At 42.8% G+C, this 57,671-nt stretch carries 53 protein-coding genes and 3 riboswitches (2 of these 56 running past the window's edge); of the genes, 45 read left to right on the top strand and 8 right to left on the bottom strand.

Going from position 1 to position 57,671, the window contains the following annotated elements; all coding sequences use genetic code 11:
* The 12 genes from CRO17_RS16040 to abnB all read left to right on the top strand — a co-directional run.
* Positions 1 to 296: the 3' end of a zf-HC2 domain-containing protein gene (locus CRO17_RS16040; RefSeq protein WP_097043491.1), read on the top strand. It extends 322 nt beyond the left edge of the window; the window shows 296 of its 618 coding nt (coding positions 323-618); its start codon lies beyond the left edge, outside the window; its stop codon occupies positions 294 to 296.
* 199 nt (positions 297 to 495) lie between these two features.
* On the top strand, positions 496 to 1,320 hold the full coding sequence (gene cdaA / locus CRO17_RS16035) for a diadenylate cyclase CdaA (RefSeq protein WP_097043490.1): 825 nt from the start codon (positions 496 to 498) through the stop codon (positions 1,318 to 1,320).
* Complete coding sequence (locus tag CRO17_RS16030) at positions 1,313 to 2,641, top strand: CdaR family protein (protein WP_097043489.1); 1,329 nt, start codon at positions 1,313 to 1,315, stop codon at positions 2,639 to 2,641. The genes cdaA and CRO17_RS16030 overlap by 8 nt, the downstream gene beginning before the upstream one ends.
* Before the next feature lie 29 nt (positions 2,642 to 2,670).
* Complete coding sequence (gene glmM / locus CRO17_RS16025; RefSeq protein ID WP_097043488.1) at positions 2,671 to 4,020, top strand: phosphoglucosamine mutase; 1,350 nt, start codon at positions 2,671 to 2,673, stop codon at positions 4,018 to 4,020.
* A 413-nt stretch (positions 4,021 to 4,433) separates the two neighbouring features.
* Positions 4,434 to 6,236, top strand: a complete 1,803-nt coding sequence (gene glmS, locus CRO17_RS16020; RefSeq protein WP_097043487.1) for a glutamine--fructose-6-phosphate transaminase (isomerizing) — start codon at positions 4,434 to 4,436, stop codon at positions 6,234 to 6,236.
* 514 nt (positions 6,237 to 6,750) lie between these two features.
* Positions 6,751 to 6,999, top strand: a complete 249-nt coding sequence (locus CRO17_RS17815) for a DapH/DapD/GlmU-related protein (RefSeq protein WP_245864828.1) — start codon at positions 6,751 to 6,753, stop codon at positions 6,997 to 6,999.
* Positions 7,000 to 8,148: 1,149 nt separating this feature from the next.
* On the top strand, positions 8,149 to 8,790 hold the full coding sequence (locus tag CRO17_RS17810) for a sensor histidine kinase (RefSeq protein WP_245864827.1): 642 nt from the start codon (positions 8,149 to 8,151) through the stop codon (positions 8,788 to 8,790).
* Positions 8,783 to 9,415 (top strand): response regulator, encoded by a 633-nt coding sequence (locus CRO17_RS16005; RefSeq protein ID WP_097043485.1) that lies wholly within the window; start codon positions 8,783 to 8,785, stop codon positions 9,413 to 9,415. The genes CRO17_RS17810 and CRO17_RS16005 overlap by 8 nt, the downstream gene beginning before the upstream one ends.
* A gap of 107 nt (positions 9,416 to 9,522) precedes the next feature.
* Entirely contained in the window at positions 9,523 to 10,455 is a 933-nt protein-coding gene (locus CRO17_RS16000; RefSeq protein WP_097043484.1) for an ABC transporter ATP-binding protein, read from the top strand.
* A 12-nt stretch (positions 10,456 to 10,467) separates the two neighbouring features.
* A complete protein-coding gene (locus CRO17_RS15995; RefSeq protein WP_097043483.1) occupies positions 10,468 to 11,736 on the top strand; it encodes an ABC transporter permease in 1,269 nt (422 codons plus the stop codon).
* On the top strand, positions 11,733 to 12,833 hold the full coding sequence (locus CRO17_RS15990; RefSeq protein WP_097043482.1) for an ABC transporter permease: 1,101 nt from the start codon (positions 11,733 to 11,735) through the stop codon (positions 12,831 to 12,833). The genes CRO17_RS15995 and CRO17_RS15990 overlap by 4 nt, the downstream gene beginning before the upstream one ends.
* A 1,019-nt stretch (positions 12,834 to 13,852) precedes the next feature.
* Entirely contained in the window at positions 13,853 to 16,192 is a 2,340-nt protein-coding gene (abnB, locus tag CRO17_RS15980) for an arabinan endo-1,5-alpha-L-arabinosidase AbnB (RefSeq protein WP_097043480.1), read from the top strand.
* Between the two features lie 49 nt (positions 16,193 to 16,241).
* Here the strand turns inward: abnB and CRO17_RS15975 are convergent, their stop codons facing one another.
* A complete protein-coding gene (locus CRO17_RS15975) occupies positions 16,242 to 17,123 on the bottom strand; it encodes a LysR family transcriptional regulator (RefSeq protein WP_097043479.1) in 882 nt (293 codons plus the stop codon).
* A 403-nt stretch (positions 17,124 to 17,526) separates the two neighbouring features.
* On the opposite strand from CRO17_RS15975, the gene CRO17_RS15970 reads away from it, so the two are divergent.
* The 12 genes from CRO17_RS15970 to ald all read left to right on the top strand — a co-directional run bounded on the left by CRO17_RS15970 (position 17,527) and on the right by ald (position 31,927).
* Positions 17,527 to 19,143, top strand: a complete 1,617-nt coding sequence (locus CRO17_RS15970; RefSeq protein WP_179637145.1) for a PucR family transcriptional regulator — start codon at positions 17,527 to 17,529, stop codon at positions 19,141 to 19,143.
* A gap of 169 nt (positions 19,144 to 19,312) precedes the next feature.
* Positions 19,313 to 20,770, top strand: a complete 1,458-nt coding sequence (locus CRO17_RS15965) for a CoA-acylating methylmalonate-semialdehyde dehydrogenase (RefSeq protein WP_097043477.1) — start codon at positions 19,313 to 19,315, stop codon at positions 20,768 to 20,770.
* Positions 20,771 to 20,797: 27 nt separating this feature from the next.
* On the top strand, positions 20,798 to 22,129 hold the full coding sequence (locus CRO17_RS15960; protein ID WP_097043476.1) for an aspartate aminotransferase family protein: 1,332 nt from the start codon (positions 20,798 to 20,800) through the stop codon (positions 22,127 to 22,129).
* Positions 22,130 to 22,517: 388 nt separating this feature from the next.
* Positions 22,518 to 23,999, top strand: a complete 1,482-nt coding sequence (locus CRO17_RS15955) for an alanine/glycine:cation symporter family protein (protein ID WP_097043475.1) — start codon at positions 22,518 to 22,520, stop codon at positions 23,997 to 23,999.
* 183 nt (positions 24,000 to 24,182) lie between these two features.
* Entirely contained in the window at positions 24,183 to 25,703 is a 1,521-nt protein-coding gene (locus CRO17_RS15950; RefSeq protein ID WP_097043474.1) for an aldehyde dehydrogenase family protein, read from the top strand.
* 31 nt (positions 25,704 to 25,734) lie between these two features.
* Positions 25,735 to 26,922, top strand: coding sequence for an NAD(P)/FAD-dependent oxidoreductase (locus tag CRO17_RS15945; protein ID WP_097043473.1), 1,188 nt, complete (start codon positions 25,735 to 25,737; stop codon positions 26,920 to 26,922).
* Positions 26,923 to 26,947: 25 nt separating this feature from the next.
* Positions 26,948 to 27,847, top strand: coding sequence for a 4-hydroxy-tetrahydrodipicolinate synthase (gene dapA, locus CRO17_RS15940; RefSeq protein ID WP_097043472.1), 900 nt, complete (start codon positions 26,948 to 26,950; stop codon positions 27,845 to 27,847).
* A gap of 68 nt (positions 27,848 to 27,915) precedes the next feature.
* Positions 27,916 to 28,710: an aspartate/glutamate racemase family protein gene (locus CRO17_RS15935; protein ID WP_097043471.1), complete on the top strand. Its 795-nt coding sequence runs from the start codon at positions 27,916 to 27,918 to the stop codon at positions 28,708 to 28,710.
* A gap of 155 nt (positions 28,711 to 28,865) precedes the next feature.
* Entirely contained in the window at positions 28,866 to 29,138 is a 273-nt protein-coding gene (locus CRO17_RS15930; protein WP_097043470.1) for a (2Fe-2S)-binding protein, read from the top strand.
* 5 nt (positions 29,139 to 29,143) lie between these two features.
* Positions 29,144 to 29,455, top strand: a complete 312-nt coding sequence (locus CRO17_RS15925) for a (2Fe-2S)-binding protein (RefSeq protein ID WP_097043519.1) — start codon at positions 29,144 to 29,146, stop codon at positions 29,453 to 29,455.
* Complete coding sequence (locus CRO17_RS15920) at positions 29,452 to 30,663, top strand: NAD(P)/FAD-dependent oxidoreductase (RefSeq protein ID WP_097043469.1); 1,212 nt, start codon at positions 29,452 to 29,454, stop codon at positions 30,661 to 30,663. Before CRO17_RS15925 ends, CRO17_RS15920 begins: the two co-directional genes overlap by 4 nt.
* A gap of 136 nt (positions 30,664 to 30,799) precedes the next feature.
* Positions 30,800 to 31,927 carry an alanine dehydrogenase gene (ald, locus tag CRO17_RS15915; protein WP_097043518.1) on the top strand — a complete coding sequence of 376 codons (1,128 nt, stop codon included), beginning with the start codon at positions 30,800 to 30,802 and terminating at the stop codon, positions 31,925 to 31,927.
* A gap of 413 nt (positions 31,928 to 32,340) precedes the next feature.
* Here ald and CRO17_RS17660 read toward each other — a convergent pair whose 3' ends face one another.
* The 3 genes from CRO17_RS17660 to CRO17_RS15905 form a co-directional block, all read right to left on the bottom strand.
* The gene (locus CRO17_RS17660) at positions 32,341 to 32,490 is read right to left on the bottom strand and encodes a hypothetical protein (protein ID WP_179637143.1); all 150 of its coding nucleotides are present in this window, start codon (positions 32,488 to 32,490) and stop codon (positions 32,341 to 32,343) included.
* Positions 32,491 to 32,646: 156 nt separating this feature from the next.
* The gene (locus CRO17_RS15910; protein WP_097043468.1) at positions 32,647 to 32,991 is read right to left on the bottom strand and encodes a DUF1433 domain-containing protein; all 345 of its coding nucleotides are present in this window, start codon (positions 32,989 to 32,991) and stop codon (positions 32,647 to 32,649) included.
* 190 nt (positions 32,992 to 33,181) lie between these two features.
* Positions 33,182 to 33,517 carry a hypothetical protein gene (locus CRO17_RS15905; RefSeq protein WP_097043467.1) on the bottom strand — a complete coding sequence of 112 codons (336 nt, stop codon included), beginning with the start codon at positions 33,515 to 33,517 and terminating at the stop codon, positions 33,182 to 33,184.
* 45 nt (positions 33,518 to 33,562) lie between these two features.
* Between CRO17_RS15905 and CRO17_RS15900 the strand changes: the two genes are divergently transcribed.
* Positions 33,563 to 34,960: a Tle-like phospholipase domain-containing protein gene (locus tag CRO17_RS15900; protein ID WP_097043466.1), complete on the top strand. Its 1,398-nt coding sequence runs from the start codon at positions 33,563 to 33,565 to the stop codon at positions 34,958 to 34,960.
* Positions 34,961 to 34,984: 24 nt separating this feature from the next.
* Positions 34,985 to 35,311 carry a hypothetical protein gene (locus tag CRO17_RS15895; protein ID WP_143596031.1) on the top strand — a complete coding sequence of 109 codons (327 nt, stop codon included), beginning with the start codon at positions 34,985 to 34,987 and terminating at the stop codon, positions 35,309 to 35,311.
* Between the two features lie 68 nt (positions 35,312 to 35,379).
* Here CRO17_RS15895 and CRO17_RS15890 read toward each other — a convergent pair whose 3' ends face one another.
* Positions 35,380 to 35,934 carry a DUF4256 domain-containing protein gene (locus CRO17_RS15890; RefSeq protein ID WP_245864826.1) on the bottom strand — a complete coding sequence of 185 codons (555 nt, stop codon included), beginning with the start codon at positions 35,932 to 35,934 and terminating at the stop codon, positions 35,380 to 35,382.
* Between the two features lie 211 nt (positions 35,935 to 36,145).
* Between CRO17_RS15890 and CRO17_RS15885 the strand changes: the two genes are divergently transcribed.
* The 6 genes from CRO17_RS15885 to CRO17_RS15860 all read left to right on the top strand — a co-directional run bounded on the left by CRO17_RS15885 (position 36,146) and on the right by CRO17_RS15860 (position 42,027).
* Positions 36,146 to 36,394, top strand: coding sequence for a DUF2188 domain-containing protein (locus tag CRO17_RS15885; protein WP_077305668.1), 249 nt, complete (start codon positions 36,146 to 36,148; stop codon positions 36,392 to 36,394).
* 173 nt (positions 36,395 to 36,567) lie between these two features.
* On the top strand, positions 36,568 to 37,317 hold the full coding sequence (locus CRO17_RS15880; RefSeq protein WP_097043464.1) for a helix-turn-helix domain-containing protein: 750 nt from the start codon (positions 36,568 to 36,570) through the stop codon (positions 37,315 to 37,317).
* On the top strand, positions 37,314 to 37,910 hold the full coding sequence (locus tag CRO17_RS15875; protein WP_097043463.1) for a GNAT family N-acetyltransferase: 597 nt from the start codon (positions 37,314 to 37,316) through the stop codon (positions 37,908 to 37,910). The genes CRO17_RS15880 and CRO17_RS15875 overlap by 4 nt, the downstream gene beginning before the upstream one ends.
* Positions 37,885 to 38,889, top strand: coding sequence for an alpha/beta hydrolase family protein (locus tag CRO17_RS15870; RefSeq protein WP_097043462.1), 1,005 nt, complete (start codon positions 37,885 to 37,887; stop codon positions 38,887 to 38,889). The genes CRO17_RS15875 and CRO17_RS15870 overlap by 26 nt, the downstream gene beginning before the upstream one ends.
* Positions 38,890 to 39,160: 271 nt before the next feature.
* A complete protein-coding gene (locus tag CRO17_RS15865; protein ID WP_097043461.1) occupies positions 39,161 to 41,302 on the top strand; it encodes an EAL domain-containing protein in 2,142 nt (713 codons plus the stop codon).
* Positions 41,303 to 41,448: 146 nt separating this feature from the next.
* The gene (locus CRO17_RS15860; protein ID WP_097043460.1) at positions 41,449 to 42,027 is read left to right on the top strand and encodes a GNAT family N-acetyltransferase; all 579 of its coding nucleotides are present in this window, start codon (positions 41,449 to 41,451) and stop codon (positions 42,025 to 42,027) included.
* Between the two features lie 23 nt (positions 42,028 to 42,050).
* Here CRO17_RS15860 and CRO17_RS15855 read toward each other — a convergent pair whose 3' ends face one another.
* Together CRO17_RS15855 and CRO17_RS15850 are read right to left on the bottom strand one after the other, a co-directional pair.
* Complete coding sequence (locus tag CRO17_RS15855) at positions 42,051 to 43,220, bottom strand: MFS transporter (RefSeq protein ID WP_097043459.1); 1,170 nt, start codon at positions 43,218 to 43,220, stop codon at positions 42,051 to 42,053.
* A 95-nt stretch (positions 43,221 to 43,315) separates the two neighbouring features.
* Positions 43,316 to 43,630 carry an ArsR/SmtB family transcription factor gene (locus CRO17_RS15850; RefSeq protein ID WP_097043516.1) on the bottom strand — a complete coding sequence of 105 codons (315 nt, stop codon included), beginning with the start codon at positions 43,628 to 43,630 and terminating at the stop codon, positions 43,316 to 43,318.
* A 139-nt stretch (positions 43,631 to 43,769) separates the two neighbouring features.
* Positions 43,770 to 43,869: riboswitch (purine riboswitch) on the top strand.
* A gap of 88 nt (positions 43,870 to 43,957) precedes the next feature.
* Between CRO17_RS15850 and CRO17_RS15845 the strand changes: the two genes are divergently transcribed.
* The 11 genes from CRO17_RS15845 (at position 43,958) to CRO17_RS15795 (ending at position 54,185) form a co-directional block, all read left to right on the top strand.
* On the top strand, positions 43,958 to 45,118 hold the full coding sequence (locus CRO17_RS15845; RefSeq protein WP_097043458.1) for an MFS transporter: 1,161 nt from the start codon (positions 43,958 to 43,960) through the stop codon (positions 45,116 to 45,118).
* Positions 45,119 to 45,432: 314 nt separating this feature from the next.
* Positions 45,433 to 46,437 (top strand): serine hydrolase domain-containing protein, encoded by a 1,005-nt coding sequence (locus CRO17_RS15840; RefSeq protein WP_097043457.1) that lies wholly within the window; start codon positions 45,433 to 45,435, stop codon positions 46,435 to 46,437.
* A 122-nt stretch (positions 46,438 to 46,559) separates the two neighbouring features.
* A complete protein-coding gene (locus tag CRO17_RS15835) occupies positions 46,560 to 46,913 on the top strand; it encodes an NUDIX domain-containing protein (protein ID WP_097043456.1) in 354 nt (117 codons plus the stop codon).
* Positions 46,914 to 47,261: 348 nt separating this feature from the next.
* Positions 47,262 to 48,014 carry an SDR family NAD(P)-dependent oxidoreductase gene (locus CRO17_RS15830; RefSeq protein WP_245864824.1) on the top strand — a complete coding sequence of 251 codons (753 nt, stop codon included), beginning with the start codon at positions 47,262 to 47,264 and terminating at the stop codon, positions 48,012 to 48,014.
* Between the two features lie 23 nt (positions 48,015 to 48,037).
* Complete coding sequence (locus CRO17_RS15825; RefSeq protein ID WP_097043454.1) at positions 48,038 to 48,820, top strand: SDR family oxidoreductase; 783 nt, start codon at positions 48,038 to 48,040, stop codon at positions 48,818 to 48,820.
* A 92-nt stretch (positions 48,821 to 48,912) separates the two neighbouring features.
* Positions 48,913 to 49,024, top strand: a riboswitch (TPP riboswitch).
* Positions 49,025 to 49,124: 100 nt separating this feature from the next.
* Entirely contained in the window at positions 49,125 to 49,739 is a 615-nt protein-coding gene (locus CRO17_RS15820; RefSeq protein ID WP_245864823.1) for a thiamine phosphate synthase, read from the top strand.
* Positions 49,726 to 50,844 carry a glycine oxidase ThiO gene (thiO, locus tag CRO17_RS15815; protein ID WP_097043453.1) on the top strand — a complete coding sequence of 373 codons (1,119 nt, stop codon included), beginning with the start codon at positions 49,726 to 49,728 and terminating at the stop codon, positions 50,842 to 50,844. The genes CRO17_RS15820 and thiO overlap by 14 nt, the downstream gene beginning before the upstream one ends.
* A complete protein-coding gene (gene thiS, locus CRO17_RS15810; protein WP_097043452.1) occupies positions 50,841 to 51,044 on the top strand; it encodes a sulfur carrier protein ThiS in 204 nt (67 codons plus the stop codon). The genes thiO and thiS overlap by 4 nt, the downstream gene beginning before the upstream one ends.
* A gap of 3 nt (positions 51,045 to 51,047) precedes the next feature.
* Positions 51,048 to 51,812 carry a thiazole synthase gene (locus CRO17_RS15805; RefSeq protein WP_097043451.1) on the top strand — a complete coding sequence of 255 codons (765 nt, stop codon included), beginning with the start codon at positions 51,048 to 51,050 and terminating at the stop codon, positions 51,810 to 51,812.
* Entirely contained in the window at positions 51,812 to 52,819 is a 1,008-nt protein-coding gene (locus tag CRO17_RS15800) for a ThiF family adenylyltransferase (protein WP_097043450.1), read from the top strand. The genes CRO17_RS15805 and CRO17_RS15800 overlap by 1 nt, the downstream gene beginning before the upstream one ends.
* A gap of 71 nt (positions 52,820 to 52,890) precedes the next feature.
* Positions 52,891 to 52,985: riboswitch (SAM riboswitch) on the top strand.
* Between the two features lie 81 nt (positions 52,986 to 53,066).
* On the top strand, positions 53,067 to 54,185 hold the full coding sequence (locus CRO17_RS15795) for a homoserine dehydrogenase (protein ID WP_097043449.1): 1,119 nt from the start codon (positions 53,067 to 53,069) through the stop codon (positions 54,183 to 54,185).
* Positions 54,186 to 54,285: 100 nt separating this feature from the next.
* Here CRO17_RS15795 and CRO17_RS15790 read toward each other — a convergent pair whose 3' ends face one another.
* Entirely contained in the window at positions 54,286 to 55,158 is an 873-nt protein-coding gene (locus tag CRO17_RS15790) for an AraC family transcriptional regulator (RefSeq protein ID WP_097043448.1), read from the bottom strand.
* Between the two features lie 367 nt (positions 55,159 to 55,525).
* Between CRO17_RS15790 and CRO17_RS15785 the strand changes: the two genes are divergently transcribed.
* Entirely contained in the window at positions 55,526 to 56,662 is a 1,137-nt protein-coding gene (locus tag CRO17_RS15785; RefSeq protein WP_097043447.1) for a DUF2264 domain-containing protein, read from the top strand.
* A gap of 155 nt (positions 56,663 to 56,817) precedes the next feature.
* A protein-coding gene (locus CRO17_RS15780) for a carbohydrate ABC transporter permease (RefSeq protein WP_097043446.1) crosses the window boundary here: on the top strand, positions 56,818 to 57,671 show its 5' portion. It continues 79 nt past the right edge of the window; only the first 854 of its 933 coding nucleotides appear in the window; it begins with the start codon at positions 56,818 to 56,820; its stop codon lies beyond the right edge, outside the window.

The following is a 57,671-nucleotide window of genomic DNA, read 5'->3' as shown; positions in this document are numbered from 1 at the left end:
GGAATAATGATGCTAGTGTTAGCGTTTCGAAACAAGAGGGATTGATTGTAGAAAATGATCTCGTTATTGTTCCAGAAGGCGTGACGGTCGAGGGGGACCTAGTCGTGGAAAATGGCGATTTGGATATTAGAGGAGAAGTTGATGGAGATGTCACGATCCTCAACGGAGATCTTCTGAAAGGCGCCGGTGCGGAAGCAAATATGGCAGCGGCAGATAATATAACAGGTGAATACCAAGAGATAGACCAAATGTTTGGCTGGTTATGGTTTCACATGAAACAAGCTTTTACATTTTAATACAAATTTCCAGAGCTGCTTTTTAGAAGCGCTCTTTTTTTTACCCGAATTATTGGCGGTACAGGCCTGTATTACGTTAAGATAACAGGGTACAGTAAAGGGGAAACAGCCCTCCCGTTCGGAAGCGACTGCCGCCAGGGAACTGTGCTATAATGAACGAAGAAATTTGAGCTATTCATATATAAAAGGACGTGTATCCATGTTTGGGGGATTAAGTGAACTTTCCATCATATCCATACTGCGGATTATCGTGGACATTGCAGCGGTATGGTTCATCTTTTACAAAGTCTTGATGCTCATACGAGGAACGAAAGCAATCCAGCTTTTAAAGGGGATTTTCATCGTCGTTATTATTGCTTTCCTGAGCAGTGAGCAGATACTCGACTTCCCGATGCTCGCCTTTTTAAGTTCGCAGGCGATTACGTGGGGGTTTGTTGCAATCGTCGTCCTCTTCCAGCCGGAGATAAGGCGTGCGCTGGAACAGTTAGGCCGAGGCAGCTTCTTCTCCCGTAACGTACGTTCTGAGGAAGAAGAAACGAATAGGAAAATCGAGGCAATTGTGAAATCGTGTAACTACATGGGAAAACGGCGAATTGGTGCACTTATCACATTGGAACGTGAAACGGGCATGGGCGACTATATTGAAACTGGTATACCAGTGAATGGACATCTGACATTCGAATTACTTACAAACATCTTTGTTCCAAATACGCCTTTGCATGACGGAGCTGTTATTTTGAAAGACAATGAGATTGCGGCAGCTGCTTGTTATTTGCCGTTATCAGAGAGTCCGTTTATTTCTAAAGAGCTTGGAACGCGCCACCGTGCAGCGATGGGCATCAGTGAGGTGACCGATTCACTGACTATCATCGTCTCAGAGGAGACGGGAGCTATTTCTTGCACGAAGAATGGTGAGTTATTCCGTGACATCACTTCGGACGGACTAAAGGAAATCTTAACAAAAGAGATTGGTGTTCCTGCTTCCGGTTCCAAGGCTAGAAGATGGAGGGGTAAGAATGGATAAATGGCTAAAAAGTCCATGGACATTGCGTGTTGTAGCACTTGTGTTTGCTGTCCTTCTCTATGCCTACGTGAGTGCGGAAGCCGACGTAAACGATCGGGCAGGATCTGTTCCGGTCACAAGCTCTGATGAAACGAATACGGTCAGTGCACCTGTTGGCATTCGTATTGATGATTCAAAGTATGTTGTGAGCGGCGTACCAGAGAATATCTCGATGCAGCTTGTCGGTCCGGCGAGTGACGTCCGCGCTGCTATTCAGCAAAAAAACTATCAAGCTTATGTTGACCTGACAGATTTGAATACCGGAACGCATGAGGTGAAATTACAGTACGAGAATGTATCGGACAACCTGCAAGTGTATATGCAGCCAGCATCGATTGAAGTAACGATTGAAGAAAAAGCTTCACAGCAATTTAACGTGAGCGTAGGCTATACCAATGAAGACCAGTTGGCAGCAGGTTTTCAAGTAGATAGCTCTACAGTGGAACCTCAGACTGTTTCAATCGTAAGTACACAGGAGATCATTGATCAAATTAGCAGTGTACGGGCTTATGTAGATTTGACAGGTATCGATGGTGATATTACGAGCAAGCAAGCGCCTGTTAAAGTATATGATGCGCAAGGAAACGAGCTAAGTGTGAATGTAGAGCCAGAAACAGTAGAAGTATCGGTACAGGTGAGTAATCCGAGTAAGACCGTCCCGGTAGAAGTGAAAACAAAAGGGAAAGTACCGGAAGATATCTCAGTCGCTTCCTTGACACCGGAGAAGAATGAAGTAACCATCTATGGACCGCAGGATGCATTGGATGGTATTGACTCTATTAGTACAGAGGCAATAGACTTGTCTGCTATTAAAGAAAACCAAACAGTGGATGCAACGCTTTCCTTGCCGGAAGATGTGCGCGCTGTGAGCGACGAGAAGGTAGCCGTTGCTGTCGAATTGGAAGAGACAAGTGAGACGACCATCGATGATGTGCCTATAACAATCGAGAGCTTGCCGGAAGACTTGGAAGTTTCATTTAGTGATCCGCAGAATGAACAGATCAATGTGACCGTAAGCGGCGCAAGAGAAGTGATTGAAGGACTTACAGCTGAAGATATTACGGCAACCATAGACGGAGCCGACTTGGAAGAGGGCGAGCAGACCGTGCCGATTGATGTGGCAGGCCCAGATAATACAGCGTTCTCGTTAAGCCAAGATGAGGCGACAATTACTGTGCAGGCTGCTGAATCGACTGCTGAAGAAGCAACTGCCGAGGAAGAAACGAATACAGAAGAAGAATCATCAAATACAGATACACAAGCACAGACACAAACAGAGTGACTGTGAGCCATGTGAAGGAGAGGTAACAAATGGGAAAATATTTTGGGACAGATGGTGTCAGGGGGATTGCGAACGAGGAGCTTACCCCTGAGCTTGCTTTCAAATTAGGAAGATATGGCGGCTATGTGCTGACAAAAACGTCTGAGGATCGACCGAAAGTTATGATCGGACGGGATACACGTATCTCTGGTGAAATGTTAGAAGGCGCACTAGTTGCCGGCCTGTTATCAATTGGTGCGGAAGTGATGCGAGTTGGTATCATCTCCACACCAGGTGTTGCCTACCTAACGAAGAACATGGGAGCAGCTGCGGGTATTATGATTTCTGCTTCTCATAACCCAGTTCAGGATAATGGTATTAAATTCTTTGGTCCAGACGGTTACAAGCTTTCCGATGAACAAGAGAATGAGATTGAGCAGCTGATTGATGCTGAGACAGATGAACTGCCTCGCCCATCAGGAGCTGACCTTGGCCAAATTAATGACTATTTTGAAGGCGGTCAGAAATATATCCAGTATTTGAAACAGACAGTAGATAATGATTTCGAAGGACTTCATATTGCAATCGACTGTGCCCATGGAGCAACTTCTTCCATCGCTACACACTTGTTTGCAGATCTGGAAGCAGATATCTCCACAATCGGTACATCACCTGATGGACTGAATATTAACAAAAATGTTGGCTCAACTCATCCAGAAACATTGCGTGACTTTCTTCTGGAAAAAGAGGCGGATGTCGGCCTTGCATTTGATGGCGACGGCGACCGATTGATTGCTGTTGATGAGAAAGGTCAAATTGTCGATGGGGACAAGATTATGTACATCTGTGCCAAATACCTGAATGACAACGCACGCTTGCGTCATAACACAGTGGTTTCTACTGTAATGAGTAATATTGGTTTCTACCGCGCATTGGATCAGCATGGCATCAAGAGTAACAAAACGGCTGTCGGTGACAGATATGTAATGGAAGAGATGCGCCGCGGCAACTTTAATCTCGGCGGTGAGCAGTCTGGACATATCATCTTTTTAGATTACATGACGACTGGTGACGGCATGCTTGCAGCGCTGCAGCTTGTTAATGTGATGAAAGAGACTGGCAAAAAGTTATCCGAGCTTGCTGGCGAAGTAGAGATCTTCCCTCAAATTCTTAAGAATGTTCCAGTAACAGATAAACAGGAAGCCCTTGTGAATCAGCAGATTCTGGACGCGATTGCGGAAGTGGAACAAGAGCTTGGCGACCAAGGACGTGTGCTTGTACGCCCGTCTGGAACAGAATCACTTGTGCGAGTGATGGTCGAAGCACCGACAAAAGATGACTGTGAGCGTTACGCAGATCGAGTCGTTGCTGTTATCGAACAAGTATTAGGAACGAAGTAAAAATAACATATGCGCAAAGGAACGGAACATCTCCTTTGCGCATATGTTAATTTATGTAACAAGAAAGAATTGACCAACTGGAATTACTTCATGTAAAATGGAGAAGTTAGTCATTCTAGCAGGAAAGAGAGGATAGAGGTTAGCAGCACAAATAAAGCGCCAGGACTTATCCCGAGCGGTGGGGTAAGTTGACGAGGTGGAGGTTTATCGAAGTATTCGGCGGATGCCTCCCGATTGCACACATCTCAGTCGTTATGTTCAAGAGCCGAAAGCAGAGAGGCGACTTTCTGGATAAGGACCGAACAAGATGTGAAAAATAATAGATATACGAGAAAGGGGCAAACAACGCCCCAAGCTTTTAGAGCGCAGGCCGTTCGTTTGCCCCTTCCAGTCTTGAGGAGGACAACAACGACATGTGTGGAATAGTAGGATATATCGGACAGAATGATACAAAGGAAGTATTGCTTAACGGACTAGAGAAGCTGGAGTATCGCGGATACGATTCAGCAGGTATCGCAATTGAGAACGAGCAAGGCGTGAACCTTTTCAAAGTAAAAGGCCGTATTGCTGCATTGCGTGAAAAAGTTGATCACAACGTTTCATCCACGATGGGAATTGGCCATACACGCTGGGCGACACACGGTGCACCGAACGTAGATAACGCGCACCCCCACCAAAGCGCTTCTGGCAGATTCACTATCGTGCATAACGGCGTAATCGAGAACTATGTTGAAATTCGTAAAGAATACCTTTCTGACGTAACATTAAAAAGTGATACAGATACAGAAATCGTTGTACAGCTTATCGAAAAAATGCATGACGAATTGCAGGATACAGCGAAAGCATTCCGTAAAGCCGTTAGCTTGCTAACTGGTTCTTATGCGCTTGCAATGATTGATGCAGAAGATAATGAAACAATCTATGTAGCGAAAAACAAAAGCCCATTGCTAGTTGGTATCGGTGAAGGCTTTAACGTCGTAGCTAGTGATGCAATGGCAACACTTCGCGAAACAGATACGTATAAAGAAATCCGTGATAAAGAGATCGTTATCGTGCGCCGTGACAGCGTGGAAATCCAGCTGCTTGATGGTACAAAAGTAGAGCGCGAAACGTTCAAAACGGAAATCGATGCTGCTGATACAGAAAAAGGCACATACGATCACTTCATGCTAAAAGAAACGGATGAGCAGCCATTTGTTATCCGTAAGATCATTCAGCACTACCAAAATGAAGCAGAAGAAATCAAAATGGACCCTGCTATCCGTAATGCCATGCTAGATGCAGACCGTATCTATATTGTTGCAGCTGGAACGAGCTACAACGCCGGTCTGGTTGGTAAACAATTTATCGAAAACTTGGCTAAGATTCCAGTTGAAGTGCATATCGCGAGTGAATTCTCTTACAATATGCCGCTTCTATCAGAGAAGCCATTATTTATCTTCCTATCTCAGTCCGGTGAAACTGCCGACAGCAGAGCCGTATTGGTACAGGTAAAAGAACTCGGACACCCAGCACTAACAATCACAAACGTGCCAGGATCCACCCTTTCTCGTGAAGCAGACTTCACATTGCCGCTTTATGCAGGCCCGGAAATTGCGGTAGCCTCTACTAAAGCATATACAGCACAAATGGCTGTTATGCTATTACTTGCTGTAGACACAGCAAACGGCAAAGAAATCAAACTTGATTTCAACCCGCTGCAAGAGCTTGCAATTGTAGCGAATGCAATGGAAGTACTGACAGACCAAAAAGAAACATTCGAAACACTAGCACAAAATTATCTAAGTGAATCCCGAAACGCATTCTTCATCGGCCGCGGCGTCGATTACTTCGTCTGTGTCGAAGGATCACTAAAACTAAAAGAAATCTCTTACATCCAAGCAGAAGGCTTCGCTGGAGGAGAACTAAAACACGGAACAATCGCCTTGATCGAAGAAGGCACACCAGTCATCGCGCTCGCAACACAAAGCTCCGTTAACCACTCTATCCGTGGTAACGTACAAGAAGTAAACGCACGCGGTGCCAACACCCTGCTCATCAGCATGAAAGGCCTCGAGCATGACGAAGACGCCTTCGTTATCCCAGCTGTAAATGAGCTATTGTCACCACTAGTAAGTGTCGTACCATTGCAATTGCTTGCTTATTACGCAGCAGTTCAGCGTGGTGCTGATGTTGATAAGCCACGTAACTTGGCTAAGAGTGTTACGGTGGAATAAAAAAAGACTGATAAAGTTGTTCGATGGCAATAAAGTTAGTTAACTGATGTTCATATCAGTATTTACAAATCATACACCAAAGAAACCCCATACTTTTAACGTATGGGGTTTCTTTTTTACAGGAGGAAAATAACAAGTGCTTCAGTAAAGAGTTTCTGTATACCTTTAATTAAGGTAGCATATTATCAGCGAATAAACTGACTGAAAGATTCTACATTAAAAGGAGGAAGTTAGTGATGAATGATAATAAAATTTATTATGAGCGGGGAACAGATGATTTGAGATTAAAAAACGTACGTGCCCATAAGAGCAATTTAATAATAGCAATGTAGCAGATTATGCTGCCAAAGATAGCTTAGTCAGAGAGTTGTTTGGTAGTGTAGGAGATAATCTTAGCATTGAACACAACTTTCATTGTGACTTAGGATATAACATTCACGTTGGTGATAATTTTTATGCGGGCTATAACTGTACAATTTTAGACATGGCAGAGGTTAGAGTGGGTAACAATTGTATGTTAGGTCCTAATGTAGCGCTTTATACAGCTGGGCATAACATTCATCCTAAAGAACGAAATAAAAGTGGCTATGCAATTCCTATCACAATAGGTAATGATGTATGGATCGGTGGTAGTTGTGTCATTTTGGCGGGTGTTAAAGTTGGAGATAATTCGGTAGTTGCTGCTGGTTCTGTGGTTACAAAAGATGTGCCGGCAAATACAATAGTTGCAGGGAGTCCTGCTAAGATAATAAGAAATATTTAATTGGCACCTGCTGTTTGGGGGCAATATGAAGAATTACTAAAAGGACAAGAGTTAAAAACATAATGGTATGGAAATATAAAATCTAAAAAGTGTAAATATTTCAGAAGAAGATTGATTAAGAGATGAGCCAATATATAGACCTATCAAGCTCATGTTGTTCACGGAAATTGTGTTGCTCCCAAATAAATTCCTTTTTACGGTACTTTATATGGGTTAAGGAGGGTAAGTTGTTTAATACATAAAGCATTATTATTCGAAGCAATATTGTCTAACAATGAATACAGCCGTTTCATATGAAATGGTTTTTTTTTATACCAGATGTAAGACACTGTTATACTACTTGTATTAGGGATATTCCGGGAGGATTCTTTTTTTGTACGAACTACTTTGTCCTGCTTTCTTTGTCTGAAATAATTTTCATCGTGAATAGGGACATTGTGAAATAAGCCAGGCCTGCAATAATTCCTATGTAGGTAAATTCCTTAGTAATTAAATACGTACCTAGAGTATAGGCTATCATAAAGGCAATTGCCCCAATCAGAGAATGTTTCAACTAAAAATCATCCTTAAAATAACGTTTCTTTAAACAATAACACAATTATAAAAACTTTTGAAATATACGTCTATAAAGAACAGAGAGAGTTGGTATATATGAAATATACATATTATATTTGGCTTGCTTTACATGCTATTGTTTGGACGTTAGCTTATGAGAGCTTCGCAGCTGATATAAATGTGGAGCATCTTTTAGGAATAAGTATTTTCTTTATTCTTTTATTCATTGTGCCACTCTTTACAGAAAGCCCGCTGATTCAAACACTATTATTCTGCGTACAAGCTTTACTCATAATACCTATCTTTTACTCTGTAAATAACGATTTAAGTCCATATGCAATCCTCATACAATCCTTAATAATAGCAGAAGCCGTATTTTACCTTTCTCGAACTAAAAGTTTAGTAGTTATTGGTGTGCAACTTATAAGTGCCGCAGTAACCCTAATGATATCCTCACTCACTGTCCCGCAAATAATTTGGTGTGCAGTATTTTACCTTTTAGTAGTGACAGCCTTATTTTATCACCAAGTCATACATTACCAAGAGAAAGAAGCTCGATTAAGCAACGAAGCCTTACTTGAAGAATACAGGCGTATGAAGAGACAGCTTCTTGTCGAGGAGCAGAAAGCAAGACAAGATGAGCGGATGCTGATTGGGCATGAGATTCATGATTCGGTTGGGCATAAGCTGACTGCGCTGCTGTTTCAGTTTGAAGCGTTTCGTTTAACGGCGGCTGAGAAGGACAAGGAGACAGTCGAAAAGCTGAAGGAGCTGGCTGAACAAAGCTTGGAGGAGACGCGGCAGGCGGTGCGGTCCTTTAAGCAAAGGGAAGGGAGCGGACTGCAGGGTGTGATTCGGCTGATTCGGAAATTAGAGATTGAGAGTTTTATGAAAATCCAGTTTTCGGTGAAGCATGGGGCGTTTGCGGCTCCTTTGACTGGTGAGCAGTCTTTTGCGATTTATCGTGCTGTGCAGGAGGCATTGACGAATATTATGAAGCATAGTTCTACAAGAGAGGCGCAAGTCATTTTTGAGTCACCTGGCGGAAGTATCTTTCGTTTTGAGGTAATGAACGCTGCGACATATGATCCCTATTTTCAAGAAGGTTATGGGTTAAAGTCGATGCGGGAGCGTTTAGAAAAGGTCGGCGGTTCGCTGGAGATTGCGTATGAAGCTCAGCGTTTTTTGGTACGAGGCACGATAAGATTAGCAGACTGGAGCGGTTATGATGATTAGAATTTTGCTGGCTGAAGATCAAGTGATGGTTCGTCAGGGCTTAAAGATGATGATCGAAACGGACGAAGAGATTAGCGTGACCGGGGAAGCGGATAACGGGAAAGAAGCGGTTAAGTTATGTGAAAGACAGCTTTTCGATGTGGCCATCTTGGATATTCGTATGCCTGTGATGGATGGCATTGAAGCAGCGAAAATTCTCCGCTCACGCTTTCCTCATATAAAGATTCTTATGCTGACAACCTTTGATGATAATGAGTATGTGTTGAACGCCTTGAAGCTGGGAGTCAGCGGTTATATGCTGAAAAATGGCGATACGGCATCTCTTATTCGCTCGATTAAAAGCGCATTAAGCGGCGGCTTATCCTTACAAGATCAAGTTGCTTCGAAGGTGATGCCGATACTGCTGCAAAACCAACAAGAACGGCAAATTGACGCGACGTTGACCCCTAGAGAAAGAGCAATATTGAAGTGCATCGGTGAGGGGCTGAATAATAAGGAAGTTGCCGAGCGATTAGGTTTATCAATTGGGACCGTTAAAAATCAGACGAGTCACGTGCTGGATAAATTGGAGTTAAGGGATCGGACGCAGCTAGCTATTTACGCAATTCGCCACCGCCTTGTATAAAAAGTGACGAAAGTAACAAGTGACCAGTTGCAGAGTGACCATAGTCAGTAGTGGCTGTGGTCTTTTTTATTTATGATGCAAGTAACAACATTAAAGGGGGCAAAAACATGCTAGAAACCATCAACTTAAGCAAGTCCTTTAAAGGCAAGAAAGTCGTTCAGGATCTTAACTTGTATTTGGCAGATGGAGAATCAGTCGGATTACTTGGTCCAAACGGTGCTGGGAAATCTACAACCATCTCAATGATTTCTACGTTGATTAAGCCGACGAGCGGCAGAATCACGATGAACGGTGTGAACGCGATTGATAAACCAGGCGAGATTAGGCGTGTTTCAGGTGTAGTGCCGCAGGAATTGGCGTTGTATCAAGAGTTGTCCGCTTATGAGAATTTAAAGTTCTTTGGGTCGACCTATAAGTTGAGAGGCAAGGAACTAGCGAAAGCTATCCAGCAGGCTTTAGAGTTTGTCGGGCTGGATGATCGTAAAAAGGACTTAGTGAGGACCTATTCCGGCGGGATGAAACGCAGGCTGAATATTGCATCGGCACTTTTGCATCGTCCGCAAATATTAATATTGGATGAACCGACAGTCGGTATCGATCCGCAATCGAGAAATCATATTTTGGAAGCGGTGCGCGCACTGAATCAACAAGAGGGCACAACGGTTCTTTACACAAGTCATTACATGGAAGAAGTGGAGCAGCTCTGCGATCGATTATATATTATGGACCACGGCAAGGTTATTGCGGCAGGTACAAAAGAGGAATTACTGCGCATCTTATCGACCGAGGATAAAATAAAGGTGGAAGTAAACAAGCTGGATGAAGCCTTTGTCGAGCAGGTGAAAACAATTGAAGGAGTTTATAAGATAGAAGTTACGGAATTACAGCTGAAGATTATCGCTGCAAAAGGCACCAGCTTGATCAGTAAATTAGTTCATCTTACCGAAAAGCATCAAATCCAATTGCTTAATTTCCATACAGAAACGCCTAGTTTAGAAGATGTCTTTCTTCACTTAACAGGCCGCACACTGCGAGATTAAGGGGGTGTCATGATGCGAAGCTTTATAAAAAAAGATTTGCTGATTTTTTTACGGGACTGGAAAGAGCTGCTTACGGTGCTGTTGCTTCCGATTGTTTTGGTTGTCGTGCTAAATTTCGCCTTTGCTGGGTTGTTTGATAGTGACGATGAAGTAACGATGGATTTACAGTTAGCTGTCGTGAATCAAGATAACGAGTCTGAGGTATTGGGTCAGCTAAAGGAAAGATTGGTTCATGATGCAGCCTTTGAGGAGCAGGAGGCAAAGGCGGTTGCGGAAGCTGCAGGGGAAATACAGCCTGTTCAATTGCTGTCGGATTATTTGGAGAGTGACGAGGTAAAGGAATGGGTGACGGTTCATCATCTGGAGGAGAAAGCGGCGGCCGAGAAGGTGAAAGAGGGCGACCTCGATGGTATGCTGATCATTCCTCAAGGGTACACCGCGGATAGTTTATACGCGAACATTACAGGCGAACCTCCAACTTCATCATTGATTTATAAGATAGAAGAAGAAACAACAACTAGCAGTGCGCTGCAGCAGTTCATACAAGGTTTTATTGAACAATTAAATTATCAATTTGCCATCCAGGAAATAACGGATGGTACAGGAATAGAGGCAGCTCTTCCTAACGGCGGTTTGGAGGATATAGGTACTGCATACGACTTCACTATGACCCAGTATTTTACGATAGCATTGGGAGCACTATTTGCCTTATTCGTCGTAGCGACAGTAGCAATGAAAACAGGAGTGGAAATCAGGGACCACATATTCAACCGCATCTTATTAGCAAATAGCCATCCAATGCGGTTTTTGATTGGCAAGATGGCTGCGGCGGTCTGTCTGATTGTATTGCAGATTCTGTTTGTATTGCTTGTATCTCATTTTATGATGGGCGTATTTCCGGATCGCTCGTTCGTCTTTTGGGTTGGTATCTTGTTGATGGTTGTTTTGCTCGCGTTCGTGCTGTCGGGCTTAGCAGCTATTTATACGGCGGTTTTGTTGCGGATGACTAGTATTGATGCGGCAAATGGGATTTTTATGTTGGCTACTTTGCTGTTTGGTACATTAGGAGGAGGATTTTTTCCTATCTATATGCTCCCTGACTGGCTGCAGCAAATCGGTGTATGGACGCCGAACGGTCTCTTCCTTGCCATACTGACAGAGTGGATTCAATTTGAAAATCCATCCACTATTGTCCGGCCAAGCATGTTCATGATCGGCTTTTTCTTCCTGTTCACGTTCATTGGCTTAGCTTTGTTTCCTAAAAGGGGGAAAGCGCAATGAAGGATGTATTATGGGTGCAATTCGCAAAGGACAAACGAAAACCGCTGTTTGTATTATTATTGATCGCAGGAAGTATTGCTGCAACACTTTTATTTGGCGGCGGCATTCAATCTGTAACAACAGTTGCTATTTTCAGTGAAGAAGCCGATGCTGCCGAAATTGAAAAGAAGTGGGAAGGGTTATTAAATACAAATGACACCTTTACATTTGAAGTGGTAGAACCAGAAAAAGCGCGTGAAGACATAAAGAAAGGCAATAGCGATGTGGCAGTAAAGCTCATGGAAGATGAGTATCGACTGCTGGTGTCCAAAAATATGCCGAGTGTTTCCTCTGTCGAACAGCATGTGAAGAAGGTGTTTCAACAAGAAGCACAAATCAATGCTGTAGAGTCACAACAAGGGGAAAGAGATGTGCGGGAGGAAATAGAGAGCTATCTTGATGATCCGCCGTTTCAGATGGTAGCGCAAGGATTGGATAGCAAACAGATTCCAACGTACAACATACGTACGCAATTGCTGTTTGCCTTCACGTTCTTAATCTCGATGTTCATTCTTGGATTCAAGGTTAACAATGTAACGCAAGATAAAGTCTCAGGTATTTGGGATCGAATGATTTTATCCCCCTTGAAGAAAACAAATATGTACAGTGGTTATTTGTTATATAGTTTTCTGATTACGATGTTTCAAATTGTAGTCGTACTGGTCGTGTTTAAGTATATCTTACATTACGATGTGGGAGATAATTTGTGGCTTATTATCCTCATTGCTGCCTGCTTTACATTCGGCATGATCAGTATTGCCATGCTGATTACAGGATTTGTCAGGACGCCGGAGCAGTTTTATGCCATCTATCCGTCCGTCATCCCGGTGATTCCCCTTGTAAGCGGTGTTTATATGATGCCAGGAACGATTACGAATCCTGTGCTGCTGTTTATTGGAGATCTATTCCCGCTGGCCCATGCGATGGAAGCAATCATGTCTGTTGTGTTCTATGGTGCCGGTCTGCAAGATGTGATGATGTCGCTGTTGTATATGCTGCTCATTGGTATAGTGGCTATGGGCGTGGGGATTAATCTGGTAGAGCGAAGGAGTAATTAGTTACGAAGGGGCTGAATCAGTGATTCAGCCCCTTTTCTCTGTACAATTTATGCTATCAATTGGATAATTTACATATTAATCTTGAAAGTAGTGAAAGAAGGAGATAGTTAGAATGCAAGTATTGGGTATACATCTGTAAAACTATGTTAAATCAGAGGCTATTGTCTGCCCGTTAGGAATCTGCTTAATAAAGGAGAAAGCTCTATGATAGTACATGGAACAAAATTACGACGTTCAGAACGAAGGGCGCCCAAATCGAGGAGCATGCCGTTTGATAGAAAGTATGTAAGGAAAGCTTATTTGATTGGGCTGATGGGGTGCATCGCCACTTTTCTGTTATTTTATTTTACGGATAATCTTGGAATGTTTCCTGTTATTATAATCTCGTATGTTTTATTTCCTTTTGCGAAGTTCTTTTATGACGTTCTTTTGGGTTTCAGACTCGCTCGCAGAATAAAGAAAACGAAAAATTGGCTGCTGCAAAGGGAGATAGAACAGTTTCAGTATGCAATGTATGGTTTCTTTATATTTGTCTTGAGTATGTTTTTAGCTCCGCCCGGTATGTTGTTTTTGATAATGAGATATGTAGTAAGACTGTATCAGGTTAATAGGAAAAACTATTAGATAGAACGTATATCCAGATGATCACCTTTTGATTTCCCCGTGTATGGAAATTGGTACTTGTTTTATTAGAATCCAATTGTGAAAGGACTGTTAGTAAAATAGAATTGTATAGGATGTATACTTTAATTCTACCTCTTCCGTATCGGATATACAACAGGGCGCCTAATAGGGAAATATACGAATGTAACTGTAGGTGCTTCGGGATATGTAAAAGCTAAAAAAAATTTGTACGTACATATGCAGGGTGTGGAGGGAATGGAGCTTCTCGAGGACCATAAACTTATAAAGAATATATCTTAGAAACAAGGATTTTCTACTTATTGACAACTTCCTCAAATCCTCTTAATCTTAAACTAGTATTATGAAAGCGTTATCATTAAAGGGGGAGGAAAGATATGAAAGCGAACAAGCGTATACTTGTAACGTCAATGCTGTCTGTTGTATTACTTATACCTGCTATACCGGGCGGGGATACTTTAGCAAAGGATAAGAGTGGAAAAGGTAAGATTCCTGTATTCGAAAATGTCTCTGTTCATGATCCATCCTTCATCGAAGCGGATGACCAGTACTATGTCTTTGGTTCTCATTTAGCTGCAGCGAAAACAAAAGACCTTATGAAGTGGAAGATGGTCGATTCTGGTGTGCGTGATGGCAATAAATTAATTCCTAATGTGACGGAAGAATTGAAGGAGACGCTTGATTGGGCGCAGACGGATACGCTTTGGGCGGCAGATGTGATTCAGCTGGCGGATGGAAAGTTTTATATGTACTACAATGCGTGTAAGGGTGATTCGCCGCGGTCTGCAATGGGCGTGGCGGTGGCAGATAATATCGAGGGGCCTTATGAGGATACGGGTATTATCTTAAAGTCGGGTATGTGGGATGAGCCGAGTGAGGATGGTACGATTTACGATGCGACGAAGCATCCGAATGTAGTAGATCCGGATGTGTTCTATGATAAAGACGGCAAGCTGTGGATGGTGTATGGTTCATATTCTGGCGGTATCTTTATTATGGAAATGGATGAGAACACGGGCAAGCCTCTTTCAGGACAAGGATATGGGAAGAAGTTAATGGGCGGTAATCATAGCCGGATTGAAGGACCAGCAATGATGTACAGTCCGGAAACAAACTATTATTATATGTTCCTGTCTTTCGGCGGATTGGATTCGTTTGGCGGCTATAATATTCGCGTGGTGCGCTCTGCATCTCCGGATGGACCATTCTATGATGCGGAAGGAAACGACATGATTGATGTTAAAGCGGATCCGGACTTGCCGCTGTTTGATGACAAGTCGATTGAGCCTTATGGCGTAAAGCTGCTTGGAAATAACTTGTTTGAGAAGAAGGTGGGTGATCCGGGTGAGGAGCCGGGTATCGGTTATGTTTCGCCAGGTCATAATACAGCTTTCTATGATGAGGAGACAAAAAATCATTATTTGATTTTCCACTCTCGTTTCCCAGACCGCGGGGAAGAGCATGAAGTACGGGTGCATCAAATGCATATGAACAATGACGGCTGGCCAGTTGTGGCGCCTTCTCGAAATACGAACGAGACGGAAGCAAAAATCAAGCTGAAGGATATGGCTGGGGATTATCAATATGTGAATCATGGCAAAGATATTTCGGCTGATGTGAAAACCTCGGAGAAGATTACGCTGAAACCGAACGGAAGAGTCGAAGGTGCCGTACAAGGAAAGTGGAAGCGTGGTAAGGATAACGAGATTACCTTGACGATTGATGGAGAGAAGTATAATGGATTCTTCTTGAAGCAGTGGGATGAGGCTGCAGAGGAGTACGATACAACGTTCACCGCTCTTTCTGATAAAGGTGTAGCTGTCTGGGGTAATCGAATGAAAGACATGAAGGACAAGGAAGTTTTGGCTGCGGTGAAAGAGGACTTAACAATTCCAAACAGCGACAATTTGTATCAAAGCGTTGAACTGCCAACCGAGGGTACACATGAGTCTGCGATCAGATGGACTTCCTCCAATCCAGATGTGATAGAGGCAGACGGCACCATTCACCGACCAGAAGCAGGAAGCGGCGACGGAGAAGCAACACTGACGGCGAATATCCAAGCGGGCAAAAAGAAAGCGACAAAATCCTACCAAGTGACGGTAAAGCAGCAAGCATCCGAGCCTGAAATTGCACAGTACCATTTTGATAATCCAGGCAGCAGGGAAGCGGCAGATGCTTCAGGAAATAAGCTGTCCGCTCCATTGAAAGGCAATGCAGTCCAAACAGAAGATGGCAAGCTGGCGTTAGATGGCAAAGACAGCTATGTAGAATTGCCGCCGCTTGCAGCGGACGCAGAGGATTTCACTTTCTCTGCTTTCGTGAATTGGCAAGGCGGTGCTGCTTGGCAGCGGATTTTCGATATCGGTGCCAGCAATAGCAGGAATATGTTCCTTACCCCGTCCGACGGAAACGGCAAGCTGCGATTTACGATTCATGACGGTGCTGATCAAAGTATAACAGCTGACACAGCACTGCCGGTGAATGAATGGGTGCATCTTGCGGTAACGCTTGAAGGAAATACAGGAAAACTGTATGTGAATGGACAGCTTGCTGGTACAAATGAAAATATCACGGCGAATCCATCTGACATCTTGGGAAATACAAATTATATAGGCAGAAGCCGTTACAGTGCCGATCCATTCTTTGCTGGCGAGATGGATGAGGTAGCGTTTTATCGAAAAGCGCTGCGCAGTGAGGAATTAAATAACGAATGATATGCAAAAGACCGCTATTGGAGAAAACCCATTAGCGGTTCTTTTTAGATTACACATTTATAAATCCTTCTTCGTTCAGCCACGTATATGTCATATCAATAAATTTCTCTGTAGCTGGGGAACGATTCGTTTTAGAGGCCATGCCAATCAATCGAAAACAATCTGTTTCCAGTCCGATGATGCGGATATTTGCTGGCAGATTAGCTAATGTTAATTCTGGCCGGATACTAATTCCCAGGTTGTTTTCTACCATTGCAAAGATAGCTTGATCGTCTGAAACGCGAAATTTAATGGTCAAGTTCTTTTGATTTTCGGCAAAAAGTAGTCCAATGTCGTTATCCCAGCTTTCGCTTGGCATAATCAGCGGTTCTTTTTCGATTTCATGAAAAGATAGCTTTTCGTTGTTAGGTAATGGATAGTTATGTGAGGCGATGCAAACCATCTTATCTTTATGTAAAGGCAGAAACTGAAATGGTTTAGGAGCTGGGGAAACGAAAAAACTGCAGTCAATGTTTCCGTTCGCAAGCCACTTTTCCAAAGTTGTGTAATCTCCTTCGCATAATTTTAAGGTGATTCCCGGATGTGCAGATTGAAAGTGTTTGATAAGGTGGGGCAGCCATTTGATAGAGATGCTGGAAAAGGATCCTATGCGGACAATGCCTGTTTCAAGACCATTAATCGCCGCTGCTTCTTGTTTGATTTTTTCATTTGTCATGATGATGTCGTGGATGTATGGAAGAATGCGTTCACCGTTATTGGTTAATTGGATACCAGATCGGTTCCTTGTGAGAAGGGTGAACCCCAGCTCTTTTTCAAGGTTTGTTATGGCATGGCTAATACCGGGCTGGGTTAGGTTCAGTGTTTCCGCAGCTTTCGTTAAACTTCCGCATTGAACGATTGTGTGAAATATTTCGTATCGGCTCAGCGTCATCGTCATTCTCCTTGTATTAGGTTTACTTATGCACAACATAATTAACATTCATTTTACTAATTTAAAAGAAGCGGGTTATACTGGATACAATACAACAAAGGCTTTCGGATTGAAAACACTTTTCAGAACAGAAAATATCTATCAGGTGAATAACTAAAAATCTTATTTAAAAATGTAAGCGTTTTAATTGTAGGTGGACATTTGGGGAATGGCATCATACTGGCGTTTTGGAATAAAGTATGGCAGGAAATCGCACAACAAGATGGTAAGTTTGCAGAAAAAATTTATTATTAAAGATAGAGAGGCAAATCATTTCGAGATTGATTTGGAAAGGAAAAACATCAAATTTACCAATATGCATACGCAGTCAGTCTCCCAAGATACTATTTTAGGAGGAATTCCAATGGGCATGGAGGCAAAGTTATCAGTTAAGGATATTCTGTGTACAAAGCATTTTAAGGACGCGAAAGTAGTTGCTGGTCATGATGGTTTGCAGCGGCTAATCAGGTGGGTGCATGTGTTAGAAGTAACAGCTATTGATGATCTTTTGCATGGTAATGAACTTATCCTTTCAACAGGAGTTGGCTGGAAGGAAGGTCACGTATCTTTTTACTCGCTTGTTGAGGAGTTTATCCGCTGTAACGCTGCTGGAATTTGCATTGAATTAGGTACCTATATTTCTGAAATCCCGCCCACAATTATTGAGCTAGCCAACAAGCACGGATTCCCAATTATCACGTTTGCGAAGCAAGTCAAATTCATTGATATTACACACGAAATTCATAGTCTGCTTATACAGCGGCATTATCAAATACTCACTGATTTGGAGCATTATTCGAATTCGTTGAATCAGCTGCTGCTATCTTCTAGTCCGCATCGAAAAATCTTGCACCTTTTGCATGATCAGTTGAAAGTAACAGTTTACTATATCCCGGCAAAAGGCGATGTAGAAGTGATTCCGCTGCAAAAAAGCAGTGAAAAGATGACGTGTACAGCATCATTAAAAGAACATTTAACGGCTAAGCCAAATGTTAGCTGCCAGCCTGTTCAAGCTGGCAACCATATTTTTGCTGATTTGTTTATCGTCTCTGCTGACAGAGAGTTAACGCAGCTGGACCATCTTATTCTTAATAGGAGTGCGACTGCATTAGCACAAATCCGCATGCGAGACTTGTACTTTGAAGAACAAAGAAGAGAAGAAGACGGACATTGGATCAGTTCTTGGCTGAAAGGAGAATACAGCGAAGTGCAGCTTCAAAGCTATCTGCTGGATATGAATGCCACATTGAATGTGAACAGCTGTACGGTAATGCTGTTTAAAACGAATCAGATAGCGAAGGTAAAAACAGAATTTACGTATTACAAAATGTATGCCCGAACTATATTTGAGCGTAAAGGTATTTACCCGTTCATGCATATAGAAAAGGATACGGTCATCTTTATTCTCGTCAATATGCGAAAAGACAGCGATTTTAAATGCCGTGTGCAGGAAGTTATTCAGCATCTGCGGGAAGGAAAGTTTGCGAACAAAGAACAGTTTTCACAGAGTGAGTGGAGTGTAGGGAAGATTGTGACGAAGCTATCTTTGATTAAAAACAGCTACCACACCGCCAAAGAAACAATGAACCTAAGAAAGCAGCTGCCAAATGAATTGCTAGACTACTTTTACGAAGATCTTTATATCTTCCGTCTTGTCTTAGCGGCTCAAGATCAAGGTGTCTTACAGGACTTTATCTACGACTATATCGGCCCGGTTCTTGAGCATGATCAAGGCACAAACGGCGAGTTGTTAAAAACATTAAAAGTGTATCTGCGCTGTAAGGGAGCAAAAAAGGAAACGGCAGAACAGCTTCATATCGTTCGGCAAACGCTTTATCATCGGCTGGAGCGCTTATATGAATTGATCGGCCAAGATTTTATGGAACCTTACAAGCGGCAGGCAATTGAAGCTTCCATTGCAGCATATGATTACACATCTGCATCGAAACTTCCGAATGAATATCAGATAAAATTCTCCTAAGGGAATGAGGCTTTTTGTTCAGACGAACAGAGCCTCTTTTTTTATGGGATTTTTTTGCCGCAGAAAATGACGTGCATCTTTTTTACACTGTGTCCAATGAAGTAGCGGACGGAGGGAAATATACTTGCCTTATATAAAGCAGTAGGAAAACGGAAAAGGAGGAGAAACGATGGTATCTACACAAACAGTGCAAAAATTGAAGAACTATATAGGTGGGAAATGGGTGGACTCACAATCGAATGATTGGGAAGAAGTCCCGAACCCGGCTACAGGTGAAATTATTGCTCGGGTCCCTCTTTCGACGAAGCAGGAACTGAACAGCGCTGTAGAAAATGCTCAGGCGGCTTTTCAAGACTGGAAAAAGGTGCCTGTTCCAAAGCGCGCTCGTATCTTGTTCCGGTACCAGCAATTATTGGTTGATCATTGGGATGAACTGGCGAAGCTGGTCACGCTTGAGAATGGAAAAAGCTATAAAGAAGCGCATGGAGAAGTGTTGCGAGGAATTGAATGCGTCGAATTTGCTGCCGGAGTTCCGACACTTATGATGGGCGAACAGCTGCCGGATATTGCTACAGGTGTAGAATCTGGGCTGTATCGTTACCCGATCGGTGTTATCGGCGGGATTACGCCGTTTAACTTCCCGATGATGGTTCCTTGCTGGATGTTCCCGCTAGCGATTGCGTGTGGAAATACATTCGTGTTGAAACCGTCCGAGCGTACACCGCTGCTAGCAGGTCGATTGGCAGAATTGTTTAAAGAAGCAGGTCTTCCGGATGGCGTTTTAAATATTGTGCATGGGGCACATGATGTAGTAAATGGCATCTTGGAGAATGACGATGTGAAAGCTGTATCGTTCGTAGGATCACAGCCTGTCGCAGAATACATTTATAAAACCGCAGCAGCGAATGGCAAACGTGTTCAGGCACTTGCCGGAGCAAAAAATCACTCCATTGTTATGCCTGATGCTGATTTGGACTTGGCAGTGACGAATATTATTGGAGCTGCTTTTGGTTCTGCCGGTGAACGCTGCATGGCAGCATCTGTGGTCGTGACCGTGGGCGATGTGGCGGATCGCTTGGTTGACAGACTGAAACAAGCTGCCGATGCGATTGAGATTGGAAATGGATTGGATGAGGGTGTCTTCCTTGGTCCAGTTATTCGCGAAGAACATAAGCAGCGTACAGTGAAATACATTGAAATCGGTGAGGATGAAGGAGCTGCCTTGATACGAGATGGCAGAAGTGACGCAGAAATTGAGGGTGGTTACTTTGTCGGACCGACAATTTTTGATCGTGTGCAGCCAGAAATGAAGATATGGGAAGATGAGATTTTTGCACCTGTTTTGTCCATCGTACGTGTGGAGACAATAGAGGAAGCAATCAAACTCACCAACCAGTCGAAGTTTGCAAATGGTGCTTGTTTGTACACTGATAGTGCCAAAGCGGTTCGCACTTTCCGTGAAGAGATTGATGCAGGAATGCTTGGCGTTAACCTTGGTGTGCCAGCTCCGATGGCATTCTTCCCATTCTCGGGTTACAAGCAATCTTTCTATGGCGATTTACATGCGAATGGGAAAGATGGAGTGGAATTTTATACACGGAAAAAGATGCTGACAGGACGTTATTAATCTAAGACAGATTGGAGGTTATGCGTTATGGAAGATACGAAGAGCTTGCAAGCTGCAGACGAAAAACATCTTTGGCATGCGATGAGAGGAGCGGCTGCAAATCCAGCCAATCTCATTATCACCAATGCAGAAGGTGCGTGGGTAACAGACTCGGAAGGAAACAAATACTTAGACGGAATGTCCGGATTATGGTGTGTAAACGTTGGGTACGGGCGAAAAGAGCTTGCGAAAGCAGCTTATGAACAATTAGAGGAAATGCCGTATTACCCTTTAACACAAAGCCATATTCCAGCTATAAAACTGGCGGAGAAATTAAATGAATGGCTCGGAGATGACTATGTCATTTTCTTCTCAAACAGTGGGTCAGAAGCAAATGAAACAGCGTTTAAGATCGCAAGGCAGTACCACCAGCAGCGGGGAGATAGCGGACGGTTTAAGTTTATCTCCCGCTATCGTGCTTATCATGGCAATACAATGGGAGCTCTTGCGGCAACAGGGCAGGCACAAAGGAAATTCAAATACGAACCACTTGGCCAAGGGTTTCTTCATGTAAAGCCGCCAGATACGTACAGAAATCCAGATGACGTGCACACGCTTGCCAGTGCCGATGAAATCGACCATATGATGACATGGGAATTAAGTGAAACGATTGCTGGTGTGATTATGGAGCCGATTATAACAGGCGGCGGCATTCTGATGCCTCCTGAGGGATATATGGCTAAAGTGCAAGAGATCTGCAACAAGCATGGGGCGCTGTTAATTTGTGATGAAGTGATTTGCGGCTTTGGCAGAACAGGCAAACCGTTTGGCTTCATGAATTATGATGTGCAGCCAGATATTATTACAATGGCAAAAGGAATTACAAGCGGTTATTTACCGCTTTCCGCAACAGCGGTGAAAAGAGAAATTTTTGAGGCTTATACAGGAGCAGGTGATTATGAGCGTTTTCGTCATGTGAACACGTATGGCGGAAGCCCGGCAGCTTGTGCTGTAGCGCTGAAGAACTTAGAGATTCTAGAAAATGAAGGATTGGTTGATCGATCTCAAGAAGTCGGAGAACGGCTGCTGCAGGAATTAAAAGAAACAGAAGAACATCCGAACGTAGGAAATGTACGCGGAAAAGGCTTGCTTGTCGGTATTGAATTGGTAAAGGATAAGCAAACGAAAGAGCCGCTGGAAGTAGCGAAAGTAAATCAAGTAGTAGCAGCTTGCCGGGAAAAGGGCTTGCTGATCGGTAAAAATGGAGATACAGTCGCAGGCTATAATAACATCTTGCAATTATCTCCCCCGTTAACAATTACAGATGATGACCTTGCCTTTATGGTAAATACATTAAAAACAAGTATAGCAGCATTGTAAATCAGAGTGCATCTATAGAAGCTGATACAAGAGAAGAGGCGGTGTGCGTTTCTTTTGTATCAGCTTTACCTTTTTTTGCTGGATGCAGCTGTATTTCTGTCGCAATAAAATGTAAGCGTTTACTATGAGAGGGTGAGTAATTGTATAATCAAGGAGCATGAATACTTTACAGGGTGTCTAGTGAAGGTGTTTTCCACATGGTGTAAAATTCTTAATATTAGAAAAGTAAGAAGGGTTACTGTATGGATGAGCAGAAGATTTAGGAAACATGTGAAAAGAAAGATAAAGGCAGTACGTGGAGCAGTCTGTTAGCCATACATAATGGGGAGTGGTAAAGCGTCAGAAAGTGACGAATGGGAACTGCCAATAAAGGAAGGAGTTTCATCCGATGGAGGCATTTGTGACTTGGTTGAATGGTTTTGTATGGAGTCCTGCGCTGATTTTCACCTTGCTTGGTTTAGGTTTATTTTATTCCTTTGCAACGCGTTTTCTTCAGTTTCGGCTGCTGAAGGATATGGTGGTGCTGCTATTCGAAAGCAAAGGATCTGATGCGGGGTTGTCTTCGTTTCAAGCTTTAGCATTATCTATATCAAGCCGCGTCGGCGTTGGAACAATTGCTGGTGTTGCGACGGCCATCGCTTATGGCGGCCCAGGTGCTGTTTTTTGGATGTGGGTGATGACATGTCTGGGAGCGTGTACCGCTTTTATAGAGACGACGCTGGCGCAAGTATACAAGCGGAATTTGCATAATGAATTTCGAGGAGGTACACCCTTTTTCATTGAAAAAGGATTAAAAGTCAAATGGCTGGCTGTTGTATTTGCCGTCCTGACGCTAATTGCTTGTTCGGTACTAATGCCAGGTATACAAGTAAATACGGTGGCATTAGCAATGGATGAAGCATTTGGCTTACGTCCGATTATTACAGGCACGTTGATGGTTGTCGTGCTAGCCGTAATTATCTTCGGAGGGGTCAAGCGAATAGCGAAGACTGCTGAATTGATTGTTCCGTTTATGGCGGGTGCATATGTTTTAGTCTGTATGATCGTCCTTATCAGCCATGCTTCCGAACTCCCGGGGATTGTGGCGCTTATTTTCAGCAGTGCTTTTGGAGCGGATTCTGCTTTTGGAGGAATTGTTGGATCGGCAATTGTATGGGGCGTTAAAAGGGGAACCTTTGCCAATGCTGCAGGATTTGGCAGTGAAACCTTTTATCCTGCTGCTACAGAAGTATCTCATCCTGCCAAGCAAGGATTAGTACAAGCATTTTCTGTGTACATTGACACATTAGTCCTTTGTACAGCCACAGCATTTATGATTCTTGTAACAGGCATGTACAATGTGACACCAGAAGGAAAAGAGCCGATCGTCAGCTCACTCGAAAATACAGAGCCTGGAATTGTGTATGCGCAAGAAGCAGTCGAGTCGGTTATTCCTGGATTCGGTGCACCGTTTATGGCGATTGCCATTCTCCTTTTCGCTTTCACTACGTTGATGACGTATTTCTATATAGCAGACACAAACCTTGCTTTCTTAAATAGAAAGCGCAAGTATCAGTTAAGATGGCCGACGCGCGTGCTGCAAGTTGCCCTTCTGGTTACCGTGTTTTATTGCAGCATTAACACGTCTGCGTTTGCTTGGGCGCTAGGGGATTTGGGTTTTGGTACGATGGCTTGGCTGAACCTTATTAGTATACTCCTCCTTACGAAGCCAGCGCTGCGGGTGCTAAAAGATTATGAGCGCCAGAAGAAGGAAGGCAAGGACCCTGTGTTCGACCCAGCCGAAGCAGGAATTACGGATGCAGAATTTTGGGAAGAACGAAAGGCGGAACAAGAGCATGCAGAAAAAATGGATCAAGCAAATTTAAGGTAATAGATGACATTCAACCAACTACAGTGCGTGTAGTTGGTTATTTAATGCGTGCATTTCTTGTTTATAAAATTGTGTCTAATCGTTAAGATTCTATATCTTACACAGTGTCTAATGGCAGGGGAGCGAAAATATCTTATCTTTAATGTAATCACTTAATACATCAGATAGCGAAGGGGTGAGTGGATGAATTTGACTGCTAAAGAAGTAGACGCTTTTCTGACGAGCCGCGATGTTACACAAAAAATGTACATCAATGGGCAGTGGGTCATTAGCGAAAGCGAACAAACGAGACAAATTATTAATCCTGCCAATGGCGAGGTTATCGGAACAGTAGCAGAAGGTTCAAAAGCAGATGCCAAAAAGGCAGTAGCAGCTGCTCGGCAAGCTTTCTACGAAAATGGCTGGATGGACAGCAAAGCACGTGATCGGGCAGAGCTGCTATGGCAGGTTGCCAGCAAATTAGAAGCGAGAAAAGAAGAATTTGCGGCGATTGATACGCTGAATAACGGCAAAACCTTGCGTGAGTCACTGGAGGATGTGGAAGACGCTGTGAATCAACTGCGTTATTATGCTGGATTGGCGACAAAGCCGCATGGGCAGACGTACGATGTTCCGGACGATATTCAAGCGATGGTTGTCCGCGAAGCTGTTGGAGTTGTCAGTATCATCGTTCCTTGGAATTATCCTTTAGTGATGGCCAATCAGAAGATTGCAGCTGCTCTGGCAGCAGGGTGCACAGTTGTTGTAAAACCGGCAGAGCTCACACCTCTTTCTGTTATTCGTTTAGTTGAGATTATGGACGAAACAGGGTTTCCGCCCGGCGTCGTGAACTTGGTACTCGGAGACGGAAAAGAAGTGGGTGCTCAGTTAGCGGCTGATCCAGATGTGGATAAGGTCTCTTTCACTGGCGGTACTAGTACTGGCATTTACATTATGAAGTCGGCGGCTGATACAGTGAAGAACATCAGCTTAGAACTAGGTGGAAAATCGCCGAATATTGTGTTTGCTGATGCTGAATTTGAGACGGCAGTTGATTATGCGTTAAACGCAATCTTCGCTAATCAAGGGCAGGTTTGCTCCGCTGGCTCTCGTTTAGTGATTGAGGAAAGTCTTTATGAAAAGTTTGTACCGGAATTAGTACGGCGTGCGAAACAGATAACTGTTGGACCCGGCTGGGAGGAAGGCGCTGAAATGGGGCCTCTCGTTTCTGAGGCGCACATGGAAAAGGTGCTGCGTTACATTGAAATTGGAAAAGAAGAAGGCGCCACATTGCTATGCGGCGGCAGCCGAATGACGGAAGGCGACCTGGCTAGGGGATACTTTGTAGAGCCAACCATTTTTACGAATACATTGCCTGATATGCGAATTGTTCAGGAAGAAATATTTGGACCTGTATTAGTCATTCAAACGTTCCGAACAGAAGAAGAGGCTATTACGCTGGCTAATGGAACGAATTTTGGCTTGGCTGCTGCAGTCTTCACTCAAGATGGAGCGAAAGCGCAGCGCGTTATCCGCCGTATACGGGCAGGTATTACGTGGATCAATACATACCACCCTACATTCAATGAAGCGCCTTGGGGTGGTTATAAACAGAGTGGGATAGGAAGAGACTTGGGCACTTACGGATTCGAAGAATATCTGGAAACAAAGCAAATCAATACGAATTTAAACATAGAGCCTTCCGGTTTCTTTAAAGGCAAATAGAACCAACCACGTTATCCGAAGGAGACTTGAGATGGAGAGTTTTGATGTTATCGTCATTGGAGCTGGCGTCATCGGATCTAGTGTGGCGTACCACTTAGTGAAAAAGGGATTGGATGTTGCTTTGATTGAAAAGGGAGGCATTGCAGCTGGTACATCCAGCAGATGTGATGCTGTTGCCTTGATCTGTGATAAGAAACCGGGCATCGATACAGAAATCGGTTACGCAAGTATCCAGCTTTTCAAACAGCTGGCGCAGGAGCTTTCGGTTGATTTCGAGTTTAGTTCTCGAGGAAGTTTATATGTTTGTGAGACAGAGAGGGAGCTTGAGATTGCACAAGGCTATGTAGCGGATCAAGTGCGAGATGGCTATGATATGCGGATGGTCGATCCGCATGAATTGCTGGATATTGAACCATACTTGGCACCGGACTTGGCTGGGGGAATTTGGACGGAAGCGGATTCATCTATGAATCCATATAAGCTGTGCTACGCCTTTGTCGAGGAAGGTAAAAAGCTGGGGCTGAAGGTTTTCGATTACCATGCTGTCTCAGAGATTCAACGAGACGTCCAAGGTAAAATAGAGCGTGTCGTAACGGATAGAGGAACTTTTAAAACGCGGAAGATTGTTAACTGTGCCGGCGTCTGGTCTCCAAAGATTGCAGGCATGGTAGGAATTGAGATACCGATTGTTCCGCGAAAAGGCATAGTGCTCATAACGGAGAAAACATCCAAGCAAATTACCAGACAGAAAGTACATGAGTTTGGTTATATGCTTTCCAAATTTGAAGATATACATTTCAAGCGCAATGTAAGTGAACTGGTTGAAAAGCATAATGTGGCCTTTACGATTGAACCGACAGATGCCCACAACTTTTTGGTTGGAGGACATCGAGCTTTTAAGGGATTTGATATTCGTTCGGAGATTGACGTGATGCAGGCAATTGCAGAGCGAGCGCTGCGTTTCCTTCCGGTATTGCGAGATCTTAATTGCATTAGGGCTTATGCAGGTGTAAGACCGTGGGTTCCAGACCACCTGCCAATTGTCTCAGAAGTAGAAGAGGTGCCAGGATTTTTCATTGCCAGCGGTCATGAAGGGGATGGCATCAGCATGTCTCCTATTACCGGAAAGATGGTGGCGCAGCTTATTACAGGCGAGCCAACTGACTTTAACATTGATAAGTTGAATTTTTCCAGATATAAAAAATCAAATGCAGTCTAAGAAGAAAATTAGAGGAGGAATTATAATGTACGTACCTAAAGGAATGATCCCGGCAATGCCTACCCCGTTCAAACAAGATGGAAGTGTGGATTTTGAAGCTTACAGTTCCCTGATTGATCATCTTATTGAAGGCGGCGTGCACTGTTTATTAGCGGGCGGAAGCACTGGAGAATATTCATTAATGACAATGGAAGAGCGGAAGCAAGTCTTAAAGGCCGCATGTGATGCAGCGGATGGACGGACGCCAATCATGGCGGGGACGAGTTGTCACCGCACGGAAGACACAATTGCACTAACGCAATATGCAGCCGAGGTGGGAGCAGATTGTGCCTTGGTGATAACGCCATATTATATGAAAACGAGCAGACAGGGAATTATTGATTACTTCAGCACTATTGCACAGCAGTCTAGTATCGGAATCGTTATATATCATTACCCTGGTGCCACAAATGTTGAACTGGATCCAGAGCTGATCCGCGAACTTAGCCAAGTAGAAGGCATTGTCGGTGTGAAAAATACGACAGATCAAGAGCATACGTGTAAAGTAATTGCGTTGACAAAGGATCAAACAGACTTTTCGGTGCTGACTGGATTTGAGCATTTAATTCTGCCGACACTTGCAGCAGGAGGAGACGGAGCGACAGGTATCGTGCATAACTTAGTTCCAAAAGAGATTGTGAAAATGTACGATTTATTTGTAAAAGACAACGATTTGCAAGGTGCGTTGCAAGTGAGCCAACAGCTATTACCTTTGTATGATTATGTGGAAGCAGAGCCATCTCCAGGACCTGTGAAGGCTGGCCTGGATATGATTGGGCTAAGAGGCGGAACGGTTAGATCTCCGCTAGTTGGTGCGTCCGAGGAACTGCAAGCCAAGATGAAAGAAACATTACAAACGCTTGGGTATACTGCTAATCCCGTTTAAGAAGCAGCTATTATAAAGGAAAATCAGTCGCTGCGCAGTTCTTGCGCAGCGCAAAGGGGGATGCCGCTATGACACTAGATTTCATTACCAATAACGGTAGCTACGGTTACCAAGGTCATGAAGATGATAATCCGATTATCACAATGAAAAAGGGGCAGTATGTAACTGGTTATTCGGTCGGTATCCTTTATCTGGAGGACTGCTGGTATCCGGTTATACCTGGCAATGTGGCCAACCTTAGCACCTATGATTTCCCCGTAAGATTAAAAGTTGTGCCAGGCTGCAATCAAGAAAGAATTCACGCCGGCGATCCTACATTACTAGCGGACATTATCAGAGCGGCAAAAGAATTGGAGGCAGAAGGAGCCCGGGCAATCTGTGCTGCTTGCGGATTCTTTGGCAACTTTCAAGATAAGGTAGCAGCCGCTGTGGATATACCTGTCTATCTTTCCAGTGTCGTACAAGTACCGTGGATCAAAACAGGACTGAAGCCGACGCAAAAGGTAGGCATGCTCACAGCAGATGCACACGGGATTACACCGTCCTTGTTAGCGAGCTGCGGCATCATGGACCCAGATATTTGTGTGGTAAAGGATCTAGGGAAGCTGCCGGAGTTCTCTGCGATTATCGAAAGCAGAGGCTCATTCAACAATGACATCGTAAGGCAGGAAGTCGTGAACGCGGCACAAGAAATGCTGGAGGAAAACCCTGATATTGGTGCAATTCTTCTGGAGTGCAGTGATTTGCCGCCATACGCAGCGGCAATACAGCGTGCTGTGAAGATGCCGGTCTTTGATTTTATAACGATGATTAGGTGGGTGCATTTCGCAACGAGTCAGAAACCTTACTACGGATTTATTTAATCCGATCAGCACCAAGTCTAGCAAGTGTTCTAATTAAGTCATTATCCATGAGACATGTAACGTTCTCTTGATAAGCGGGTGGGGAGTTCATCGGCTTTAGAAGGGGTGAATGTTGGTGTCTCTTTGTTTATCTAAAGATGATGGAGGATGAAAAAATGACCAATAAAGAAACTGTCATTTGCCGCTGTGAAGACATTACAATGCGAGAGATTCAAGAAACAGTTGAGCGTTTCCAATGTTCGTCCCGTGAGGTAAAACTCCGAACGCGTGCGGGAATGGGGTCATGCGGCGGCCGTACCTGCCGGGGGATGGTCGATAAACTGGTGGAACAACTAGGCGGTCCGCCAATCTCAAATGAGATAGCGCTGAGCTATCGGCCGCCCGTCAGACCTGTTTCATTTGGTGTGCTGGGAGGGGAGGAAAAGTGAAATCAATGCGCGTGCAGGAACACCCAATCCTAGGCAATAGCGAGAAAAAAGAGGCAGTGACAATTTATTTTGATGGAAAACCTTATACAGCCTACACAGGCGATACGGTAGCTTCCGCGCTGCTCGCTTCTGGAGTCCGAACGCTAAGGAAACATGAGGAAACAGCTAGTCCGCGCGGTATATACTGCAATATTGGACACTGCTTTGAATGCCGCGTCCAGCTGAATGGCAGCGAAACAGTAAGAGCCTGTCTCACAACAGTGGCAGACGGTATGTATGTAACATCCTTAACGCTGCCAAAAGGAGCCTCGATATGATAGATCTACTCATTGTGGGCGCAGGCCCGGCAGGATTGCGAGCAGCTATTGCTGCCGCTGAAAATGGATTGCATGTCAGTATAATCGATGAATTTGTAAAGCCTGGCGGACGATTATTAGGGCAATTACACGAAGAACCGGATGGATCATGGGTGAATGGGGTGGAAGAAGCAGAGCGGATGTATCACCGTGCCATTCAGCTTGGCGTCGAGATTTCAACAGGGGTGTCGGTGTACGACTTAGCTGAAACGCCTGCGGGATGGTCTATTTATACAACCGATGGTGTGAGGGAATCGCGCTGTTTATTGCTGGCAACGGGTGCTTCGGAGACACCAATACCAATTCCAGGCTGGACGCTTCCGGGAGTTATGTCCATTGGAGCAGCGCAAGTAATGGGGAATGTTCATCGTGTAAAGCCAGGGCATAAAGGAGTCGTAATAGGCGTGAATGTCTTATCTGTTGCGATCGCCCGCGAAATGCAATTATGCGGTGTTACCGTGGACCGTATTGTTCTGCCAGCGCATAATCTTATCTCAGCTGATGCTTCCAATCCGGAAAAGATGATGGAATCCTTGCTAAGACTTTCCCATTTGGCTCCATCTTCACTCATGAAAATTGGCGGCAAATTTGTCAGCCCGAAGCTGGCAGCTCGGTTTTATCCTCGAAATGGATTCAAAATATGGGGCATTCCTATCCAGCTGCGTAAAACAGCTTTGGAAATCATCGGAGAAGAGCAGGTGCGTGGTGTGCGAATTGCCGCTATCTCTGCAACTGGATCTGTCATTCCTGGCACAGAAGAAATTGTGGATGCTGACTTTGTATGCATCGCAGGCGGTCTTACGCCAATGGCAGAGCTTGCCGCCGTTGCTGGCTGTCGATTCCACTATGTACCTCAATTAGGAGGGCATGTGCCGCTGCATAATGAACGTATGCAAACAACGCTAAAAGGCTTGTATGTAGCCGGGAATATTACAGGGGTGGAAAGTGCGAAGGTAGCAGGAGCGCAAGGCCGCGTAGCAGGTCTGTCCATTGCAGATGAATTAGGTGTGCTGTCTGCAGCAGGTAAGGAAAAAATAAAGGAAGCTGTCGACCAAACAGTGCACACAAGAAAACATGCACTCATTCAATTTAATCAAGGGATAGAAGAAGCGCGTCATGCGTTATATACAGAGTTCCAGCAGCTGACAGATAAGAAGATATCCGTCTAATAGGAGTGTCTTATCGGAACAAGCGGAGTTCTTACATTGTGTCTAATGAGGTCTGTTACCCGCAGGCTTATAGTAAATGTACGAACAGAAGCTGCTCGCAGCAACTGAAAACTATTTAGACGCGGAGGGATTTTGGATGAGAATTGGCATTCCAAGAGAAGTGAAGAACAATGAAAATCGCGTAGCCATTACGCCAGCAGGAGTCGTGTCTTTCATTAATGCTGGTCATGAGGTGCTTGTCGAAAAAGAGGCGGGCAGTGGCAGCGGCTTTACCAATGAAGCGTTTCTAACAGCTGGAGCTAAGATCATTGATAGCGCGGAAGAAGTATGGAAAAGTGCAGACATGATCATGAAAGTAAAGGAACCTGTTCCAAGTGAATATGCGTACTTCCATAAAGGATTAATCTTATTTACTTACTTGCACCTAGCTGCTGAACCGGCATTGGCACAGGCACTGCGAGAAGCAGAGGTAACGGCAATTGCTTACGAAACGGTCGTTGATAAAGGCACATTGCCGCTGCTGACGCCAATGAGTGAAGTGGCAGGACGTATGGCTGCTCAAATCGGCTCGCAATTTCTGCAAAAACCGCATAAAGGAAAAGGCATTTTGTTATCCGGAGTACCTGGGGTCAAACGCGGCAAAGTAACCATTATTGGCGGAGGAGTAGTAGGGACAAACGCAGCAAAAATTGCAATTGGTCTTGGAGCAGATGTAACGATTATTGATCTGAGTGCAAATCGCCTGCGTCAGCTTGATGACATCTTTGGAAATCAGATAAACACGCTAATGTCCAATCCGTTAACAATAAGTCAAGCTGTTGCAGAAGCTGACCTTCTCATCGGCGCCGTATTAATTCCAGGCGCAAAAGCACCAAGATTAGTCAGCGAACAAATGGTAAAGTCGATGCAGCCAGGGTCCGTTATTGTGGATGTGGCAATTGATCAAGGCGGCATTATTGAGACAATCGATCATATTACGACGCATGATAACCCTGTATATATGAGACATGATATCGTACATTATGCTGTAGCAAATATGCCTGGAGCAGTTCCAAGAACCTCCACAATTGCGCTCACGAATGTCACGGTTCCTTATGCGCTGCAAATTGCCAACGCAGGCGTGATTAAAGCAATCTTTGAAAACGAGTCTCTGAAACACGGTTTAAACGTTGCGAATGGGGAAATCACATACAAAGCTGTGGCAGACGATCTTAATTATGCGTTTGTTTCTCCGGAGAAAGCTTTTGAAAAAGAACTCGTGTAATAGGTGTGAGATCCTGCAGCTTTTACGCTGACAGGATTTTTTTTCTGTTTATATTTCAAGACTTTCTTTCCCACGACTTTAACGTTTGCAAGGAATGTTTATAATAGGACGTTACGATAGTTATAGAATTATGCTTCTCCATCGAATCAAATACAAATGCTCCTATAATCTCTAGCAATAAATTCATCAAGTTCCATTCCTTTTTCTCTAACTGTTCTTCTTTAATTCTAACATAATTGGATATTATTGGAGCAGGACAATATATGAAAAGAGAAATGGGAAAGTGGCAGCTAACAATTCTTTAACCTGCAGTTCCTGTTAAATTTTTATTTGTAGGAGACCTTTGAAGTACTAATAAAGGCATCCCCTGTCAAAGCAGGAGATGCCTTTATTAATAGTATTTATAATATGTATCAGTATGCACAATCTGTGTCTTGGCACTCGTTCTTTCTATTTGGGAATCCTTCCTTCTCACCAATTGAATTCACAGAGAAGTCTTCACTTAAACTAACAGTAAATTCAGCATTACCATTGACAATACCGTCTACCTTAATACTACCCATTGGAGACTCTCTTGGTTCGTCCACTTTAATTGATTCTATGTTGTCGTAATTATTTTCGATATATCTTTTAGTGACATCTTGAGCTTTTGTGACCTCCGACAGCTTATTGTTGGAGGTATAGGCAATAAAGGAAGTATACGGTCTTTATATTTCGTCTTAGTAATCACATGTTTTCTCTTTACATCCATCTTTCTCTTCTGGAAAATCATCACTCTGGATGGCGAGGCTAGCTATAGTTAGATCTTTATTCAAGCTTACAGAAAATGATTTATCATTATTAACAGTTCCATCTATTGTCATACTACCCATTGGAGCTTGGTATGGGTCGCTCAACTCTATCTTCTCAATATTTTCATAATTTTTTTCTAAATAGCTTTGCACATTTGATTTGGCATCTGCTATTGTTTTATTATAATTCTTATTGTCTGAGTCCACTTTACATCCTCCTATCAATAAAATGGAAATGATTAATAGAATTATATTTGAGTGAATCTTCTTCATTGAAACACCTCATTGTTAAGAAATACAAAGCATACTTGGAGCGCTACAAGTGAAAGGTCTTCATTAGATGATTATCTGTAAGCCATTGAGGAAAGAAAAAATGGTATTTGTATGAGACCTTTGAAGTACTACTAAAGGCATCTCCTGTCAAAGCTGGAGATGCCTTTAGTAGTAGTATTATAAATATGTATCAGTATGCACAATCTGTGTCTTGGCACTCGTTTTTTCTATTTGGGAATCCTTCCTTCTCACCAATTGAATTCACAGAGAAGTCTTCACTTAAACTAACAGTAAATTCAGCATTACCATTGACAATACCGTCTACCTTAATACTACCCATTGGAGACTCTCTTGGTTCGTCCACTTTAATTGATTCTATGTTGTCGTAATTATTTTCGATATATCTTTTAGTGACATCTTGAGCTTTTGCAATAGTATCTTCATCATAATTATCCTTCACACCACAACCCCCTAGTAGTACAATGGAAATAATAGTTAAAATATAACCTATCTTGTAAATTTTCACATAAACACCTCTTTTTCATTATAACAAAGAAAGGATTACATTAGAATGAGTAGAGGAATTACTGATTTTGAAGCAAGTACTATTTCTGATGTTTCTTATGATGATGATCAAACAAACATTCGAATTAAAGGTCTTAAATGGGATACTTTGGATATTATTGAAGACGTAGAAACTGGTCTATACGGTTACGTACTCGAAAACCCCAAAACCAAAGAAATGGTCATCAGTTTCCGCGGTACGGAACCCCCTAAATTTACCACAAATGAAACGGAACTAAAAGGATTGAGTGAGTCTGCGCGAAATACAATTGAAGCAGAACTCGGAGACAGAGTAACGGAAAAAGGCGATACACTCATATATAAGGATAGAGAAGCTGATTATTCTGGTTTCCTTAAGGATGTTTATGAGGATGCATTTGGTGTGGTCGGTGGTAATTCCAATTATAGTAAGAGTGAGTATGGCGAGACAGACTATTTGGCAACACCTTCTCAGGATGCGGCGCTTCAGACGGGGAATGCAAAGCTGAATGATGACGGTAAGATTGTATTTACGAATAAGAACCAATTCACAGAAGCAAAAGCTGCTGTGAAAAAATATGTCGACAAGTACGGGGCGAAAAACATCACTTTTACTGGACATTCTCTTGGCGGGGGACTTGCTCAATATTGTGCGGTTACGTATGATTCCAATGCGGTGACATTCGCAGCGGCAGATGCTTATGGGCTGTTGAATGAAGAACAGCAGCGGGATGTAAAAAATGGAGAATTCAAAGATAATATTATTACATATGCATACCCGAGTGATGCGGTGTCCATGTTTCATGAGAGGACAATTGGATCGCTTTATTATATGGAAGATCCCGAGGGGAAGGATAGTACGGGTGATCAACTGGCCGACCTGCTAGGGTCTCACGGGATTAAGAACTACATTGATGCAAGTCTTTATAATGAGGACGGGTATTATAAAGCGGATTTACTGTATGATGAGAAACTCCGAGCTGCTATACCTGATTCGCCGCTCTTTTTAAAGAATAGCGGCGTCTCCAATTTTCCCATTGTTATTCAGACAGGATTGATGAAAGCTTATGCTAGAAAAGTAGAAGCAAGTGAAGATCGTATCGCAAAGACTAAAAAAGATATGATGCAATTCTTGGAAGATTGTATGACGACAGCAGAGGCATCAAGAACAAAGTTTAGAAGCCAGGTAGGGGTCGGGCGCTTTGATAAGCTGACAAGTACTGATGTGGATGAGGTATTTCGTGATCTTGCTGTAGAAACAGTAGATGGAATACCGATGCTTTTTGACATGGAATATTATGATGAACTAATGCACTTGTTAAAAGATGTGCATTCAGACACAGGTGAGATTGCGCATAACATGAACAAGATGAGTGAGGATTTTGAGAAAATGGATCAATTGCTGGCAGGGTGGCTGCAGTTTTAATTTGGAGGAGGGGCTGGTAAAACAGTGAGTATAATCCAAGATATGTTGGATGATTTTGATGAATACCTAGAAAGACAAAGACAAAAGAAAGAATTAGAGAGGAGTATAAAGGACAGCTTAGAAGAAGATGCAAAGCAATATAAAGAATACTTGAAGCACTCTAATCATATAGAATCGCTATCAGAAGAACATATGTACCTTAGAGATGCCTTAAAGGATTGTACGGATGGAGAGGCGAGTAAGGCATTAATGCTAAGGTTAGAAAAGAATATCCTGATGCTAGAAGGTGTGAACCACTCATTTTTCTTATTAAGAGAAAGTATTAGGGTGAAAAGCGGCGGCTGGTGGTAGAGTGGCGAAAAGGTACGGAAAACAAAAAGGGTTAGAGGAACAGTGCCTCCTAACCCTTTTTACATATCTTAGACAAACAGTGCACCTCGAAATCCTCTCGCACCGTAATACGAATCCGCGCCATTATGGTAGACAAACACATGACCAAAGCGATAGTCACAGAATAACGCGCCGCCGAGTTTTCTAATGTCAGCAGGTGTCTGAATCCAGCTGGATGTCTTTTTATCAAAGTTTTCTAGTTTCTGAAGCGCTCGGTATTGTGCTTCTGTTAACAACTCGATGCCCATAGAAGCTGCCATGTTGATAGCGCTGTTTTCAGGTTTGTGTTTCTTCCGAGATTCCAATGCTTCTTGGTCATAGCAAACACTTCTTCGTCCTTTAGGGCTCTCGGTTGAACAGTCACAAAACATGTATTCGTTCTGCTCCTGATTATAAGCGACAACATCGGGTTCGCCATCTGTTGTATCCATTTGATGCAGCGACCAAAGCTTTTCTGGGGCCGCCTCCAGCTTTGCTTGCACGTTTGACCAGTCAATTTCTTCATGGCGGTGCATGTTCTTTTCAAAACGATCTTTCAGAATACGCAGTAATTCTTTGCTTTGTTCGGGTGTCAGCTTTTTCAACGGCTATGTTCATTCCCTTCTTCATTTTTCACTGATTTAAGGGCGGAAGTCTAGCTATAAGGTTATAGAATAATCGCAAGCTCTGCAATAACAAAAGGATAGAAGGGAAATGATGACTAGCATGAGTGCAAGAAGCTTCTCTAATGTTTCTATATAAGTTCTGCGGGTAAAGAACTGTATAACCCAAAGTAACCAAAAGGAGGCATTTCACATGACAGAAAAAAGTGATCAGTACTTCGAAGACAGAGCTAATTCAGATGAAGCGAGATACCATGTTGTGCCAAATGCTGATGAAGGCTGGGGAATTAAGCGTGAAGGCAGCGAGGATCACGAGTATACAGCCAGCTCAAAATCTGATGTGGTAGAAGAAGCGAAGAAACGGGCACAAGATGCCGGCACGATGGCGATTATCCATGATGATAATGGACAGATTGAAGAGCAGCATAATTATGAATCATAAAGAGAAACCGTCAGCATGAGATGCTGGCGGTTTCTTTATGTCCTGCACGAAAGAAAAGAAATATAAAAACATTTTGCGAGATTGAAAGGAGGTTCCATCATTATATTTTAAAGCGTATTGACTGTGTGGTGACCACACGGTTTATGCTATAGCTATAAGAGGAGGGGAAATCAATGCAATCTTTAACAAGCGGCGAATTAGCAAAGTTATTCCATCTAAAGAAATACACAATAAGACATTATGAAGTACAGCAATTGATCAAGCCGGCATATATCGACGGAAACGGATATCACATGTATGGAGAAGCTGAAGTATATTCTATGGCACACATTCTGCTGCTAAAAGATTTGGGTTTTTCCTTAAAAGAAATAAAGAATAGTCTAGAGAACGGTTTAGATCATACAGAAACATTTCCTGCGGTACTTGCAAGAGTTGAAGATGAAATAATGCGACTGAGTGCACTGAAAAGGAAGGTTCAGAACATTATGGAGCTTCGACAAAGTGAATCGCATAGACTGCTAGCAGAGACCAAAGAAACTCGCTATTATACATACATTTCTGCTGAATATCTTGATGAATACTACAATTTGAATCTAAAGAAATTAGCTCAGTGCAAGGAATATATTTCACATATATTTGATGAAATTTCTTATGCAGTAATGGAGAACGGCAGTAACATTAAAGTAATGTATGAAACTAATTCATCTGAAGCTGATCAGATATTGAATGAGGGAGTTTACTATAGTAAGAAGATTTATGTGGCACAAGAAGAGGAGTTAGAAAGAGAAATACAGCTTTTTTACAATGAACTTGCTCAGATGGATATTTTATTCGAAGAAAGATTATTTATCCATGAAGAAGCATATCTATCAACTTTCTATAAGCAATCCTTGGTGTACAGTCTAGAGGTGAAGGCAAAATGATGACTGCTGGAAGTAATCATATAGACGAAATAGCATGCTTATTAATGGAGGGGTTTAGTGGCAAGTTCCAGTCCTTAAAAATGCCGGTACACGAACAAGAAATCGCGTTTCTATGCTTGGCGGAGCATATTGTAAATTATCATTCCAGTAACTTGGTTATCAAGCGTGATGAGATTATCCAAGGCTTACTTTTTATCAAACCAAAAAAGTGGATAGGAACTGAATTAACAAAACAATTATTGAAAAAGTTACGTTTTACGGCATTTCTTAAAACAATTGCATTCTTTTTCTTTCTTGATCATCGATGTAATAACAATGAGATGCATATCGATATTCTAGTAGTAGCAGCATCTAGCCGGGGCAAGGGAATTGGTGCGCAGCTAATTCAAACTGTTAAAAGTCAGGTGGATGCTGCTCAACAACTTACTTTATTTGTTTCGGCGGATAATAATGCAGCAAGAAGACTTTATGAGAAACAAGACTTTCTTGTTAGCAGAAAAGGTAAAAGTAAAACTGGAGGACGCTTTCATGGAATAAAAGAATGGCATTTTATGGAGTGGAGAGGTGATGTGCACCGTGAGAAAAAGATATAAGTTACTTATCGGTATAACATTTTTTGTATTGCTGCTCTTGGGGATTTTGCTGCTTGAGAATGATTATATGATGCAAGAGAGAGAAGTTACTATCCAAACAGAAAACGAAGATTTAAATGGTTTTATGGCTCTTCCAAAAGAGAAGGGTGAGGGTGTCGTAATCTTTGTACATGGAGATGGCCCACAAAATGCGACGCAAGATGGAGGGTACAAACCATTAATGGAACGCTTTGCAAAAGAAGGTTTTGCATCTGTTTCATGGGCGAAGCCTGGTGTTGATGGTTCGCAGGGGAATTGGTTAGATCAATCGATGGACGATCGTGCCAAAGAGGTAGAAAACGTAATAAATTGGGTAAAAAAGCAAGAAACTATCAATAGCGAAAAAATCATCCTTTGGGGAACTAGTCAAGCTGGATGGGTAATACCGAAAATACAGCAAAATCGTCAAGATATAGCCGCTTCTATTTTAGTTGCTCCAGCAATTAATTGGCTTCGGCAAGGGGAGTATTATACTGCTGAGAAATTAAAACGCGAAGGGAAATCACCCGAAGAAATTTTAATCTTGCTAAATAAGGATAGAAAGGAATCTGAACTGATCCGCACAGGAGCTTCATATCAAGAATATGTAAAGGAAACAGGAGACAGAAGTCTTTCTGAAGAGAGATACATATTTGCACAAAAGAATATCTTGGCAGATGCGACAAGCGATATTAAGAAAATCAATTCCCCTGTTCACGTAATATTAGCGGGAGAAGATCGTAATGTAGATTCCAATGAAACAGCGAAGACGTATAAGAAAATTTTACCGAAATCCCAAGTAACAGTAAAAACGATCCCTAATGTCGAACATTCGATGTTGAATCCTTCTCTGGATAACTCGCAAACCCTTATTTACTTGAGTGCCATATTTGCGCCAAAGCATACACTAGTAAGTGATGCATATTTGGATTATTGTCAGAAGCTGGTCCGACAATTGTGAAAAACTTCTATCAAAAGAAAAACCGTCAGCATAGAATGCTGGCGGTTTTTTCATACATAGAATTTCACATTGTTATTTCGGGTATAAATACAGTAGGTTTCTAATTCATTCCTTTATTTGTTAGATCTGAAAGTATCGTATATTGTAGGATTAGATTGTATAATCAATAAAAATATAGCGGCGTTAACAGCCGCATCAATCAGCAAAAAACATATCGCAATGCAAATCAGCATCATTAGAAAAAGACTTAGTAGAATGAGGTGTCGCGATAGTGGAATTAAAAAATATGAACGTTTCAGATAGAAAAGCAATGCTGCTTCAAGCCCTCGAGAATGATGAATTTTATCTTCTGTATCAGCCAAAGCTTCAGCTGCGGACGGGAAAAGTCATCGGTGCAGAGGCGCTGCTTCGTTGGGAGCATCCTGTTATAGGAACGATTTCGCCGTTGGATTTCATCCCGTTTGCTGAAGAAACAGGTCTGATCCGGCCGATTGGAGAATGGGTGCTTCGTTCAGCATGCAAACAGAATAAGATGTGGCAGGAGATGGGTCTTGAACCGTTGACCATGGCGGTTAACTTATCAGCTAGTCAGTTGTTTCAAGGTGATATAGCAGAGAAAGTAGAGAACATTTTAAAAGAAATGGAACTCGCACCCGAATATTTAGAACTCGAGATTACGGAGTCTATGACGATGGACGTGGAGTTTGTCCTGCCTATGCTGCGTAAGTTAAAGCAGATTGGTGTCAGTATCAGTCTTGATGACTTTGGTACGGGCTATAGTTCCCTGTATCATTTGAAAGAGTTTCCGATAGATACTATTAAAATAGACCGGTCGTTTGTGCGGAATTGTACGATTGACGCCAAAGACGCTACTATTGTAAAAACAATTATCGCAATGGCGCATCAACTGAAACTGGAAGTGATTGCTGAGGGTGTCGAATCCAAGGATCATCTCATCTTTCTGCAGCAAAACTTGTGTGATGAAGGACAAGGCTATCTCTTCAGCAAACCTGTTTCTGCAACTGGATTTGCTGAAAACATGCGAGCTTTTGAACAGATTTTCTTATCAGAGGGTCTGTCAGAAGAGTCGAGCAGGCAGATGTGGTTTCAGTGGGGAATGGAGAGAACCAATCTGGAGTTACAGGAAGCCATGCGAAAGCAGCAAGGCATGATATTTAAATATGTAGATGACAATGGACGATTTGTTCATACGTTTAGTGAAGGTGAACTGATTTACCGGATGCAGCTCACGCCGGAACAGCTTATTGGAAGAGAGTTGCAGGACTTTCTCCCGGCTGAAGAAGCAGCTAGAAAGTTGACGTATTATCGGCGCGCTTGGAATGGTGAACGAAATGTTTCATATGAATCGGATGTAGACGGCATTCAATATATTACTTCATTACGGCCGATTGCAAAGGATGGAAAGGTTGTTGAGGTAATCGGGTGCTCCGTTGATATAACAGATAGGGATGGAGTGCAGCAAGAGCTTTCCCGGAGTAACAAGGCTGAAGAGGCGTTGCGGCAAAGTGAAGCCAGGTATCGTTTAATTGCCGAGAATATGACAGACTTAGTTTGTATTATAGACTGGGCTGGCAATTTTAAATATGCCTCTCCATCTCATGTGACGGTTCTTGGTTTTCCCTCTGAAGCATATGAAGGGCAGCATGCGAGTGTTTTCATGCATGAAGATGACAGGCAGAAAGTACGGCAGCATCTGGGGAAGATGGTCCAAACGAAACAAGGAGTTGTGTTTCAGTTTCGTTTTAAGAATATAAATGGCGATTGGATTTGGCTGGAGGCAAAGGCTAATCCGATCTTTGACGAAAGTGGCAATTTTGAACATTTTCTTATTGTCTCCAGAGATATCACAGAGCGTTTGGTTTATGAAGAAAAACTAACGCATATGGCTTATCATGATACATTAACGGGACTGCCAAATCGTCGGCTGTTTAAAGAGAAACTGGAGCAAGCGCTGGAAGAAGCGAAGCAAAATGAAAACAAAATGGCGCTGATGTATTTGGATCTGGATAACTTTAAATATATTAACGATACATTTGGCCATGAAATTGGTGATAAACTATTGAAGGAGTTTACACGCCGAGTGAAAGAATGTCTGCAGTTTTGTGATGTGTTTTCCCGACAAGGCGGAGATGAATTCACGATTTTAATGCCGGGAATCAAACAGGAACAAGATGCCATAAGCATGGCGAAACGTATCCTTGCGTCCACCCAAGGAGATTGGAGTTTAGGAAGAGACAGATTTCAAATAACATCCAGCATTGGTTTAGCGTTCTACCCAGCAAATGGTACGAAAGAGCGTGAATTGCTGCTGCGGGCGGACGAGGCTTTATACCAGGCGAAGAAAGATGGAAAGAACAGGTACCGGGTAATTTTAAACGACAAGCGTTTATGAAGATAACTTCTTGTGTACAGTAAGCAGCTGTGCACAGGAAGTTATTGTTTGTATTGGGGAGTTGCGTAATTGAAATTGTATCCAGAACATGGCATGGTGATAAAAAAGACATATTTGATTAGCAGTTTAGGGAGGAACCAATTACCATGCCAATAGAACATATATTAGAAAACCTGCCAACTCTTGAAACCGAGCGTCTGCGACTGCGTAAAGTGACGGCAGCTGATGCGGATGCGATATTTGCTTATGGATCTGATTCTGCAGTGTCGGAATTCGTGACTTGGAATACACATCAATCGATTGACGATACGCAGCAGTTTTTGGATATTATTCTAAGTTTATACGAAAACCATCAGGCAGTCTTTTGGGGAATTGAACATAAGGAACAGAAGCAACTGATTGGTACGATTAACTATGTGTCTTGGAACCAGAAAGATCATGTCGGAGAAATCGGTTATGTGATGGCCCGGCCATACTGGGGCAATGGCTATATGGCGGAAGCAGCAAAGGAAGTCATTACGTTTGGTTTTGAAAGGATGAAGCTAGAGCGAATCCAGGCAAAATGTATAGCGGAAAATGAAGGGTCTGAAAAAGTGATGCAGAAGTCCGGGATGCTATTTGAAGGAACGTTACGCAAATTGCTGTGTTTAAAAGGGAAGCAGCGTGATGTGAAAATGTACGCTATAACGAAATCTGATTTCTTGCATCAGAAAAAGCCAGGTTGATGTTGATTCAACCTGGCTTTTCGTTATTCGGTCCCTTTTCGATAACTGATAAATGATAATAAAGAGGCAATAAGGGCACATATCCCACCTACAATTGCCAGGTTCGGAAGGTTCCCGTGGGCAACGACCAATCCACCTAACGCGGATCCCAGTGTAATACCGATATTGACTGATACAGGAGTCAGCGAAGAAGCAAAATCTCTTGCTGCAGAAGAATAGGCTGCCGCTTTGTCCATCAAATAGATTTGTATAGTTGCATTCATAACGTAAATCATGACGGCCATAAGCATGATACTGATCAACCCGGCAATTTTCATGTTCATTGTCACGTATAGGGAACCAATGATAATTGCTTGGATGATGAACGCATAACGCAGATCACCGATGCCGTTTCTGCTGGCAATTTTACCAGCTAAAAAGTTGCTGCCGATGGAAAAGAGGCCGTATGCCAGCAAGACGAGACCGACAGAGCTGGAGGCAATACCTAATTCATCCTCAATGATAGGCGTAATATATGTGTAGATTGTATATGTTCCTGCAATACTGAACGTCGGGATAAAGAAACCGACTAGGATCTTTGGATTCTTGAATAGGACAAGCTGCTTCCCTATGGAACTTTTCTCGCTTGCTGCGGTCTTTGGTAAGATGAACAAACTGATAAGGAAGGCAATTACCCCGAGCAGTGCAGTCGCCCAGAATGTCAGATGCCAAGAGCCTAATTGCCCGATGAATGTACCGAGCGGCACACCTAATACATTGGAAATGGTGAATCCGGCGAAGATAAGCGCAATGACAGAAGAACGCTTCGCTGCGGGCATTGTGTCACTTGCTACTGTCATTGCTAATGCGGTGAGGACCCCGCTTGCTGCTGCGGTGACAATACGTGCTGCTAGTAATACGCCGAAGGAAGATGTTAATGCACTAGTGATATTACCTAAAATAAAGACGACAATAAGGGTTAGCATCAAAGGGTATTTCGGAAATCGACTAACCCAGCCAGTTAAAAGAGGCGTACCGATTGCATAGGCAATAGCAAATCCCGATACAAGAGTTCCGGCAGATGCGACAGTTACGTTTAAGTCGGCCGCAACTTCTGTCAGTAAGCCAACAATGACGAATTCGCTTGTACCCATAACGAACGTCAGTAAAGTTAACGTGCATGCTAAGAATGTTTGTTTTTTAGTTAAAGCCATCGTGTCACTCCAATTTATTGTATATTTGTATATCGGAATAAAGCAATATTCGAAGTTGAAAGAAAAGAAATCCCTAAAGGATCTCTTGAAAGATATTACAATTCTTTATTTAAATAAGCAGCTAGCTTCTGAATTGTTTCTTCATTTCTGCGGTAATACGTCCATTGGTTATAACGAATAGATTCCAATAATCCAGCACGCTGCATCATAGCAAGGTATTGGGAGACCGTGGATTGAGAAGCTTGGACCTTTTCTTGAATGTCTCCGACACAGACGCCGCCATTGTAATGAACCTCCTTCGGCAGATGAGCCTGCTGTTTCGGAAAATGCTTCTCCGGTTCTTTAAGCCAATGCAGTATTTGCAGCCGTTTCTCATTAGACAATGCTTTGAATAGACCGATAATATCCATAAGTCTATTGTATATCGGGTTTTTACGATAAAGCAAACATAAAACTTATACACTTTATGGAAAAGGTGCGTAGTGTATACTTATCTACTTGCTTCATCTTGCAGTTATGTCCGTATCTTGCTATAATTTCTTAAGAAAATGGAATATGTTCGTTTTGCACTGTATAACCTCAATAATTTGGTTTGAGGGTTTCTACCAGGAGCCATAACTCCCTGATTACAGATTTTCTATCTGTTATTAGGGAGTTTTTTGTGTGTAAAAAGGCAATCTATTGCAGAACGAATAACATCTTCGTCTTCATATTCCGTATAGAAAGGAATTGATCTATTGAATTTCAGAGTCTTTATATTAGCTATTTCCGTTATATCGGTGGGGTTAGTTGAATTAATTGTTGGGGGGATTTTGCCAACTATTGCGGATGACTTGAGTGTATCTATTGGACAAGCTGGTCAGTTGATTACAGTATTCGCTTTGGTCTATGCACTATCTGGTCCAATTCTATATACATTGACAGCAAATATGGAGCGAAAGAAGCTTCTGCTGCTGACATTAGGTATATTTGTTTTAGGAAATGTTATTACCTACATTAGTCCGTCCTTCTTGTTTGTCATGATTGCACGTGTCCTGACAGCGATGAGTACAGCACTGATTATTGTACTATCTTTAACAATTGCAGCGAAAATTGTGCAGCCGCAGCACCGTGCGAAAGCAATTGGACTTATTTATATGGGAATCAGCTCGTCGCTCGTGCTTGGTGTGCCAATTGGCATTATCGTTAGTGATGCTTTTGGCTGGCGCATGCTGTTCCTGTTTATTGGTTTAATGGCATTATTGTCTATGGTTCTGATTGCTTTCACGCTTGAGCGTATTGAAGTGGAGCAAGTACAGTCACTGAAGTCGCAGCTGAAAGCTCTGCGAAATAAAAAGATGCTGACAGCACATTTGACGATGCTGTTTATGCTGGCAGGTCATTACACGATCTATGCGTATTTCACACCTTTCCTTGAATCTGAGCTAGGGTTGAATACACAATGGATTAGTATTTGCTACTTTATCTTTGGTATTGCAGCAGTTGGCGGAGGAGCTTTTGGCGGCAGCTTGGCAGACCGTTTCGGTTCCAAAGTCAGCATCATTTTAGTTGTCGCTTCCTTTGCTGTGATTTTATTCGCACTGCCGTTCTCAACAGTGTCTTTCCCATTATTCATTGTAGGGATGGTAATCTGGGCAGCGCTAAGCTGGAGTTTGGCACCGCCATTACAGAACTATATTGTTGAAACAGATTCCGAATCAGCCGGCATCCACCAGAGTTTCAACAACTCAGCATTGCAAATTGGTATATCACTTGGTTCATTAGTAGGCGGCATTGTGAATGGAGCTACGCATTCGATGCAGACAACTGCTCATGTCGGAAGTCTGTTAGTTATTATCTCCCTCGCTTTCGGAGTATGGTCCTTGCGAAGCACGGTTCGAAAAGCCGTACAAAATTAATAAATGATGAAAAAGCGGACAAGCAATTTGTCCGCTTTTTTTAATTTTTAAGTTGTCTTAAATCTAATCGTTCTAATTCAATTCTAACTTCTATTATCATCACAGAATATCATCATAAGCTTTTAGTGAAAGGCAAGTTATTCTATATGCATATAGCAGTCATTCAATAATTTTATATATGTCATATATTTCCGGTTGTGATACGATAAAAAGAGTTAAAAGTCGTTGTGACAAGCATTGTTTGTGAATAAATTTAATCCCCATATTTTAAAGAAAACTATTCAGGTTTGATTTACAAGGAAGGGATGAGGCGGATGAAAGATATGAACTGGCTGAAGGAGACAGCGGCGAAAGTAGATTTCTCTGGTGCTGCTTATGTGGAGGGTGTACATGAGCAGGGGTTCTTCCAGAGCGGTTACCGTAATAAGCAAGAAAAGCTGTTGTTTGATGAACATACACGTTTTGGTATTGCTTCAGGTGCAAAGATTTTCACAGCTGTAGCAATTGCCAAGTTAGTGGAGCAAGGAAAACTGACATTCAGCAAAAGATTAAGAGATTGTCTGGCAATGGAGTTTCCTAATTTTCATTCAGATATTACCATCCATCATCTGCTGACACATACATCTGGTATGCCAGATTATTTTGAAGAGGAAGAGATGGATGATTTTGAGGCATTGTGGGAGCAGCTGCCTATGTACCGCGTGAGATCAGGTTCAGATTTTTTGTCTTTATTCCAAGAGAAGCCAATGAAATTCCTGCCTGGTGACCGGTTTTATTACAATAATGCGGCTTTTATTGTTTTGGGTTTAGTAGTGGAGGAGCTGTCAGGGGATTCTTTTGCAGCATTTGTTCAAAAGCACATCTTTGATTCAGCTGGTATGACGGATGCCGGTTATTTTTCCTTTGATAAATTGCCAGGAAACACAGCGATAGGTTATATAAAAGAGGAAGATGGTTATCGGTCTAACATTTATGCGCTGCCTGTAAAAGGCGGAGCAGATGGCGGCGTTTATGTAAGTGTGATAGATATGGCACGTTTCTGGGACGCACTATTCCAGCATAAGCTGCTAGCTGCCGAGATTACCGAAAAATTGCTGCACCCTCATATGGAAGTAGATAAAGAGAGCGCGTATGGATATGGTATTTGGATGAAAAAAAGTGCCAATAAAATCAAGAAATATTATGTGATTGGGTTTGACCCAGGAGTAAGTTTTCACAGCGCTTATTATCCAGAGGCAGGGCAAAAAGTAGTTGTATCATCCAACCATGATTCAGGACCTTATTACATCGTGCAGGATATAGAAAAACATTGGGGGTAACATACATGCAGGATCTAACGATAGAATTAGGAGAACAAACGTTAAACTGCCGGACAGCAGGCATTATCGTGAAAGATAATCATATATTGCTGCATAAAAATAAGTAAGACTCTTTCTGGACGCTGATTGGAGGACGTATCCAGCTTGGGGAAGACTCTGCACAGGCAGTTGAGCGAGAATTTGAAGAGGAATTGGGCATTACCGTTAAGGCAGAACGGCTGCTTTGGACGGTAGAAAACTTCTTTACATACAAGTCACGCCTGTATCATGAGTTTAGCTTTATATATTTGATACATGATGTAGAAGACAAGTTTAGAGAGATTGCTGAAGTTGTTTCGTTACAAGCGGAAGCGTTCCAATATGGATGGATTACTTTTGAGAGAATGAAAGAATTAACACTGAAACCAGCTTTCTTGCAAGAAAAACTGCTGCATTTGCCCGCAGCACCGGAGCACCTGATTTTTAAGGAAAGCTAAACGCAGGAGGAAAGCCTATGGTAAGCAGTTATATGAAAAAAACTTTGAAAGTATAACCATTCAGCAGCCATCAGCTAAACAAGACCTTCACCATGAAACGCAGCTTTGAAATAGGGTCGACAGTATAGACAATGAGACTGCTGGCCACATCCGCTACCCCGACCCACTTGCGCATTACCTCAATTTATTTCAAACTATTCACACTTTAACCTTTGTATAAAATATTACATTCTCAGGTAGGACTGAATAATAAGTACATATAATTTGACCTAGTTTTCAGAATAGGTGTAATATTTAGGGGTGAGATAGGTAAATTAACCTAATACTTATTGCGGAGGTGTCTTGCCAGTGAGTGAAAGGAGAGTAGCTGTCATTACGGGTGGCGGTAGCGGACTTGGACAAGCTGTAGCATTTAGGCTTGCCAAAGAAGGCGTTCATATTGTTGTAGTTGATATATCTGAGGAGGCTGGCCAGAAGACGGTCCATCTAGTTGAAGAATTAGGTACAAGAGCAATTTTCGTAAAAGCAGATGTCAGTAAAGCTGAAGAAGTGAAAGCTTATGTGGATAAAACGGTCGAGGAATTTGGAACTATAGATATGTTTTACAATAATGCGGGGATTTCTGGTCCTGGCGTCAAGTTTGTAGATAATACGATTGAACAGATTGATATGGTGCTTGGTATTAACCTTAATGGTGCACTTTACGGTTTGAAATATGTGTTGGAAGTGATGCTTGCCAATGGCGGAGGACGCATTGTTAATACATCTTCCACAGCAGGTATAGTTGGCCAGGCAACTGTTGGTACATATTCGGCGGCGAAGCATGCGATGGTAGGCATTACAAAGACATTGGCTGCGGAATATGCGGCACAAGGTATTGTAGTGAACGCAATTGCACCTGGTACGACAGAAACACCAATGGTACGTGAATATAAGGAGAAAAATCCTGATGCATTTGTAAATGCAACAGAACCTATTCCGCAGAAGCGTCTTGGTCAGCCGGAGGAAGTGGCTGAGCTTGTGACTTTCTTACTGACAGGCAATGCACCTTATATCAATGGTGTGGTTGTGCCAATTGATGGCGGATTTACTGCAATATAAAAACCTTAAAAGGAGAGATTTCCATGAAGCGTTTTGAAGAGAAAGTTGTTTTAATAACAGGTGGAGGGTCTGGATTAGGTCGTGCGGCGGCAGTGCAGGTAGCGAAAGAAGGAGCAAAGCTTTCACTTGTTGACTTGAATAAAGAAGGTATGGTAGAAACGAAGCTAGCTATTTTGGCAGCAGTGCCTGAGGCAGAAGTCATCATAATTGAGGCGAACTGTGCGAATGAGTCAGAAGTTGAGGCTTACGTAAAGCAAACGGTAGACCATTTTGGCAAGATTGACAGCTTCTTTAATAATGCGGGTGTAGAAGGAAAGCAGAATTTAACAGAAGAATATGGTGCAGAGGAGTTCGATCGTGTTGTAAACATCAACTTGAATGGCGTCTTCTATGGTATGCGGCATGTTTTAAAAGTGATGAAGGAACAAGGCTATGGTTCTGTTGTTAATACTGCTTCTGTTGGCGGAATTCGCGGTGTCGGCAACCAGTCTGGTTATGCGGCTAGCAAGCATGGTGTTGTTGGTTTGACACGTAACTCCGGTATTGAATACGGTCAGTTCGGTGTCAGTATTAAAGCAATTGCGCCAGGTGCGATCATGACACCAATGGTTGAAGGATCTTTGCGTCAGCTTGGCGGAGATAACTGGGAAGAAGCAGGAAAAGAGTTTGTCAGTGTTAACCCGATGAAACGCTTCGGAAAGCCCGAAGAAGTAGGTTATCTAGTTGCCTTTCTTCTTTCTGATCAGGCAGACTTCATTAATGCAACTGTTATTCCGATTGATGGCGGGCAGTCTTATAAGTACTAAGACACCCATTAGAAAGACTAATTGGACGCTGTCATTCAATTAAACATCTTGCATATTATGCTATTTATGTTACGATGTGGATAAGTTCATAGATTTCACACTAGGGGATCCCTTCATAAGGGCTGAGAATAAGAGTAGTGACTCTTTAAACCCTCATAACCTGAACAGGTTCGGACCTGCGTAGGAAAGTGTAGACGCTCGAGTTTACATGCTTTTTTTGTATGTACTTATTCGCAGATCATACACCACTTTCCTTCGGGAAAGTGGTTTTTTGTGCTTCCGGCCTGTTCCTATGCAAGGAGTGATGATAATCAAACTGATGGCAGTAACGGATGGTGCGCACGACACAGCTGACTTGCTTCGTATTTTGTTAAAGGTGCACCCGTATGTCGATTATGTACAGATTCGGGAGAAAAATAAACCTGCGGGCGTGATTTATCAGCTATGCAGAGAGTTAGTTAAAGAAGGAGTGCCGGGGCGCAAGTTATGGATCAATGATCGGGTGGATGTGACGTTGCTGCTTGGTTTGCAACAGGCACATATACCAGGACGCGGTCTTCCTCTAATAGAGTTACAAAAACAGTATCCTGATTTACAGTTCGGCACGCCAGTTCATTCACTTGAAGAAGCTGTTCAGGCGGAGGCGGCTGGAGCAGCATATAGCTTATACGGACATTGTTTTCCGACAGCCAGTAAAAAAGGCAAAGCTCCGCAGCCACTATCCAATTTAGCTGAGATTCGGCGGCGCATCAGCATTCCGTTGTTTGGAATTGGAGGAATTACCATTGATCGGCTAGCAAAATTGAAAGCGCTTGAACTAGACGGAGCTGCTGTTATGAGTGGTATTTTTTCAGCAAAAGAACCAGTAGAGGCTGCAAAGAAACTAAAAGAGGAGTGTTTGCGTCTTGAAGCAATCTGAAATAGCAGTCGTTGGAGGAGGCATCATCGGCAGTGCAATCGCTTATTATTTGGCGAAAGCAGGTTTCCAGGTTGATGTGCTTGAAGCAGGTGAAGTTGGGTCAGGTTCCACGCAGGCAGCTGCTGGTATGCTTGGCGCTCATTCGGAATACAAGGAATTCGGTACTTCGCTTTATCCATTTGCCCGCTCAAGTCAGAAGTTATACGAAGAAGCAGAAGCAGCGATTCGCTCTTTAACAGGGATAGATATAGAGCGTCGTACTGGTGGATTGTTAAAACTTGTCTTTAAAGAAGAAGAAAGAGCGAGACTGTTAGAATTGTGTTCCTTAGAAGGTGTAACGTGGCTGGATCACGCATCTTTAACAGATAAAACGCCTGGATTAGCAGAGTCCGTTCTGGGTGCTGTTCATATGGAAGAAGATGTGCATGTCACGCCTGCAATTGCCTGCAACGGATTTCGTTCTGCAGCGCAAGTACTCGGTGCAGAAATCCATACGTATACTCGCGTTGAGAAAATAGGGAAGGAAGCCGGGCACTACCAGTTACAGACTTCCAAGGGGAAATGGCAGGCAGAGCGAGTTGTTATTGCCAGTGGCGTTTGGAGTAATTCTATCTTGGAGCAAACAGGCTTGGGGTCATCAATCTTTCCCGTAAAGGGAGAGTGTATAGCTGTTACCAATACACAGGCGCCCCTTAGATGCAGCTTATTCCATGATCAGCATTACATTGTTCCTCGGAACAACAACGAATTAATCATCGGAGCGACAAAGGTTGAGAATGATTGGACCACCGAGCCGACACTTGGCGGTATTCAGACAGTTATGGAAAAGGCGAGACAGATGCTTCCAGGCATTGATGAGATGCCTTTTCGCAGAAGCTGGGCTGGGCTCCGGCCACAGACATTCGATGGGAAGCCGCTAATCGGGGAACACCCGGAAATGAAAGGGTTGTTTATTGCAGCTGGACATCAGCGCAATGGTATCCTGCTTGCACCAGCTACTGGGAAAATGATTGCCGACTTGCTAAGCGGCAATGATGTTTCGGAGGAATGGAAGGAAGCGTTTCGAGTAGACCGGCCATATTCCAATGAGGAGGTATTGTTGTGACAATTCAACTAAATGGCAGACAGCAGGAATTATCTGGCGAGATTAAAACAATTGCACAGCTGTTAGCGTCACTTTCCTTAGAAAACAGAATTGTAATTGTGGAGTTGAACAAAGAGGTTATCAATAAGGCTGCTTATACAGACCAGCCGATAAAAGATGGCGATCAAGTAGAATTAATCCATTTCGTAGGAGGAGGATGAAACATGTTGCAAATTGCAGATAAGTCATTTACATCCCGCTTGCTATTAGGAACAGGCAAGTACCCGTCTTTTGAAGAGCAGAAGGAAGCAGTAAATATATCGGATGCAGAAATACTGACATTCGCTGTGCGGAGGATGGATATCTTTGAGGCATCACAGCCGAATCTTCTGGAACAGCTGGATTTGAATCGGTACTCATTACTGCCAAACACAGCAGGCGCAAAGACAGCAGAAGAGGCTGTCCGTATTGCCAAGCTGGCTAAAGCTTCTGGATTATGTGACATGGTGAAGGTAGAAGTGATTGGCTGTAATAAGACATTGCTTCCAGACCCAGTTGAAACATTACGTGCAGCTGAAATACTGTTAGATGAGGGATTCATAGTGCTGCCTTATACGTCAGATGACGTTGTATTAGCCAAGCGTCTCGTGGATTTGGGCGTGCACGCTATTATGCCGGGAGCATCACCTATCGGTTCAGGAAAAGGCATTATAAATCCTTTTAATTTACGTGTCATCATTGAACAAAGTAATGTACCAGTTATTGTTGATGCAGGCATTGGTTCACCGAAGGATGCAGCGTATGCGATGGAGCTTGGAGCTGACGGTGTGCTGCTAAACACAGCGGTCTCTGGGGCTGCCGATCCTGTACGGATGGCGCATGCTATGAAACTAGCAATTGAAGCTGGCAGATTAGGTTTTGAGGCAGGAAGAATTCCAGAGAAAAATTACGCGGAAGCCAGCAGTCCGGGTGAAGGGTTGTTTACTTAATGCAAGATCGTTATCGTAAACAGGAACTGTTTATCGGTAAAGAAGGCCAGATGCAGGTAGAAGGCAGTAAAATTGTCTTAATCGGGATGGGTGCTTTAGGTTCAGCTTCTGCAGAGATGCTTGTGCGGGCGGGAATCGGGGAGCTCGTGCTTATCGATCGAGATTATGTGGAGCTGCATAACCTGCAGCGTCAGCAGCTTTATACCGAAGAAGATGCTGCTGCATATTTACCAAAAGCGCTAGCAGCAGCGGAGCGGTTGCAAGCAATTAATCAGCACGTAAAGCTGCATGCAGTGATTGAAAATATCGATCATCATAATATTGAACAACTAGTAGAGGGAGCACATGTCATCTTAGATGCGACGGACAATTTTGAAACGAGGTTCATTGTTAACGATGCAGCCACGAAGCACGGTATACCATATATTTATGGTGCTTGTGTAGGCAGCTATGGGGTAACATATCCCGTTGTTTCGAAGGAAGCGCCATGTTTGCATTGCCTTCTCGAACAGCTTCCGCAGCAAAGTGAAACATGTGATACAGCCGGTATTATCAGCCCGATCGTGCAATGGGTGGCAGCAATGCAAGTGACGCAGGCATTAAAAATTTTATGCCATCAAGAAGTAACACCTGAACTGCGCGCATTTGATATATGGACAGGAGATTATACAACGGTGAATGTACAACGTCTTCAGGATCCGAGCTGTCGAAGCTGCAGTACCTATGCCGAGCGCCCGTACTTAAATGGAATCTCGCAAACGAAGCTTGATATGCTTTGTGGCAGAGAAGCTGTCCACATACGGCCGGGATCGAAAAAATCGCTTGATTTAACTGCTTTATCCAAACAATGGGTTTCTGCAGTGGAACACGTAACAGCAAATGAATATTTACTGGCATTTCATCACAGAGGGCATCGAATTGTGCTGTTTGCTGACGGGCGGGCAATTATTCATGGCGTAGACGATATCAATCGAGCACGCTCTCTTTACGATAGTCTTGTTGGATAGTAATATTAGAATTTTCTGTTGACTCACTCATGACACAATGTTAAAATTCTCCATAACATACCAATACAAATTTCTTATCAAGAGCGGCGGAGGGACTGGCCCGACGATGCCCGGCAACCTGCAAGTTTATATGACTTGTAAAGGTGCTAATTCCTGCAGATGAGAAGACACAGTACGGATTCTACGTCTCCCTGTCCTCTCAGGGAGACTTTTTTTATGCAGAAAATCATCCGAGGAGGCAAAAATAATGACAGCAGTAAAGATTGGATTAATCGGGTACGGCACAGTGGGAAGTGCAGTAGGCAGAACAATTCGGTCCCATCAGGAAAATCTGCAGATAGTATTCGGTAAAGAAGTGCAAGTAGCAGGCGTGTTAGTCCGGGATAAACAAAAATATGAACAGCAAGTGAAAGATGTCCTGCTTACAGATAATGTAGAGGAATTTTTTGCACGAACAGATCTGGATATTATTATCGAAGCGAGTGTCGGCATCGAGCCTGCGTACAGCTATTTGACGAAAGCCATCTCTCGCGGCTGTCATATCATCACTGCCAATAAAGAAATGATCGCTTCCAAAGGAGCAGAGTTAAAGGAATTGGCGAAAGAAAAAGGTGTGCGTCTTGAATATGAAGCTGCGGTGGCCGGCGGCGTACCAGTTATTGGCACGCTAAAACAACTGCTGCATATTAACCATGTTGTCAGAGTGGAGGCCATTTTGAATGGTACGTCTAATTTCATCTTGAGCAAAATGTCTGATAAAAATATCCCGTTTGAAGAGGCATTACAGCTAGCACAAGAAGCAGGTTTTGCAGAAGCCGATCCAGCTAATGATGTAGATGGCTGGGATGCATTTTATAAATTAATGGTCCTAAGTGATTTATTATTTGAAGCACAGCCAGATTGGGAAAAGGTGACGCGTAAGGGCATCCGTACCATTTCCTCCCATGATATTCACGCAGCTGCAGAACAAGGATGGAAAATCAAACACGTTGCGACACTTGAAAATACGGGGGGAGAAGTGACGGCATCGGTGGAGCCGGTCGTATTATCAGCTGAACATCTGCTGTACAGTGTAGATGGAGTAGATAATGCGGTTTGTATTGAGGGTGATCTTGTCGGAAAACTGAAGCTGCAAGGACCAGGAGCGGGTGCGCTGCCAACTGCAAGTGCCATTGTAGAGGATTTAGCTAATCTTGTGCATCAGCGGAAGGAAGTCAGAGTAAAACGAACTTTCCAATTCACAGAGAAAAGGGAAGCTGCGCCTTACGTGCATCTGCCTTCGGGACAAGTTGTTGTTCTAGAGAAATCCTCGGAGAATTATTATCGAGTGGTTGGTAAAAACGAGCGCTCTAAAGCGGAGGTCTGATAAAGTGACAAGCGCTTCGGCCAATCTCCTCATGAGGGTGATGGGTTGCTTAAAGAAACCAAAAAGGAACTAACAAGGTTAGTTCCTTTTTGGTGTAAGTTTATTTCTCCTTATGCAGCATTTGTTGAGAAAGTCTAAATTGAAGCGGCGTCGTTCCTATTATCTTTTTAAACATCTGAATGAAATGGGAGGTGCTTCCGAACCCAACACTTTCGCCAATTAATTCGATCGGTTTGTGAGTCAGCTGCAGCAATTGACAAGCTTGCTTGATTCTTCGGATCGTAATGTATTCTGTTAAGTTACTGCCTGTTTCCCGTTTGAAAATCTTGGAGACATAACCTTTTGATAAGTGAAGTTCTTCTGCTAATCTTCCTAAATCGAACGGCTCCATATAATGGTCTTCCAGCCACTTCATAATTCGTTCGGAATAGTAAGGTGCACGAAAGTTTTTATTAGAAGAATCTTGCTGCGCTCCACTATAGTTTAACCGGATGCATGTGAGTAGCTGCAGAAGAAGCAGCTGGCTTTGTTCCTCCCAGCTGCTGGTTTGTAACGAATTATTAAATACCTCACATACCGCGCTTATATATTGAAAATAGTTATCTAAATTAAATGCTTGAAGGTCATTTACACTATTTTGTAATTGAGTAAACAGGACTTGAACACCAGGGAATACGTGCAGATTTTTACCTAGAGTTAGTGGATCAAAGTGCATTATACTGCGTTCATAAGGCGTATCAGGTGATACTTCTACATACACCCGATGTAATTGAAAGGGCTGAAAAAAGAAAAGCATTCCTTTCTTAATTTCGTATGTCTGCTGGTTTACAATCACCCGTCCTTTTCCCCTATAAACAAATAATAGCTCACACCCTTGATGCCAATGGTAAAAGCCTTGAAAATCACGCTCAGAAACTCTGCGGTAAACCCAATCGAATGGCTGCAGATCGATTTGTTCGAATAACTTATTCAACGTCTACCCCTCCATAGATACTCACCATATCTATTCTGTTACTTGTTCACTTGAATAGAAAGGAAATCTCGCGCTTTTCTGTTCTAGTTATTAGAAGATTACTTTGCTTCTTATATATATATCTTACTGGCCGAGTGGTTAAATATTCGGAAATAAAACGGCGTGTACAGGCTTAAGGCGTACGTCTGAATTTGGAATTCCTATTCAGCGTGTACATGAACCATACAATGATATTTTAGAGTATTTCAGAGCAACTTTTCATTTCTTTTCCAAGTTATAATTTGTTTACGAAGTTGGGCAATGTGCAAGAGGATCTGATGCAGAGTTACAATGGTGTCAGCTGAATGAAAATAAATGGGGTGAATCAATGTTAAGACAAAATGATCGGGAATATTGGTTGAAAACGATGGATAAAATCGCAAATCCTGTTCTTACTTCTTTAGCAAATCAACAATTAAAGCAGCTCATGCCAGTTGAAGGATTAGAAGACCGAAAAAATTACAGTCATTTGGAAGCGTTTGCGAGATTAATAAGCGGGATGGCTCCTTGGATTGAGAATGGACCAAGTGATGGAAAAGAAGGATTATTAAGAAAACATTATGCAGAATTGATCAGAACCGGAATTAAAGAAGCAACAGACCCTTCCTCACCAGATTATATGAATTTTTCTGACGGTCTGCAGCCGATTGTGGATACAGCCTATTTTGCACAAGCATTAATGCGTGCACCCAATGAATTGATAGGAAAACTGGATTTGAATACGAAACAAAATGTGGTAAAAGCATTCAAGCAAACTCGTACTAGAAAACCAGTTTTCAACAACTGGTTATTGTTCGCTGCTATGACTGAAACGGCTTTGTATTTATTGGATGAAGAAGATTGGGATCCAATGCGAATTGACTTTGCGTTAAAGCAGCATGAGCAATGGTATGCAGGGGACGGTATCTATAAAGACGGGATAGAGCTTCATACTGATTATTACAATAGCTTTGTTATTCATCCAATGCTCATAGATATTACAGACCATATGGCGCATCTATCTGCAGATTGGTTAAAGCTGAAAGAAAACATCAACAAAAGATCGATGAGATATGCTGTCATTTTAGAAAGAAGTATATCACCAGAAGGTACGTATCCTGTAGTCGGACGGTCAATTGTCTATCGATTTGGCGTATTTCACAGCTTAGCACAAATGGCTTTGCAGCATAAATTGGATGCTAGTCTTCAGCCTGCGCAGGTGCGGTGCGCATTAACAGCTGTTATTCGAAAAGTAGTTGAGATGCCAGGGACCTTTGATGATGCGGGCTGGCTAAAGATTGGCTTATGCGGTCATCAGCCGAATCTGGGCGAAGGATATATTTCAACTGGAAGTCTCTATATGTGTGCTGCTGTTTTTCTACCGCTAGGATTGTCGCCAACTGACCACTTCTGGCAGGGAGAAGAAGAATGGACAGCGAAAAAAGCTTGGTCTGGAAAGTTTATATCGATTGATAAAGCTTTATAAAAATACGAAGCTCTTTCGCAACCACGCTGTGAAGTCTGGTGGCAGAGCTCTAGTGTCGCAAACCACATCAGAGCATCTATTTAGAGTGCTTGTGTATACATCCATATGAAAGCGCTATCACAATTCTGATAACTGCTTTTGGAAAGGAGAACAACATGGCAAAGGACCACTTGAAGGTCATCGCCCAACCGGATCAGCAAGTTCCGGTTGGGTCACATAAGCAGAGAAAAAGAAAAGTGCAAGTCACTTGGTATCTTTTCCTGATACCAAGTTTTCTAGGAATATTATTATTCCTGGTGTATCCAATATTCGAATCTTTTCGATTAAGTTTCTATCAATCGAATGGAACCATTGAGAAGTTTATTGGTCTGCAAAACTTCCAAACGGTATTAACGTCGCAGCCATTTTGGAATTCTGTCTGGAACACGTTCTATATAGGAATCTTTCAAATTGCGATTGCTGTTCCATTAGGTTTTATCTTCGCTTCATTAATCAATTCTACACCAAAAGGAAAAAACTTCTTTAAAGTTATCTACTTTTTGCCAAATGTAACGTCAATTGTCGCAGCAGCAATGATATTCGCTTTTGTGCTGCATCCTGAAATGGGGATTGTAAATTATGCTTTAGAAGCTGTGGGATTGCCAACATCAAAGTGGTTATCGGATCCTTCTAGTTCCAAATGGGCTGTGATTTTGTTGGCTGTCTGGCATTGGATAGGGTTTATCATTATCATCTGTCTCGCTAACTTACAGGCGATATCACCTGAAATGTATGAGGCCGCAAAAATTGATGGTGCCAGCGGTTTTCAGCAATGGCTGTTTATCACCATTCCTAATATGGGAGGAACATTTGCGTTCTTGTTAATTACAGGTTGGATTGGCGCATTGCAGCGATTTAATGAAGTGTATGTGTTAGGCGGACCCAGCGGAAGCCCTGCCAGATCGATTCAAACAATGGGGGCATTTATTTACGAACGTGGCTTTACCGGATTTGAATTCGGTATTGCTTC

The sequence above is a fragment of the Terribacillus aidingensis genome, assembly GCF_900215625.1.
Taxonomy (GTDB): Bacteria; Bacillota; Bacilli; order Bacillales; family Amphibacillaceae; genus Terribacillus; species Terribacillus aidingensis.
Note: the sequence above shows the minus strand (reverse complement) of the source record. Positions and strands in the feature narration are given on the sequence as shown.

Bases quoted from the DNA above. Each gene is read 5' to 3' on its own strand.
- CRO17_RS15880 (WP_097043464.1), top strand. From the start codon at position 36,568: ATGCAATCTTTAACAAGCGGCGAATTAGCAAAGTTATTCCATCTAAAG.
- CRO17_RS15945 (WP_097043473.1), top strand. From the start codon at position 25,735: ATGGAGAGTTTTGATGTTATCGTCATTGGAGCTGGCGTCATCGGATCT.
- CRO17_RS15950 (WP_097043474.1), top strand. From the start codon at position 24,183: ATGAATTTGACTGCTAAAGAAGTAGACGCTTTTCTGACGAGCCGCGAT.
- dapA (WP_097043472.1), top strand. From the start codon at position 26,948: ATGTACGTACCTAAAGGAATGATCCCGGCAATGCCTACCCCGTTCAAA.
- CRO17_RS17660 (WP_179637143.1), bottom strand. From the start codon at position 32,490: ATGGGTAGTATTAAGGTAGACGGTATTGTCAATGGTAATGCTGAATTT.
- CRO17_RS15995 (WP_097043483.1), top strand. From the start codon at position 10,468: ATGCGAAGCTTTATAAAAAAAGATTTGCTGATTTTTTTACGGGACTGG.
- CRO17_RS15885 (WP_077305668.1), top strand. From the start codon at position 36,146: ATGACAGAAAAAAGTGATCAGTACTTCGAAGACAGAGCTAATTCAGAT.
- CRO17_RS15930 (WP_097043470.1), top strand. From the start codon at position 28,866: ATGACCAATAAAGAAACTGTCATTTGCCGCTGTGAAGACATTACAATG.
- CRO17_RS15910 (WP_097043468.1), bottom strand. From the start codon at position 32,991: ATGAAGAAGATTCACTCAAATATAATTCTATTAATCATTTCCATTTTA.
- CRO17_RS15870 (WP_097043462.1), top strand. From the start codon at position 37,885: ATGTGCACCGTGAGAAAAAGATATAAGTTACTTATCGGTATAACATTT.
- CRO17_RS15785 (WP_097043447.1), top strand. From the start codon at position 55,526: ATGTTAAGACAAAATGATCGGGAATATTGGTTGAAAACGATGGATAAA.
- CRO17_RS16000 (WP_097043484.1), top strand. From the start codon at position 9,523: ATGCTAGAAACCATCAACTTAAGCAAGTCCTTTAAAGGCAAGAAAGTC.
- CRO17_RS17815 (WP_245864828.1), top strand. From the start codon at position 6,751: ATGTTAGGTCCTAATGTAGCGCTTTATACAGCTGGGCATAACATTCAT.
- CRO17_RS15825 (WP_097043454.1), top strand. From the start codon at position 48,038: ATGAAGCGTTTTGAAGAGAAAGTTGTTTTAATAACAGGTGGAGGGTCT.
- glmS (WP_097043487.1), top strand. From the start codon at position 4,434: ATGTGTGGAATAGTAGGATATATCGGACAGAATGATACAAAGGAAGTA.
- CRO17_RS15960 (WP_097043476.1), top strand. From the start codon at position 20,798: ATGGAAGATACGAAGAGCTTGCAAGCTGCAGACGAAAAACATCTTTGG.
- CRO17_RS15795 (WP_097043449.1), top strand. From the start codon at position 53,067: ATGACAGCAGTAAAGATTGGATTAATCGGGTACGGCACAGTGGGAAGT.
- CRO17_RS15860 (WP_097043460.1), top strand. From the start codon at position 41,449: ATGCCAATAGAACATATATTAGAAAACCTGCCAACTCTTGAAACCGAG.
- CRO17_RS15955 (WP_097043475.1), top strand. From the start codon at position 22,518: ATGGAGGCATTTGTGACTTGGTTGAATGGTTTTGTATGGAGTCCTGCG.
- glmM (WP_097043488.1), top strand. From the start codon at position 2,671: ATGGGAAAATATTTTGGGACAGATGGTGTCAGGGGGATTGCGAACGAG.
- CRO17_RS15970 (WP_179637145.1), top strand. From the start codon at position 17,527: ATGGGCATGGAGGCAAAGTTATCAGTTAAGGATATTCTGTGTACAAAG.
- CRO17_RS16005 (WP_097043485.1), top strand. From the start codon at position 8,783: ATGATTAGAATTTTGCTGGCTGAAGATCAAGTGATGGTTCGTCAGGGC.
- CRO17_RS15965 (WP_097043477.1), top strand. From the start codon at position 19,313: ATGGTATCTACACAAACAGTGCAAAAATTGAAGAACTATATAGGTGGG.
- CRO17_RS15875 (WP_097043463.1), top strand. From the start codon at position 37,314: ATGATGACTGCTGGAAGTAATCATATAGACGAAATAGCATGCTTATTA.
- cdaA (WP_097043490.1), top strand. From the start codon at position 496: ATGTTTGGGGGATTAAGTGAACTTTCCATCATATCCATACTGCGGATT.
- CRO17_RS17810 (WP_245864827.1), top strand. From the start codon at position 8,149: ATGAAGAGACAGCTTCTTGTCGAGGAGCAGAAAGCAAGACAAGATGAG.
- CRO17_RS15820 (WP_245864823.1), top strand. From the start codon at position 49,125: ATGATAATCAAACTGATGGCAGTAACGGATGGTGCGCACGACACAGCT.
- CRO17_RS15935 (WP_097043471.1), top strand. From the start codon at position 27,916: ATGACACTAGATTTCATTACCAATAACGGTAGCTACGGTTACCAAGGT.
- CRO17_RS15990 (WP_097043482.1), top strand. From the start codon at position 11,733: ATGAAGGATGTATTATGGGTGCAATTCGCAAAGGACAAACGAAAACCG.
- abnB (WP_097043480.1), top strand. From the start codon at position 13,853: ATGAAAGCGAACAAGCGTATACTTGTAACGTCAATGCTGTCTGTTGTA.
- CRO17_RS15840 (WP_097043457.1), top strand. From the start codon at position 45,433: ATGAAAGATATGAACTGGCTGAAGGAGACAGCGGCGAAAGTAGATTTC.
- CRO17_RS15805 (WP_097043451.1), top strand. From the start codon at position 51,048: ATGTTGCAAATTGCAGATAAGTCATTTACATCCCGCTTGCTATTAGGA.
- CRO17_RS15920 (WP_097043469.1), top strand. From the start codon at position 29,452: ATGATAGATCTACTCATTGTGGGCGCAGGCCCGGCAGGATTGCGAGCA.
- ald (WP_097043518.1), top strand. From the start codon at position 30,800: ATGAGAATTGGCATTCCAAGAGAAGTGAAGAACAATGAAAATCGCGTA.
- CRO17_RS15975 (WP_097043479.1), bottom strand. From the start codon at position 17,123: ATGACGCTGAGCCGATACGAAATATTTCACACAATCGTTCAATGCGGA.
- CRO17_RS15800 (WP_097043450.1), top strand. From the start codon at position 51,812: ATGCAAGATCGTTATCGTAAACAGGAACTGTTTATCGGTAAAGAAGGC.
- CRO17_RS16030 (WP_097043489.1), top strand. From the start codon at position 1,313: ATGGATAAATGGCTAAAAAGTCCATGGACATTGCGTGTTGTAGCACTT.
- CRO17_RS15855 (WP_097043459.1), bottom strand. From the start codon at position 43,220: ATGGCTTTAACTAAAAAACAAACATTCTTAGCATGCACGTTAACTTTA.
- CRO17_RS15925 (WP_097043519.1), top strand. From the start codon at position 29,144: ATGCGCGTGCAGGAACACCCAATCCTAGGCAATAGCGAGAAAAAAGAG.
- CRO17_RS15850 (WP_097043516.1), bottom strand. From the start codon at position 43,630: ATGGATATTATCGGTCTATTCAAAGCATTGTCTAATGAGAAACGGCTG.
- CRO17_RS15900 (WP_097043466.1), top strand. From the start codon at position 33,563: ATGAGTAGAGGAATTACTGATTTTGAAGCAAGTACTATTTCTGATGTT.